General features: G+C 74.7%; 54 protein-coding genes and 1 pseudogene (1 of these 55 running past the window's edge). 28 read left to right on the forward strand and 27 right to left on the reverse strand.

The annotated features are described in order from the left end of the window. Positions 1–246: 246 nt before the first annotated feature. The gene (locus GQ466_RS29930) at positions 247–693 is read left to right on the forward strand and encodes a GNAT family N-acetyltransferase (RefSeq protein ID WP_161106442.1); all 447 of its coding nucleotides are present in this window, start codon (positions 247–249) and stop codon (positions 691–693) included. Between the two features lie 11 nt (positions 694–704). Here the strand turns inward: GQ466_RS29930 and GQ466_RS29935 are convergent, their stop codons facing one another. Beyond that, positions 705–1,196, reverse strand: coding sequence for a metallophosphoesterase family protein (locus tag GQ466_RS29935; protein ID WP_161106443.1), 492 nt, complete (start codon positions 1,194–1,196; stop codon positions 705–707). A gap of 111 nt (positions 1,197–1,307) precedes the next feature. On the opposite strand from GQ466_RS29935, the gene GQ466_RS29940 reads away from it, so the two are divergent. Together GQ466_RS29940 and GQ466_RS29945 are read left to right on the forward strand one after the other, a co-directional pair. Continuing rightward, a complete protein-coding gene (locus tag GQ466_RS29940; RefSeq protein WP_161106444.1) occupies positions 1,308–2,165 on the forward strand; it encodes an alpha/beta hydrolase in 858 nt (285 codons plus the stop codon). Between the two features lie 125 nt (positions 2,166–2,290). Continuing rightward, a complete protein-coding gene (locus tag GQ466_RS29945; RefSeq protein WP_161106445.1) occupies positions 2,291–2,698 on the forward strand; it encodes a helix-turn-helix transcriptional regulator in 408 nt (135 codons plus the stop codon). A gap of 42 nt (positions 2,699–2,740) precedes the next feature. Here the strand turns inward: GQ466_RS29945 and GQ466_RS29950 are convergent, their stop codons facing one another. The 3 genes from GQ466_RS29950 to GQ466_RS29960 all read right to left on the reverse strand — a co-directional run bounded on the left by GQ466_RS29950 (position 2,741) and on the right by GQ466_RS29960 (position 6,006). Continuing rightward, on the reverse strand, positions 2,741–4,312 hold the full coding sequence (locus GQ466_RS29950) for a purple acid phosphatase family protein (protein ID WP_337193680.1): 1,572 nt from the start codon (positions 4,310–4,312) through the stop codon (positions 2,741–2,743). 78 nt (positions 4,313–4,390) lie between these two features. After that, a complete protein-coding gene (locus GQ466_RS29955; protein ID WP_202421329.1) occupies positions 4,391–4,975 on the reverse strand; it encodes a DAK2 domain-containing protein in 585 nt (194 codons plus the stop codon). Further along, positions 4,975–6,006: a dihydroxyacetone kinase subunit DhaK gene (locus tag GQ466_RS29960; RefSeq protein ID WP_161106446.1), complete on the reverse strand. Its 1,032-nt coding sequence runs from the start codon at positions 6,004–6,006 to the stop codon at positions 4,975–4,977. The genes GQ466_RS29955 and GQ466_RS29960 overlap by 1 nt, the downstream gene beginning before the upstream one ends. 152 nt (positions 6,007–6,158) lie before the next feature. On the opposite strand from GQ466_RS29960, the gene GQ466_RS29965 reads away from it, so the two are divergent. Continuing rightward, positions 6,159–6,545 (forward strand): SCO5389 family protein, encoded by a 387-nt coding sequence (locus GQ466_RS29965; RefSeq protein WP_161106447.1) that lies wholly within the window; start codon positions 6,159–6,161, stop codon positions 6,543–6,545. A gap of 38 nt (positions 6,546–6,583) precedes the next feature. Here the strand turns inward: GQ466_RS29965 and GQ466_RS29970 are convergent, their stop codons facing one another. The 7 genes from GQ466_RS29970 to rpmG all read right to left on the reverse strand — a co-directional run bounded on the left by GQ466_RS29970 (position 6,584) and on the right by rpmG (position 10,132). Next, entirely contained in the window at positions 6,584–7,447 is an 864-nt protein-coding gene (locus GQ466_RS29970) for a metal ABC transporter permease (RefSeq protein WP_161106448.1), read from the reverse strand. Then, the gene (locus GQ466_RS29975) at positions 7,444–8,226 is read right to left on the reverse strand and encodes a metal ABC transporter ATP-binding protein (protein ID WP_161106449.1); all 783 of its coding nucleotides are present in this window, start codon (positions 8,224–8,226) and stop codon (positions 7,444–7,446) included. Before GQ466_RS29975 ends, GQ466_RS29970 begins: the two co-directional genes overlap by 4 nt. Beyond that, a complete protein-coding gene (locus GQ466_RS29980) occupies positions 8,223–9,125 on the reverse strand; it encodes a metal ABC transporter solute-binding protein, Zn/Mn family (RefSeq protein ID WP_161106450.1) in 903 nt (300 codons plus the stop codon). Before GQ466_RS29980 ends, GQ466_RS29975 begins: the two co-directional genes overlap by 4 nt. Before the next feature lie 135 nt (positions 9,126–9,260). After that, positions 9,261–9,422 carry a 50S ribosomal protein L32 gene (rpmF, locus tag GQ466_RS29985; RefSeq protein WP_161106451.1) on the reverse strand — a complete coding sequence of 54 codons (162 nt, stop codon included), beginning with the start codon at positions 9,420–9,422 and terminating at the stop codon, positions 9,261–9,263. 4 nt (positions 9,423–9,426) lie between these two features. Next, complete coding sequence (gene rpsN, locus GQ466_RS29990; RefSeq protein ID WP_161106452.1) at positions 9,427–9,732, reverse strand: 30S ribosomal protein S14; 306 nt, start codon at positions 9,730–9,732, stop codon at positions 9,427–9,429. Beyond that, on the reverse strand, positions 9,732–9,968 hold the full coding sequence (rpmB, locus tag GQ466_RS29995) for a 50S ribosomal protein L28 (protein ID WP_161106453.1): 237 nt from the start codon (positions 9,966–9,968) through the stop codon (positions 9,732–9,734). Before rpmB ends, rpsN begins: the two co-directional genes overlap by 1 nt. Beyond that, on the reverse strand, positions 9,968–10,132 hold the full coding sequence (rpmG, locus tag GQ466_RS30000) for a 50S ribosomal protein L33 (protein WP_161106454.1): 165 nt from the start codon (positions 10,130–10,132) through the stop codon (positions 9,968–9,970). Before rpmG ends, rpmB begins: the two co-directional genes overlap by 1 nt. 211 nt (positions 10,133–10,343) lie before the next feature. Between rpmG and GQ466_RS30005 the strand changes: the two genes are divergently transcribed. Genes GQ466_RS30005 through GQ466_RS30020 form a run of 4 tightly spaced genes read left to right on the forward strand, consistent with a single transcriptional unit; the run spans position 10,344 to position 15,269 of the window. Beyond that, complete coding sequence (locus GQ466_RS30005; RefSeq protein ID WP_161106455.1) at positions 10,344–13,109, forward strand: bifunctional YncE family protein/alkaline phosphatase family protein; 2,766 nt, start codon at positions 10,344–10,346, stop codon at positions 13,107–13,109. Next, positions 13,102–14,016: an ABC transporter ATP-binding protein gene (locus tag GQ466_RS30010; protein ID WP_161106456.1), complete on the forward strand. Its 915-nt coding sequence runs from the start codon at positions 13,102–13,104 to the stop codon at positions 14,014–14,016. Before GQ466_RS30005 ends, GQ466_RS30010 begins: the two co-directional genes overlap by 8 nt. Next, on the forward strand, positions 14,013–14,828 hold the full coding sequence (locus tag GQ466_RS30015; RefSeq protein ID WP_161106457.1) for an ABC transporter permease: 816 nt from the start codon (positions 14,013–14,015) through the stop codon (positions 14,826–14,828). The genes GQ466_RS30010 and GQ466_RS30015 overlap by 4 nt, the downstream gene beginning before the upstream one ends. A gap of 3 nt (positions 14,829–14,831) precedes the next feature. Next, entirely contained in the window at positions 14,832–15,269 is a 438-nt protein-coding gene (locus GQ466_RS30020; RefSeq protein ID WP_161106458.1) for a hypothetical protein, read from the forward strand. Between the two features lie 3 nt (positions 15,270–15,272). On the opposite strand, the gene GQ466_RS30025 is transcribed toward GQ466_RS30020, so the two are convergent. Next, entirely contained in the window at positions 15,273–15,863 is a 591-nt protein-coding gene (locus GQ466_RS30025; RefSeq protein WP_161106459.1) for a TetR/AcrR family transcriptional regulator, read from the reverse strand. 89 nt (positions 15,864–15,952) lie between these two features. Here GQ466_RS30025 and GQ466_RS30030 point away from each other — a divergent pair, with 89 nt between their 5' ends. Then, positions 15,953–16,429: a pyridoxamine 5'-phosphate oxidase family protein gene (locus GQ466_RS30030; RefSeq protein WP_161106460.1), complete on the forward strand. Its 477-nt coding sequence runs from the start codon at positions 15,953–15,955 to the stop codon at positions 16,427–16,429. Positions 16,430–16,434: 5 nt separating this feature from the next. Here the strand turns inward: GQ466_RS30030 and GQ466_RS30035 are convergent, their stop codons facing one another. Further along, positions 16,435–16,800: a phosphomannose isomerase type II C-terminal cupin domain gene (locus tag GQ466_RS30035; protein WP_161106461.1), complete on the reverse strand. Its 366-nt coding sequence runs from the start codon at positions 16,798–16,800 to the stop codon at positions 16,435–16,437. Further along, entirely contained in the window at positions 16,797–19,373 is a 2,577-nt protein-coding gene (locus GQ466_RS30040) for a glycoside hydrolase family 2 protein (RefSeq protein WP_161106462.1), read from the reverse strand. The genes GQ466_RS30035 and GQ466_RS30040 overlap by 4 nt, the downstream gene beginning before the upstream one ends. Positions 19,374–19,463: 90 nt before the next feature. Between GQ466_RS30040 and GQ466_RS30045 the strand changes: the two genes are divergently transcribed. After that, a complete protein-coding gene (locus GQ466_RS30045; protein ID WP_161106463.1) occupies positions 19,464–20,015 on the forward strand; it encodes a TetR/AcrR family transcriptional regulator in 552 nt (183 codons plus the stop codon). 91 nt (positions 20,016–20,106) lie between these two features. Then, entirely contained in the window at positions 20,107–20,964 is an 858-nt protein-coding gene (locus tag GQ466_RS30050; protein WP_202421330.1) for an ROK family protein, read from the forward strand. On the opposite strand, the gene GQ466_RS30055 is transcribed toward GQ466_RS30050, so the two are convergent. The 8 genes from GQ466_RS30055 to GQ466_RS30090 are packed head-to-tail and all read right to left on the reverse strand — an operon-like array spanning position 20,961 to position 30,690. Then, a complete protein-coding gene (locus tag GQ466_RS30055) occupies positions 20,961–22,079 on the reverse strand; it encodes an LLM class flavin-dependent oxidoreductase (protein WP_161106464.1) in 1,119 nt (372 codons plus the stop codon). The two genes, GQ466_RS30050 and GQ466_RS30055, sit on opposite strands and share 4 nt — an antisense overlap. After that, on the reverse strand, positions 22,076–23,137 hold the full coding sequence (locus GQ466_RS30060) for an LLM class flavin-dependent oxidoreductase (RefSeq protein ID WP_161106465.1): 1,062 nt from the start codon (positions 23,135–23,137) through the stop codon (positions 22,076–22,078). Before GQ466_RS30060 ends, GQ466_RS30055 begins: the two co-directional genes overlap by 4 nt. A gap of 13 nt (positions 23,138–23,150) precedes the next feature. Next, the gene (locus GQ466_RS30065) at positions 23,151–24,341 is read right to left on the reverse strand and encodes an LLM class flavin-dependent oxidoreductase (protein ID WP_161106466.1); all 1,191 of its coding nucleotides are present in this window, start codon (positions 24,339–24,341) and stop codon (positions 23,151–23,153) included. Continuing rightward, entirely contained in the window at positions 24,338–25,681 is a 1,344-nt protein-coding gene (locus GQ466_RS30070; protein WP_161106467.1) for an NtaA/DmoA family FMN-dependent monooxygenase, read from the reverse strand. Before GQ466_RS30070 ends, GQ466_RS30065 begins: the two co-directional genes overlap by 4 nt. A gap of 11 nt (positions 25,682–25,692) precedes the next feature. Further along, the gene (locus tag GQ466_RS30075) at positions 25,693–27,261 is read right to left on the reverse strand and encodes a dipeptide ABC transporter ATP-binding protein (protein WP_161106468.1); all 1,569 of its coding nucleotides are present in this window, start codon (positions 27,259–27,261) and stop codon (positions 25,693–25,695) included. Then, on the reverse strand, positions 27,258–28,103 hold the full coding sequence (locus GQ466_RS30080; protein WP_161106469.1) for an ABC transporter permease: 846 nt from the start codon (positions 28,101–28,103) through the stop codon (positions 27,258–27,260). Before GQ466_RS30080 ends, GQ466_RS30075 begins: the two co-directional genes overlap by 4 nt. Continuing rightward, positions 28,100–29,038 (reverse strand): ABC transporter permease, encoded by a 939-nt coding sequence (locus tag GQ466_RS30085; RefSeq protein ID WP_337193681.1) that lies wholly within the window; start codon positions 29,036–29,038, stop codon positions 28,100–28,102. Before GQ466_RS30085 ends, GQ466_RS30080 begins: the two co-directional genes overlap by 4 nt. Next, a complete protein-coding gene (locus GQ466_RS30090; protein ID WP_161106470.1) occupies positions 29,035–30,690 on the reverse strand; it encodes an ABC transporter substrate-binding protein in 1,656 nt (551 codons plus the stop codon). The genes GQ466_RS30085 and GQ466_RS30090 overlap by 4 nt, the downstream gene beginning before the upstream one ends. 191 nt (positions 30,691–30,881) lie before the next feature. On the opposite strand from GQ466_RS30090, the gene GQ466_RS30095 reads away from it, so the two are divergent. Next, positions 30,882–33,629 carry a helix-turn-helix transcriptional regulator gene (locus GQ466_RS30095; protein ID WP_161106471.1) on the forward strand — a complete coding sequence of 916 codons (2,748 nt, stop codon included), beginning with the start codon at positions 30,882–30,884 and terminating at the stop codon, positions 33,627–33,629. On the opposite strand, the gene GQ466_RS30100 is transcribed toward GQ466_RS30095, so the two are convergent. The 3 genes and pseudogenes from GQ466_RS30100 to GQ466_RS30110 all read right to left on the reverse strand — a co-directional run bounded on the left by GQ466_RS30100 (position 33,626) and on the right by GQ466_RS30110 (position 36,195). After that, the gene (locus GQ466_RS30100; RefSeq protein ID WP_161106472.1) at positions 33,626–34,597 is read right to left on the reverse strand and encodes a hypothetical protein; all 972 of its coding nucleotides are present in this window, start codon (positions 34,595–34,597) and stop codon (positions 33,626–33,628) included. The genes GQ466_RS30095 and GQ466_RS30100 overlap by 4 nt on opposite strands. A 179-nt stretch (positions 34,598–34,776) precedes the next feature. Then, a pseudogene (locus tag GQ466_RS30105) lies at positions 34,777–35,349 on the reverse strand (TIGR04222 domain-containing membrane protein); the annotation flags it as partial. A gap of 24 nt (positions 35,350–35,373) precedes the next feature. Further along, positions 35,374–36,195, reverse strand: a complete 822-nt coding sequence (locus GQ466_RS30110) for an SGNH/GDSL hydrolase family protein (RefSeq protein ID WP_161106474.1) — start codon at positions 36,193–36,195, stop codon at positions 35,374–35,376. Positions 36,196–36,387: 192 nt separating this feature from the next. On the opposite strand from GQ466_RS30110, the gene GQ466_RS33025 reads away from it, so the two are divergent. The 16 genes from GQ466_RS33025 to GQ466_RS33030 all read left to right on the forward strand — a co-directional run bounded on the left by GQ466_RS33025 (position 36,388) and on the right by GQ466_RS33030 (position 54,141). Further along, a complete protein-coding gene (locus GQ466_RS33025; protein ID WP_161106475.1) occupies positions 36,388–37,848 on the forward strand; it encodes a family 43 glycosylhydrolase in 1,461 nt (486 codons plus the stop codon). After that, a complete protein-coding gene (locus GQ466_RS30120) occupies positions 37,845–39,179 on the forward strand; it encodes an ABC transporter substrate-binding protein (protein ID WP_161106476.1) in 1,335 nt (444 codons plus the stop codon). Before GQ466_RS33025 ends, GQ466_RS30120 begins: the two co-directional genes overlap by 4 nt. An 8-nt stretch (positions 39,180–39,187) precedes the next feature. Next, positions 39,188–40,069 (forward strand): carbohydrate ABC transporter permease, encoded by an 882-nt coding sequence (locus GQ466_RS30125; protein WP_161106477.1) that lies wholly within the window; start codon positions 39,188–39,190, stop codon positions 40,067–40,069. Beyond that, the gene (locus GQ466_RS30130) at positions 40,066–40,971 is read left to right on the forward strand and encodes a carbohydrate ABC transporter permease (protein ID WP_161106478.1); all 906 of its coding nucleotides are present in this window, start codon (positions 40,066–40,068) and stop codon (positions 40,969–40,971) included. Before GQ466_RS30125 ends, GQ466_RS30130 begins: the two co-directional genes overlap by 4 nt. Further along, positions 40,968–42,026, forward strand: a complete 1,059-nt coding sequence (locus GQ466_RS30135) for a LacI family DNA-binding transcriptional regulator (protein ID WP_161106479.1) — start codon at positions 40,968–40,970, stop codon at positions 42,024–42,026. The genes GQ466_RS30130 and GQ466_RS30135 overlap by 4 nt, the downstream gene beginning before the upstream one ends. Continuing rightward, complete coding sequence (locus GQ466_RS32115; RefSeq protein WP_161106480.1) at positions 42,023–43,474, forward strand: GH32 C-terminal domain-containing protein; 1,452 nt, start codon at positions 42,023–42,025, stop codon at positions 43,472–43,474. The genes GQ466_RS30135 and GQ466_RS32115 overlap by 4 nt, the downstream gene beginning before the upstream one ends. After that, a complete protein-coding gene (locus GQ466_RS30145) occupies positions 43,459–44,364 on the forward strand; it encodes a carbohydrate kinase family protein (protein WP_161106481.1) in 906 nt (301 codons plus the stop codon). The genes GQ466_RS32115 and GQ466_RS30145 overlap by 16 nt, the downstream gene beginning before the upstream one ends. A gap of 96 nt (positions 44,365–44,460) precedes the next feature. Next, positions 44,461–45,750 (forward strand): glycosyltransferase, encoded by a 1,290-nt coding sequence (locus GQ466_RS30150; RefSeq protein ID WP_161106482.1) that lies wholly within the window; start codon positions 44,461–44,463, stop codon positions 45,748–45,750. 73 nt (positions 45,751–45,823) lie between these two features. Further along, on the forward strand, positions 45,824–46,849 hold the full coding sequence (locus tag GQ466_RS30155) for an ROK family protein (protein ID WP_161106483.1): 1,026 nt from the start codon (positions 45,824–45,826) through the stop codon (positions 46,847–46,849). After that, positions 46,846–47,937 carry a zinc-dependent alcohol dehydrogenase gene (locus tag GQ466_RS30160; RefSeq protein ID WP_161106484.1) on the forward strand — a complete coding sequence of 364 codons (1,092 nt, stop codon included), beginning with the start codon at positions 46,846–46,848 and terminating at the stop codon, positions 47,935–47,937. Before GQ466_RS30155 ends, GQ466_RS30160 begins: the two co-directional genes overlap by 4 nt. After that, on the forward strand, positions 47,934–48,668 hold the full coding sequence (locus GQ466_RS30165) for an SDR family NAD(P)-dependent oxidoreductase (protein WP_161106485.1): 735 nt from the start codon (positions 47,934–47,936) through the stop codon (positions 48,666–48,668). Before GQ466_RS30160 ends, GQ466_RS30165 begins: the two co-directional genes overlap by 4 nt. Further along, entirely contained in the window at positions 48,665–49,453 is a 789-nt protein-coding gene (locus GQ466_RS30170) for a TIM barrel protein (protein ID WP_161106486.1), read from the forward strand. The genes GQ466_RS30165 and GQ466_RS30170 overlap by 4 nt, the downstream gene beginning before the upstream one ends. Continuing rightward, positions 49,450–50,118 carry an HAD-IA family hydrolase gene (locus tag GQ466_RS30175; protein ID WP_161106487.1) on the forward strand — a complete coding sequence of 223 codons (669 nt, stop codon included), beginning with the start codon at positions 49,450–49,452 and terminating at the stop codon, positions 50,116–50,118. The genes GQ466_RS30170 and GQ466_RS30175 overlap by 4 nt, the downstream gene beginning before the upstream one ends. A 27-nt stretch (positions 50,119–50,145) precedes the next feature. Then, a complete protein-coding gene (locus tag GQ466_RS30180; RefSeq protein WP_161106488.1) occupies positions 50,146–51,309 on the forward strand; it encodes an iron-containing alcohol dehydrogenase in 1,164 nt (387 codons plus the stop codon). Between the two features lie 82 nt (positions 51,310–51,391). Further along, positions 51,392–52,492 (forward strand): amidohydrolase family protein, encoded by a 1,101-nt coding sequence (locus GQ466_RS30185; protein ID WP_161106489.1) that lies wholly within the window; start codon positions 51,392–51,394, stop codon positions 52,490–52,492. Next, on the forward strand, positions 52,489–54,141 hold the full coding sequence (locus GQ466_RS33030) for an SUKH-3 domain-containing protein (protein ID WP_161106490.1): 1,653 nt from the start codon (positions 52,489–52,491) through the stop codon (positions 54,139–54,141). Before GQ466_RS30185 ends, GQ466_RS33030 begins: the two co-directional genes overlap by 4 nt. 59 nt (positions 54,142–54,200) lie before the next feature. On the opposite strand, the gene GQ466_RS30195 is transcribed toward GQ466_RS33030, so the two are convergent. Both GQ466_RS30195 and GQ466_RS30200 read right to left on the reverse strand, forming a co-directional pair. After that, positions 54,201–54,788, reverse strand: coding sequence for a dihydrofolate reductase family protein (locus GQ466_RS30195; RefSeq protein WP_202421331.1), 588 nt, complete (start codon positions 54,786–54,788; stop codon positions 54,201–54,203). Then, positions 54,785–55,100, reverse strand: the 3' portion of a protein-coding gene (locus tag GQ466_RS30200; RefSeq protein WP_237418517.1) for a dihydrofolate reductase family protein. Its footprint extends 275 nt past the window's final position; only the last 316 of its 591 coding nucleotides appear in the window; its start codon lies beyond the right edge, outside the window; its stop codon occupies positions 54,785–54,787. Before GQ466_RS30200 ends, GQ466_RS30195 begins: the two co-directional genes overlap by 4 nt.

Raw genomic sequence — 55,100 nt, forward strand, 5'->3', positions numbered from 1 at the left:
AAACCCGCAATTCCCGGCGCACCACAACACACCAGACACGGCGCAAGCCGACACTGGAGAAGGTTGTCGTGGAGGTCTCCCGGGGCCGGCCGCTGCGCGACGCGAAACGTCCTGCATCCCTCCGGGGACAAGTGAACAACTTACGCCCTCTCGGCCGTGTCGTCAAATCCGGCCCCCCGACCGGACGCGAGCGTGGCGCGTTCGTAGGTTGGGGCCGACCGCACGGCGGTTCCAGCTGGGAGGGCCATGACCACGATCCGCGCAGCCACGCCGGACGACCACGCCCGCATCGTCGCCGTCATGGACGACTGGTGGGGCCGGACGATCCACACCCTGCTCCCCCGGCTCTTCCTCGACCACTTCCACCGCAGCAGCCTCGTCGCCGAGCGGGACGGTCGGCTCGCCGGCTTCCTGGTGGGGCTGCTCTCCCCGTCCGTCCCCGGGCTCGCCTACATCCACTTCGTCGGCGTCTCTCCGGCCGCGCGCGGGGAAGGGCTCGGCCGGGAGCTCTACGAGCGGTTCTTCGCGCTCGCCCGGCGGGACGGACGGGAACGCGTCCGCTGCATCACGTCGCCGCAGAACACGGCGTCCATTGCCTTCCACACAGCGATGGGCTTCACCGTGACCGCGCCGATCGACGACTACGACGGTCCGGGAGTCGCGCGGGTGGTGTTCGATCGTCCGCTCGGCTGAGGGGCGGGCGATCAGGTCACTGGGACGATGCGGGCGTCCAACAGCGCTCCGTCTGCGATCGTCAGCAGGCCGATCGTGCCGTGGGGTTGGCAGCGACGGTCGGTGGGCGAGCCCGGGTTGAAGATGCGGACGCCGTCGCCCGTGGCGTCCAGCGGAATGTGCGAGTGGCCGAAGACGACCAGGCGCGCGGACGGGAACCATCGACGCATCCGGGCCGTCCGCCCGACCTTGGCGCCCGAGTCGTGGACCATCGCGACGGGAAGCCCGTCCAGGGAGAGTTCGAGGCGTTCGGGCGCGCCCCAGGCGGCGACGTCGGGGCCGTCGTTGTTGCCGAGGACGGCGTGGACGGGCGCGAACGACGACAGCTCGTCCAGGACCCCGGCGGTGCAGACGTCGCCCGCGTGCAGGATCGCGTCGGCGCCGCGCAAATGGGCGGCGACGGCGGCCGGGACGCCTTTCCAGCGGCGCGGCGCGTGCGTGTCCGACAGCACGACGACTTTCATGCGTCCCATTGTCCCCCGTCGTCCGGAAGGGGCTTATGCGCGGGCGGCGGCGCGTCTACGCTCGCGATCACGTCGCGGACCGTCCGCGCCCCCGATCGCCGAGGAGCCCCGATGTTCACCTTTCCCAGTACCGACGGCGTCGAAATCCACGTCAGCGTGTGGGAGCCGGACGGCGAGGCGCGGGGCATCGTGCAGATCGCGCACGGGGTGGGCGAGCACGCCGAGCGGTACGCGCATTTCGCGGAGACGCTGACGGCGCACGGTTATGTCGTCTACGCCAACGACCATCGCGGGCACGGCCGCACGCTCAAGGGCGCGCCGGGCGACCTCGGCGACGACGGATGGAACCTGCTCGTCGCCGACATGGCCGCCTTGTCGGAGAAGGCAAAGGAGCGGCATCCGGGTCGTCCGCTGGTGCTGCTCGGGCACAGCCTGGGGTCGTTCGCCGCGCAGCAGTACGTCCTGGACCAAGCGGATCTGCTCGCGGGCCTGATCCTGTCGGGGACGACGGCCGTGGACGGGCTTCTGGAGCGCATGTTGGCCGTGCTCGCCGAGGACCCGGAGGCCGATCCGATGGCGGCGTTCAACCGTCCGTTCGAGCCGGGCCGCACCGGGTTCGAGTGGCTGAGCCGGGACGAGGCGCAGGTCGACGCGTACGTCGCGGACCCGCTGTGCGGTTTCGGCCTGGACGACCGCGCGACCGGCGACCTGTTCACGGCCGCCGTCCGGCTCGCCGAACCGGCGGGGATTCCGGCGGACCTGCCGGTGTACATCGTCGTGGGCACCGAGGATCCGCTGAACGTCGGGCTGGAGCTGAGCGACCGCCTCGTGGAGCGGTACCGCAACGCGGGCCTCACCGATGTGACGTACCGGAAATACCAGGACGCACGCCACGAAGTGCTCAACGAGCTGAACCGCGACGAGGTCGAGCGCGACCTCGTGACCTGGATCGACCGTGTGACCGGGTGATCACCGGAGGCGGACGATTCCGCACTTCCCATGACGTCGTCCAGAACCTATAGTTACTCTCAGTCATCAGATCGTCACGTGCACGCGGCCGTGCCGCGGGCGGCTCAGACCGATCGGAGCGACAGATGCAGGACGAGCGAGCGGCCCCCGACCTCCCCTCGCCGACGATGGCGGAACTGGCGCGCGAGGCGATCGCGCACCTGGAGGGGCTGGCCCGCGTCGTCGCGCGGATGCAGGGCCTGGCCGAGCCCGCGGGCGCGCCCGCGGGGAACGCGGCGCGCGCGGAGCCGGGCGGGCTGCCGTCGGGCTCGCCGCACCTGGACCGGCTGACCCGCCGGGAGCGCGAGGTGCTCGCGCTGCTGGTGCGGGGCATGCCGAACCGCAGGATCGCGCGGTCGCTGAACATCACGGACGCGACCGTCAAGAACCATCTGCACGCGGTGTTCGTCAAGCTCGGCGTGGCGGACCGCACCGAGGCCGTGGCGAAGGTGCTCGCGCAGCCAGGGCCGCATCCCGGGCCGCACTCCCCCTGACCCTGGCCGGAAGCCGCGCGGGCTCCCGGCCGGGACGAAAGGTCAGCGACGGCGCGTGAGCGTGAACCGGTCGATCTCGGTGCCGTTCTCGGCGAGCGCGCGGACGGCGAGGCTCGGCGCGCGGCCGTGGGAGCCCGGGTCCACGTCGACGCGGATGAACGAGTAGCCGGTGAACCGGACGCGCGACCACTCGACGGTCTCGGGGATTTTGTTGCCCGACTTGTCCCAGGCGTAGGTCTGCACCGCGTCGAGGGGCTTCTCGTTGCCCTCGTAGCTGTCGGTGACGGGGAAGCTGTAAAGGCTCTTGCCCGCGCCGCCGGCGGTGACGTAGACGACGCCGTCGGTGTCCGTCCGGACGGTTCCGCCGATCGGGAGCGCCTTGCCCACGGCGTTCTTGGCGATGGCGTCGGTCCGCTCGTAGACGTGGTTGTGGCCGTTGACGACGAGGTCGACCTGGTACTTCTCGAACAGCGGCACCCAGGCGTCGCGGACGCCGCCCTCGGACGCGTGCTGGTTCGTCGTGGAGAACGCGCAGTGGTGGAAGAACACGACGATGAAGTCGATGTCGCGGCGCGCGCGGAACGCTTTGAGCTGCTTCTCCAGCCACGCCGTCTGCGCGCCCTTGGACAGGCCGAGGTTGGCGGGGATCTCCCACGAGACGTCGTTGGCGTCGAGCGAGATGACGGCGGTGCCGCCGTACACGAACGAGTACACGCCGGGCAGGTTCGCGGGGTCGGGGCCGTTGCCCGGGAGCTGGAACCGGGCCTCCTCGCCGCCGTAGCCGTTGGGCGAGTACCACGCCTCCATGTCGTGGTTGCCGTAGGAGACCATCCACGGGACCTGCTTGGCGACGGTCTCGGTCTGGGCGAGGAACTGGTCCCACAGGCGGGTGTCGAACGTGTCGGTGGGCTTGCCCTGCCCGGACGAGTCCGCGTAGCAGATGTCGCCCGCGTGCAGGTGGAACGCGGGGTTCTGCGCGAGGATCAGGCTGTCGTTGCCGAGCGCGTGGTAGCTGACGCCCTGGTCGCCGAAGGCGGTGAAGGTGAAGGGGCGGCGGCTGGACGGCGCGGTGGTGAAGGTGCCGAGCGTCCCGGCGAGGTGCGGCGCGGCGGGGTCGAAGCCGTCGTGGCCGACGCCGTAGTAGTACGTCGTGCCGGGCTGGAGGCGGCTGAGGCGCGCGTGCAGGAAGTACTGGGTGACGTCCGGGCTCGCGCCGACGCCCGCGGGCGTGTGCAGGCTGCGGACCTCGGCGGGGATGCGGTGCGACAGGTTCCACGGGTGCGTGCCGACGCGCAGGAACGGCCTGGCGACGGCGACCGGGACCTGCCAGGAGACGGTCATCTCGGTGCGCGGGTCGGCGCCGAAGGCCAGGTGGCGTCCGGTGGGCGCGACGAGGGCGCCGTCGACCTTCGGCGCGGTGCGCGGGACGGCCGGGGTCGCGGCGCGGGCGGTGTCGGTGAGGACGCCGGTGGCGGCGAGGGCGCCCGCGGCGACGGCGCCGCCGCGCAGGACGCCGCGCCGCGAGAGGCGGGAGCGCAGGTACTCGTGCTGCTCGGCCATGCTCATGCGCTCAGCGAGCCGGTCCGGGATCCCCATGCGTGGTGTGTTGTTCACGGTGGCCAGCGTGGCGCGCGGGACCGTTCCACGAGTGCCGTTGCGGTGAATTTCCTCGATACAGCGGGTGACGCGGGTTCAGAGCGGCGGCGGCACGGCGGCGTCCGGTTCGGCGACGGACGCGACGGCCCAGAACAGCAGCGCGATCCCGGCGGCGCCCGGATCGGCGGCGCCGAGCGCCCGGTCGCCGAGGTAGCTGGCGCGGCCCCGGCGGGCGCGCAGGCCGGCGGTGCGGGCGGCCCCGTCGGCGGCGGCGCGCGCGGCGGCGGCGAACGGGTGCGGGCCGTGCAGGGCGTCGACGGCGGGGGCGAGGGCGTCCACGAGCGTGCGGTCGCCGATCTCGGCCTCGCCGACGCGGCGGATCGCGGCGAGCCCGGCGGCGGCGCCGGCCGCGAACCCGTCAGCGCGGGCGATCTCGGTGAACAGCAGGCCGAACAGGGGGCCGCTGGTGCCGCCGACCTCGTCCAGGAACACCTCGCCGAGGACGGCGAACGCGGGGCCTCCCGCCCGGTCGTGGCGGGCGACGGCGGCGCGGAGCCCGGCGCGCAGGTTGTCGCCGAAGTCGCCGTCGCCGCTGTGCCGGTCCAGGCGGGTCAGCTCGCCGTGGGCGGCGTCGACGGCGGTGGCGTAGCGGCGCAGGACGGCGTCCTGGTCGAGTTCCATCAGGCGGCTCCGTTCGCGCGGGGGAAGGCGGGCGTGACGGCCGGGGCGTCCCACCAGGGCCGCCATTCGGGCCGCAGGCGGGTCAGGGTGAGCGAGAACCCGGCCATGTCGAGGGCGGGGACGAACGTCCCGACGAGCGCGTCCGCGACCGCGAGCCCGCGCCGGTCCAGGTCGTCCGCGACGAGGTCGTAGATCCCGTACAGCTCCAGCGGCGTGGTGCCGCCGAGGCCGTTGACGACGACCAGGACGTCGTCGGGGCCGTCCGGCAGCGCGGCGGCGACCGCGTCGAGCATCCGGGCGACGAGGTCGGCGGTGGGCGGGCGGGGCACCGACGTCGCGGCGCGCTCGCCGTGGATGCCGACGCCGTACTCGAGCGCGCCCGGCTCCAGCTCGAACGCGGGCCGTCCGGTGTGCGGGGACGTCTGGGCGCGGGACGCGACGGCGAGGCTGCGCGAGGCGGCGGCGACGCGGGCGCCGAGGTCGGCCAGCTCGTCCAGTCCGAGACCCGCGTCGGCCGCGCCACCGAGCAGCTTCTCCACGACGACCGTGGCGGCGGTGCCGCGCCGTCCGGTGGCGGTGTCGGCGGAGTCGGTGGCGAGGTCGTCGTCCACGAGGACGCGGCGGGACGCGACGCCTTCGAGCCTGAGCCGTTCGGCGGCGATGCCGAAGTTGATGCGGTCGCCGGTGTAGTTCTTCACGATGTGCAGGACGCCGTCCGGCCCGGCGGCGGCGCGGCTCGCCGCGAGGATCTGCCGGTTGTGCGGGGACGCGAACACCTTGCCGGGCGCGACGGCGTCGAGCATCCCGCGGCCGAGGAACCCGGCGTGCAGCGGCTCGTGGCCGGATCCGCCGCCGGAGACCAGGCCGACGCGGCGCGCCGGGGCGCGGTCGCGGGCGACGAGGTGGGGCGGGTCGTCGCGCAGTTCCACCAGGGCCGCGTGGGCGCGGGCGAAGCCGCGCAGCGCGGGCGGGACGGGGTCGCCGTCCGCGGGGAGGAAGGGGCCGCCGGGGGTCGTTCGGTCCGTCGCCATGCCTCCGGTGTACCCGCTCGCGTCCCATCCGTCCCGGCCGTCCCGCGCGCAGCGTAATGAAAATCATTGCTATTGATCTCCGGTGCCCGCCGGGTTAGCGTCGGGGAGCGGTCCTTCCGCGGCACGTCTCGCCGATCCGAGGAGTTTCCGTCTTGTCCCTTGACGTTTCCCCCGACCTGCTCGCCAAGGCGCAGCGGGGTCCCGTCGACGACGCCGAGTTCATCGCCTGCATCCGGGAGTCGCTCCCCTACGCCTGGAACCTGGTCACGGAGCTGATCGCCCGGCTCCAGACCGAGGGCGGCGAGTTCGCGGACAACCTCACCCCGCCACCGGACGAGCAGGCCCGCGGCCAGCTCCTGCGCATGCTCGCCAGCGACGCGATGCGCACCTCGATCGAGCGTCATTTCGGGGTGGCGCTGGCGTTCCAGAACTGTCACCGGCTGGCCGTGTTCCCGCAGCAGGGCACCCCGGCGCACGAGGCGTTCGTCACCGCGCGCGAGCAGATCCTCAACCAGTCGCCCGAGCTGCGCGACTGCTGAGCGGAGGGCGGGGGCCGCCGGAGAACGGCCCCCGCCCGTCACGCGGGCGCCCGGCGCGCGGTCCAGCCCCGGCGCGTCCGGACGGCCCCGACGATCCGGCACGCCACGTAGATGAGGAACGACAGCGTCGTGACGTAGGGGCTGATGGGAATGCTCGCGCCGAGCGCCAGCAGGATCCCGCCGAGCATCGCGGACGTCGCGAACACGACGCTGAGCACCGGCGCGAGGACGGGCGACGCGGTCACCCGCAGCGCCGCCGCCGCGGGCGTGCAGAGCAGCGCCAGCACGAGCAGCGCGCCGACGATCTGCACCGACGCGGCGACCGCCAGGCCGAGGACGAGCATGAACGCCAGCGACAGCGCGCCCGCCGGGACGCCCCGCGCGGCGGCGACGTCCGGGTCCACGCTCGCGAACGTCAGCGGGCGCGACATCACCGCCAGGCACACCACGACGAGCACCGAGATCGCGACGAGCCAGGACAGCCGGGGCGTGTCGATCGCGACGATCTGACCGGTGAGGACGCCGAACTTGTTGACCGACCGTCCCTTGTAGAGCGCGAGGAACAGCACGCCGAGGCCGAGCCCGGTCGGCATCAGCACGCCGATGAAGGAGTTGCGGTCGCGCGCGCCCGCGCCGAGGACGCCGATGAGCGCGGCGGCGGCCAGCGCCCCGGCCAGCGAGCCCACGACGACGTCGAACCCGAACAGCAGCGCGGCGGCGGCCCCGGCGAACGACAGCTCGCTGACGCCGTGGACGGCGAACGTCACGTCCCGCAGCAGGACGAACGTCCCGACGAGCCCGCCGACGAGCCCGAGCACCGCGCCCGCGACGAGCGAGTTGCGCACGAGCGACAGCAGCTCCCCGTAGTGCTCGAAGGAGAAGATCTCATGCCAGACACTCATGCGGCCCCCTCCGCGCGGAGCGGGGGTGCGCCGACGACCGCTATGTGGTCGCCGGCGCGGACGACTTCCACCGGCGTTCCGTAGAGGTCAGACAGCACGGGCGAGGTCAGGACGTCGTCGGGCGCGCCGATCCGGAACCGTCCGCCCGCCAGGTACAGGACGCGGTCGGCGAGGCCGAGGATCGGCTCGATCTCGTGGGTGACGAACACGACGGCGGTGTCGCGGGCGCGGCGGCGCTCGTCGATGAGCCCGGCGACGGTGGCCTGGCTGCCGGGGTCGAGGGACAGCAGCGGCTCGTCGCACAGCAGGATCCGGGGGTCGGACGCCAGCGCCTGCGCGACCCGGACGCGTTGCCGCTCGCCGCCCGACAGCAGCCGCAGCGGGACGTCGGCGTAGGGCTCGGCGCCGACGGCGCGCAGCGCGTCCTCGACGCGGGCGCGGACGGCGCCGCGCGCGCGGCCGAACCCCCAGCGGTGGCCGTCCACGCCGAGCCGGACGACGTCGCGCGCCCGCAGCGGGGTGAGCGGCGACACCTCCAGGCGCTGCGGGACGTACCCGACGAGATCGCCGCGGCGGGGCGCGCGGCCTTCGATCTCGACCGTCCCCTCCGTCAGCCGCTGGAGGCCTAGCAGGACGCGCAGGAGGCTGCTCTTGCCGGTGCCGTTGGCGCCGAGGACGGCCAGGAACTCCCCGGCCCGCACCTCCAGGTCCAGCCCGCGCCAGAGCACGCGGCTGCCGTAGGCGAGGCCCGCGCCGCGCAGCGCGATGGCGGGCGTCATGAGAGCGCGGCCCGGAGCGCGGCGATCGTGCCGGCCATCCAGGTCTGGTAGGTCTTCCCGGCGGGCATCGTCTCGGTGACCGGCACGGAAGGGATCCCGGCGGTCTTCGCCGCCGCCTCCAGCTTCCCGGTCTCGGGCCCGGCGGTCTGCGCGTTGTAGACGAGCGCCTTGACCTTCTTCCCGGTGAACAGCGCGAGCGTCTGCCGCAGGACGCGCGCGGGGACGTCGTCGCCCTCCTCGACGGCCTCGCTGAACTCGTCGGGCGTCTCGTTCTTCAGCCCGGCGGCGTCGAGCAGGTAGAGCGGGACGGGCTCGGTGATCGCGACGCCGGCGCCCGCGTGCGCGGCCTTCAGCGCGGCCGTCTCCCGCTCCAGCGGCGCGAGCGCGCCCTTGAACGCCGCCGCGTTCGCGGTGAACGTCGCGGCGTGCGCGGGGTCGGCCGTGCCGAGCGCCCCGGCGAGGCCGTCGGCGAGCCTCGCCATCGACGGGACGTCGTACCAGACGTGCTCGTTCAGCTCGCCGCCCGCGGGCGCGGTCCGCCCGGAGATCCGGACGGCGTTGAGGACGGTCGCCGAGGAGTTGCGCGCCGTCTTCAGCATCCGGTCCACGAAGTCGTCGTAGCCGCCGCCGTTCTCGATGACGACCCTCGCGCGGGACAGGTCGAGCTGCGTGCGGGTGCTGGCCTCGTAGGAGTGGGGGTCCTGACTCGGGTCGCTGATGATCGACGTGACCCGCACCCGGTCGCCGCCGATCTGGCGGGCGATGTCGCCGTAGACGTTCGTGGACGCCACGACCGCGACCGTCCCGTCGCCCGCCGGGGAGTCGCCGGACCCGCCGCACGCGGTGAGCAGTCCGGCGCCGAGGACCAGCGCTCCGCCGAGGAGGGACGTTCTGGGCATGGGGGTCTCCCAAAGATTTTGATAACCGTTTTCATTTCGTACTATGCCACAGCCCGGCCAATCGGTCATCTCGGACGACGGCACGGCACGAAAAAGCGGGCCCCGGCACCCCGGGACCCGCTCGACGCGCCCCGATCAGGGCAGCAGGCCGCGCTCGTACGCGCGGACGAGACGGCGCGGCACGCGGACCGTCCGCCCGTCCACGGTCACGGTCACGAGGCCCGGCCGCTCGGCCTTCCACCGCGCGCGCCGGGCCCGCGTGTTCGCCCGCGACGTCCTCCGCTTCGGAACGGCCATGCGATCACCAGCTCGCCTTCGTCACGCCGGGCAGCTCGCCCCGGTGGGCCATCTCCCGGAACCGCACCCGCGACAGGCCGAACTTGCGCAGGTGGCCGCGCGGGCGCCCGTCCACCGCGTCGCGGTTGCGGACGCGGGTGGCGCTGGCGTCGCGCGGCTGGCGGCGCAGCTCGCGGACCGCCGCGTCCCGGTCGTCGGGCGCGGTGTCCGCGGACGCGATGATCCGCTTCAGCTCGGCGCGGCGGGCGGCGTACCGCGCGACCGTCGCCCGGCGGCGCGCGTCCGCCGCGATCTTGCTCCGCTTGGCCATCAGACCTTCTCCCCCCGCGCCCGGATCCGGGCGACCGCCGCCTCGACGCCGATCGCGTCGACCGTCCTGATCGCCCGCGCCGACAGCCGGAGCCGGACGAACCGCCGCTCGCTCGGCAGCCAGTAGCGCTTGCGCTGGAGGTTCGGGTCGAACCGGCGCGACGTGCGGTGATGCGAGTGGGACACGCTCTTGCCGAACGCCGACGCGGCGCCGGTGAGCTGGCAGCGGCGCGCCATCAGCGCTCCTCGCGGTACGGCACGTGGCGGCGCACGACGGGGTCGTACTTGCGCAGCGTCAGGCGGTCGGGGTCGTTGCGCCGGTTCTTGCGGGTCACGTACGTGTGCCCCGTCCCGGCGGTCGATCGCAGCTTGACGACCGGCCGCAGCTCGTTGCGGGCCATGCGGCTCTCCTCTCGTCGGTGGACGCTCCATGGTAGCGATAACGGTTTTCATTCCGCGCCGCATTCCGGTGTGGGCGACGTCACCCGCGCGCCGGATCCCGATGCCGTTCACGGGCCCGTCATCTGCGGTTGGCCCCCGTGATCGGGTGCGCGCCTAGGGTCCGCCAGCGGGCCGGTCGTCCATACCGGCCCGGAATCCAGAGGGGATTCGATGCGCCGAAGAACGCTCTCCACGTCCGCGCTCGGGGCCGTCGCCGTGCTCGCGACCGCCACGGCCGCGTTCGCCGCCGCCCCCGGCGACGCGAACACGCCGCTGGCCGACCACCTCGTCGGCCGTCAGCAGGACGGTTCCGTCCTCACGTCCAACAACCAGTACGTCACGCCCGCCGGGACGAGCATCGAGCAGTCCGGCCGGCCGATGGACCTCGCCGTGCGCCCGGACGGACGCACCGCCGTCGACCTCACCAAGTCCGGCGCGGGCCTGTTCACCGTCGTCGACCTCGCCGGCGGCAAGGTCCTCCAGCAGTACACGCCGCCGAAGGGCACCGGCAGCGGCACCATCGGCGTGGCCGGCCTGCTCTACAGCCGCGACGGGAACACGCTGTACGCGACGCAGAGCAAGAACCTGCTGAAGTTCCCGGTGGCCGCCGACGGCACGCTCGGCAAGCCGTCCGTGCTCGCGCTCCCCGCCGACGCCGACGTCCCGAAGGACGCGAACGGCACGGCCGCCGCGCCGCTGCCGACCGGCCTCGCCTGGTCGCCGGACGGGTCGCGGATCCTCGTCGTCCTGGACGGCTGGAACCGGCTCGGCGTCCTCGACCCCGGGACGGGCGCGCTCACCGCGCAGACGCCGGTCGGCGTGGCGCCGCGCGACGTCGTCGTGGTCGGCGGGCACGCGTTCGTCGGCAACGAGGGCGGCCGGACGCCGCGCGCAGGCGAGCGCACGAACCTCAGCTACGACTCCCCCGTCGTCGCCGAGCGGCGCGACGGCCGCGCGTCCACCGGGACGGTCTCGGAGATCGACCTCGCGGCGAACAAGGTCGTCCGCACCTACAGGGTCGGCCTGGACCCGAGCAGTCTGCTCGCCCACGGCACCGAAGTGCTCGTCACCAACTCCAGCGACGACACCGTCTCGGTCATCGACACCGTGCGCAAGCAGGTCGCGCGGACGTTCAACGTCAACCCGCTGCCCGGCCAGCCGTACGGCAGTTCGCCGAACGCGCTGGAGTTCCTGGACGCCGGCCATCTCGTCGTCAGCCTCGGCCGCAACAACGCGCTGGCCGTCTACGAGTACACCGGCGCGCACCGGCCCATCGCGTTCGACGGGCTGATCCCGACCGGCTGGTATCCGGGAACGGTCCGCTGGAACGCGCCGCTCGGCAGGCTCGTCGTGGCGAGCCAGGCGGGCGTGGGAGCGCTCGGCCCGGCGCGGACGATCAGCCAGGGCCCCGGCACGACGCCCGCCACCGGCCACCAGGTGTACGCCGACGTCGGCACGGTCGGGCTCATCGCCAAGCCGACGCCGAAGGAGATGGCCGCCTACACCTCGCAGGTCTTCGCCAACAACCGGTGGAACGGCCTGAAGGAGCGCAACAAGACGGGCTCGCGGGGCGCGGCGCCGGTCGCCGTGCCGCTGCGCACCGGGTCGCCGTCGAAGATCAAGCACGTGTTCGTGATCGTCCGGGAGAACCGGACGTACGACCAGGAGCTGGGCGACGACCCGCGCGGCAACGGCAACCCCGCGTACGCGCAGTTCGGCGCGAACGTGACGCCGAACGCGCACGAACTCGTCCGGCGGTTCCCGCTGATCGACAACCTGTACTCCGACGGCACCAACTCCGCGTCCGGGCACACCTGGCTCGACGCGGGGTTCGTCAACGACTACCTGGAGCGGTCGTACGCCAACTACATCCGCAACTACGGGCAGCCGGACGCGATGGTGTACCCGAAGTCCGGGTTCCTGTGGGACAACGCGCGGGCGCACGGCCTGTCCGCGCGGGTGTGGGGCGAGTACGCCGAGTGGTTCACGGCGCCGGACGGCAAGGACTGCCCCGGCACGTGGACGCAGTGGTACCAGGACTCCAAGATCCTTGAAGGCAAGGCGACGGGCCAGCTCCACTCCCCGATCGGCCACTGCCAGACCAGGACCGACATCCCGTCGCTGGACGGGATCCTGGCGCACGATTTCCCGAACTTCCAGACGCAGATCCCCGACCAGTACCGCGCGGACCTCTTCGAGCGGGACTTCGGGCAGTACGTGAAGAACGGGAAACTGCCCGCGCTGAACATGCTGTGGGTGATGGACGACCACACCAACGGCCTCAACGCCGGGTACCCGACGCCGTCGGCGATGGTGGCCGACAACGACCTCGCCACCGGGCGCATCATCGACACGATCTCGCACTCCAGGTATTGGAAGGACAGCGCGATCTTCGTGGTCGAGGACGACTCGCAGAACGGCGTCGACCACGTGGACGGGCACCGCAACGTGACCCTGATCGCGAGCCCGTACGCCAGGCGGGGCGCGGTCGACCACACGTACTACAGCCAGCTCAACGTCGTCCGGACGGTCGAGCAGATCCTCGGCCTGCCGCCGATGAACCAGCTCGACCTGGCCGCCGAGCCGATGTTCGGCGCGTTCACCGACACGCCGGACCTCACGCCGTACGAGGTCCAGCCGAACAAGATCCCGCTGGACACGCTGAACCCGTCGGCGGCGCAGGTGACGAACGCGATGCAGAAGTCGTGGCTCGCCTGGTCGGAGAAGCAGGACTTCCGCTCCGAGGACAATCTCGCGTTCGCGCCGTTCAACCGGCTCACCTGGTACGCCTCGACCGGCTGGACGAAGCCGTACCCGGGCGACGCGAAGGTCATGACGCCGCAGGAGGTGCTGCGGCGGTTCCCGCAGACGACCGTCGTCAACGGGACCGAGAACGACCTGCCGCGCAGCCGCGTGCCGCACAGGACGCATGCCTGACGCCCCGGTCGAGGCGTCCGGGCTCGTCCGGCGGTTCGGCGCCGCGACGGCCGTGGCCGGGGTCGACCTGCGGGTCGGCCCCGGCCGGGTCCACGGCCTGGTCGGTCCGAACGGGGCGGGGAAGACGACGCTGCTGGCGATGATCCTCGGGCTCGTCCGGCCGGACGCGGGCGCGGTGCGGCTGTTCGGCCGCACCCACGCGGCGGACGGCGCGCGGGCGCTGGACGGCGTCGGCGGCTTCGTGGAGGCCCCCGCGTTCTACCCCTACCTCACCGGCCGCGCGAACCTGGCGCTGCTCGCCGACCTGGACGGCGGCGGCGCCCGGGGCCGGGTCGGCGCGGCGCTGGAGCTGGCCGGGCTCGGCGCCGCCGCCGGGACGCGGGTCGGCGGGTACTCGGTCGGGATGCGGCAGCGGCTCGGGCTCGCGGCGGCGCTGCTGCGCGACCCCCGGCTGCTGGTCCTGGACGAGCCGACGAGCGGGCTGGACCCGTCCGGCCGCCGGGACGTGCGGGCGCTCGTGGCCCGGCTCGCGGGCGAGGGCGTCGCGGTGCTGCTGAGCAGCCACGACATGGACGAGGTGGAGGACCTGTGCGACGACGTCACGATCGTCGCGGGCGGCCGGGCGGTGTTCGACGGGACGCTCGCGGACCTGCGCGGCCGGGCGCCCGCCCCGGCGTTCCGGCTCGCGACCGGCGACGACCGGGCGGCGCTGGCGCTGGCGGCGGACGTCCCGGGCGTCGCGGCGGAGGCGCGCGATGACGGGCTGCTCGTCCGCGCCCCGCGCGAGCGGCTGGACGCCTACGTGATCGCGCTCGGCCGCGCGGGCGTCGCCGTCCGCGCGCTCGCGCTGGAGTCGTCGGCGCTGCGCGGCGCGTTCTTCGCCCTCACCGAGGGGGCGGACGCGTGACCGGGACGTGGACGGTGTTCCGCTGGGAGCTTTACAAGATCACGCGGCAGGCGAAGGCGCAGATCGTCCTCGCGGCGTGCCTGCTCGGGCCGTTCCTGTTCGTCGCGGCGCTGAACGCGCAGAGCAACGTGCCGCAGGACACGCTGTTCGGCCGCTGGGTCCACGACAGCGGGTTCGCGGTCCCGCTGGTCGTGCTCGGGTTCGCCGGGCAGTGGGCGCTGCCGGCGATCACGGCCGTCGTCGCCGGGGACATGTTCGCCGCCGAGGACCGGTACGGGACGTGGAAGACGATCCTCACCCGCTCGCGCGGCCGGACGCAGGTCTTCGCCGGCAAGGCCCTCGCCGCGACCGCGTTCTCCGTGGCCGCGACCGTCGTGCTGGCGCTGGCGAGCCTCGCGGCGGGCGTGCTGCTCGTCGGGCGGCAGCCGATGGTCGGCCTGTCGGGGACGCTGCTGCCCGCCGGGCGCTGCGCGGCGCTGGTGCTGGCGAGCTGGGCGTCGGTGCTGCCGCCCGTCCTCGCGTTCACCGCGCTCGGGCTGCTGCTGTCGGTCGCGGGCCGCAGCGGCGCGCTCGGCGTCGGCGGGCCGGTCGTGGTCGGGCTGGTGCTCCAGCTCGTGTCGTTGGTGAACGCGCCGGTGCTCGTCCGGACGCTGCTGCCGACGACGGCGTTCGGGGCGTGGCACGGGCTGTTCGCCGATCGTCCGTTCTACGGGCCGTTGCAGCAGGGAACGCTGGTCAGCGCCCTCTATTTGGCCGTGTGCGCGGGCGCAGCGTACGCGCTGCTGCGCCGCCGCGACATCACGGGAGGCTGAGCGATGCGGAGATTCGGCGCGGTGGTCGCGGCGGCGGCGGTCCTCGCCACGGGCTGCGGGACGTCCGGCGTCACCCGCGCGCGGCTGAACGACGCCATCGCCCCGACGTTCGCACACCTGTACGTGCTCCAGCAGTCGTTGCGCGGCCGGACGGTCCGCGCGGCCGACCTGCGGGCGCGGGCCGACTGCGGGCGCGGCGGCCCGGACGTCGCCGACAGCGGCGCGGGCAACGACTGGGCCTGCACGATCACCTGGTTCAACACCGGGCCGGGCGTGGCGGTGAACGCGTCGTACCAGGTGCACGTCCAGACCAACGGCTGCTACACCGCCGACGGCGACGGGCCCGCCGACCTCAACGGGCAGCAGACGATCACCGCCGCCGACGGCGCGACCGTCGCGAACCCGCTGTGGGAGTTCGACGGCTGCTTCGACACGACCTGAGGCTCAGCCGGGGGCGTCGGGGACGAGCGTCGGCAGCGCCGCGCGCAGCGCCGCGAGGGCGGTGGTCGTCCCGGCCGTGCGGTCCAGGACGAGCGCGCCCTCGATCGCGGCGAGCAGCAGGTGGGCGAGCCCGGCGGCGCGGTCCTCGGCGTGGCCCTCGCGGACGAGCGCCGCCTGGATCGTCGTGCCCCACGACCCGAACTGCCGGATCGCCTCGTCCCGGATCGTCCGGCCCGCGATCGGCGACTCGACCGCCAGCATCGCGATCGGGCAGCCCTCCAGGCCGTCGCTGGCCGCCATCGACTCCATGAGGATCTCGATCGTCCGGTCGATCCCGCCGCGGGTGCCGAGCGCCGCGACGTCCGCCGCGATGCGGTCGCCGATCCGCTCGCCCTCGCGGCGGACGACCTCGGCGGCGACCTCGCGCTTGCCGCCGGGGAAGTGGTGGTAGAGCGACCCGACGACCGTGCCGCTCTCGTCCAGGAGCTGCTTCACGCCGGTCGCGGCGTAGCCCTGCCGCATGAACAGCTCGCCCGCGGTGCGGAGCAGGCTCTCCCGGGCGTCGTGATCGGCGCGCCGGTCCGTGTCGGCCATCGTGGCACCCCTTCCCGGACGCCGATTGTAGGGCGGCCGGCGGGCCGCGCCGGGCGCCGGTCTACGATCGCCCGAACAGAGGGGGAGCCATGTCGCGACGCGACCAGATCCGCATGACCGACGACGAACTGGACGCGTTCCTGCACGCGTCGCGGACCGTCACGTGCGCCACGCTCGGGCCGAACGGCCGGCCGCACCTGGTTCCGCTGTGGTTCGTCCCGCTCGACGGCGCCGTCGCGTGCTGGACCTACCGCCGGTCGCAGAAGGTCGCCAACCTGCGCCGCGCGCCGCAGGCGACCCTCCAGTTCGAGGACGGGACGGACTACGCCGAGCTGCGCGGCGCGACGATGGAGTGCGACGCCGAGGTGCTGGACGACGCGGCCCGGACCGTCGAGATCGGCCTCGCGCTGACGGCCCGGTACGCGCTGGACGGTGGCTCGGCCGCGCAGGTGCCGGCGGAGCTGGCCGAGTTCGTCCGGGGGCAGGCGGAGAAGCGGGTCGCGCTTCTCTTCCGGCCCACGCGGACGGTCACGTGGGACCACCGCAAGCTCGGTGGAGCCTACTGATCCGGTTATTGCGCGACGGCTCCGGCGTCAGTGCGGCCGTAGTCGTCGTCCAGGCGCTCGATGTCGTCTTCACCGAAGTACGTCCCGGTCTGCACCTCCACGAACACGGCCGGGACGTCGCCGTGGTTGGCGGCGCGGTGCGCGCTGCCCGCCGGGACGTCCACCGACTGGCCCGGCAGCAGGACGGCCTCGGCGCCCTCGATCGTCACGTGGAGCGTTCCGGCCAGGACGTACCAGTGCTCGGAGCGGTGCCGGTGGCGCTGGTAGGACAGGCGGCTGCCGGGGGCGACCTCGATGCGCTTGGTCTTGTGCGCGGGCGACTCGTCCACGACGGTGTAGCTGCCCCACGGGCGCGTCTCGGTGGTGGTCATGCGGTTCCCCTCCCAGTGGTGCCAAAGGTCGCGACGCGCAGCGCCGCGGGGTCGAAGCCGTCCGGCAGGCCCTCGGCGCGGACGCCGACGCGCTCGCCGTCGCGCAGATCAAGATAGTTGCGGCCGAAGACCGCTCCGGGCGCGGGCGGCACGATCCGCGCGAGGTAGCTGTACCCGGTGGAGGTCAAGGTGAGGTCGGCGCGGCCGTCAACGTTCGGTCCGGACGTCAGCTCGACGCGCCCGGCGGCGAGCGGCAGGTCCTTGACCGGGGCGAAGAACAGCCGGTTGGGCTCGGTCGCGCCGTCCGCGTCCGACACCCAGGCGTAGCGGTCGGGTCCGGGCGCGTAGGTCTGCGGCGCGGCGGACCAGACGGGCCGGGACGCGCCCGCCCGCGCGACGGCGGCCACGCGCTCGTCGATCACGTGCTCTCCCGCGAACGTCGCGACCTCCACGCGCAGGTCGAGGGGGACGTCGCGGCGCCCGCTGTTGGTGACCCAGAGTTCGAGGCGTCCGTCGTCGGCGCGGACGAAGCTCGTCAGGACGGTCCGGTACGCGCGCTGCGCGAAGTGGAACCCGGCCTTGGGGATCAGGTCGTGGTCCACGACCGACCAGGACAGGCCCGGCCACGGGTCGTTGAACTGCCACAGCAGCGTGCCCGAACAGTGCGGCTGGCGGCGGCGGTAGTGCTCGATCCCGAACTTCAGGCCCTCCGCCTGGCACGCCATCGAGAAGTCGGCGTACTGCTCCAGGTCGGCGGGCAGGCCGGTCTCGGCGAACATCAGGTCGTCGCCCTTGTTCTTGGGGACGTCCTTGTTGCGGTGGTCGAACTCGGGGCTGTGCGGCGCGAGCGAGCCGGGCGGCGTCCAGCGGCGCAGCGTGCCGAGGTCGGGCGCGGCGTGCAGGCCGAACTCGCTGATGAACTTGCCGCGGTCGTGGCGGTAGCGGGCGAAGTGGACGGCCGCGCCGCGGCCGGGGAACGCGGCGGGGCCGCCCGCGCCGACGTCGACGCCGTGCCAGACCTCCCAGGCGTGCCGGTCGCCGTCCGCGACGCCGTTCGTCCCGGCCGGGTCGGAGTCGGCCCACGGGCTGCCCGGCCAGTACGGCACCTCCGGGGAGCGGCGTTCGACGGCGGCGGGCAGCAGGTCGTGGAAGAACGACCAGCCCCAGTCGCCCGGCTCCAGGTTCCCGTGGACGAACCCGTGGATCGCGTGGACCTCGTTGTTGCCCGCCCACAGCGCCAGGCACGCGCGGTTGCGCAGCCGCCGGACCTGGTGGTCGGCCTCGCGAGCGACCTCGGCGCGCAGTTCGGGGTCGTCGCTCGGGTAGTCGACGCAGGCGAACATGAAGTCCTGCCAGACGAGCACGCCGGGGTCGTCGCAGGCGCGGTAGAACGCGTCCTGCTCGTAGATCCCGCCGCCCCAGACGCGCAGCATCGTCATCTCGCCGCGCCGGGCCGTCGCGACCAGGGACCGGACGGTCGCGGGCTCGACCGAGCCGGTCAGCATGCTCGCCGGGACCCAGTTGGCGCCGCGCGCGAAGATCGGGACGCCGTTGAGGACGAACCGGAACAGCCGGCCGCCCGCGTCGTCGGGCGAGCGGTCCAGGGCGATGGTGCGCAGGCCGACGCGGTCCTCGGAACGGTCCAGGACCGTCCCGTCCGGCGCGGTCAGCGCGATGGACACCGCGTAGAGCGGCTGGTCGCCGAGGTCGTGCGTCCACCACAGGTGCGCGTCGGCGAGGGAGATGACGGTTCCGCCGCGTCCGGACGGGCCGAGCGGAATGCCGGCGGCGTGCTCGCGCCCGTCCGGCGCGGTGAGGACGACGTCGGCGCGCAGCTCGCCCGCGACGGCGAACGCGTCGGCCTCCACGTCGATCGCGACCTCGGCGGTGCGCGCGGCGGCGTCCGCCGCGACCGCCCGGACGTGGTGCCCGGCGAGGACGGCGGCGCGCTCGCGGCGCAGCTCGACCGGGCCGGTGATCCCGACGGACGGGACGCGCGGCGCGAAGTCCCAGCCCCAGGAGAACGCGGCCTTGCGGCGCAGCGTGAACGCCGGGTCCGTCGACAGGACGCCCGGCGGCGGCGCGTCGCCCGGGGCGAGGAGCTTGCGCGTCCGGGCGATCGCGTCGGCCACCCCGGCGGGCGCGGTCAGGCCCGCCAGCGGCGGAGCGAACCGGACGAGCAGGACGTTGCGCTCGCGGACATGGCTGGTGACGTCGAAGACGCCCGGGCGGAACTGCGACGCGTGCGTCCCGACAAGGACGCCGTTGAGCCAGACCGACGCGACGGTGTCGAGCCCGGAGCAGACGAGGCGCAGCCGCTCGTCCCACTCCAGCTCGCCGGGGCCGTCGAAGACCGTCCGGTACCACCACGTCGCGTCCTCGACCCAGCGCACCGACCGCTCGTTGTCCCCGAAGTAGGGATGGCCGATCAGCCCGGCGTCGAGCAGGCTCTCGTGGACGCCGCCGGGCACGCGGGCGGGCCGCCAGGTCGTCCCGGCGGCGAGCGCGGCGGGCGTCGCGGCGGCGTCGGCGGCCAGCTCGAACGGGCCGAGCGGGCGGGCGGTGCTGGTCATGTCGGTCCTTTCGGGGCGCCGGGCGGTCCCCACCCTAGAGACCAAAACCGAGTGTCGCTAGGTTTTAGCGCCCCGCGATAGGTTGCGGCCATGGCCACCAAGTCGCAGCGCGGCCCGTACTCCAAGGGCGTCGCGCGCCGCGCGGAGATCCTCCGGGTCGCGCTGGAGGCGTACCAGACCTCGGGCCGGCAGGGTCCGTCGCTGCGGTCGATCGCGGCGGCGGCCGGGCTGACCGAGGCGGGCGTCCTGCACTACTTCGGCAGCAAGGACGAGCTGCTGGTCGAGGTCCTCGTCGCGCGCGACCGCGAGTACGCCGCCGCCCACGACCTCACGACGCTGGACGGCATCTGGTCGGCCCTCGCCCACACCACCCGGACGCCCGGCCTCATCAAGCTGTTCGTGGACATGACGGCCGCGGCGGCCGACCCGGCCCACCCCGCGCACGCGTTCATGCGCCGCCGCACCCGCGCCCTCCTCGGCCTGATCGAGAACATCACCGGTCCGGGGCACGCGTGGCAGGGGCGGATCCTGCTCGCCGCCGCCGAGGGGCTGCAGATCCAGTGGCTGCGCGACCCGTCCACCGACATCGTCGGCGACCTGCGGCGCCTCGCCGCCGGGCTCGGGCTCCCGGTGGACGACTGACGGGCCCAAAACCGAGGGCCGCCCGGTTTTGCCGGGAACGTCCGAGGTCGGCTAGGTTCCGTGGCCGGACCCCGAGCGGCAGAGGTGAGCGGTGACCGGAATCCCGGTGCTGGAGATCGGCGGCACGCACGTGTGCGCCGCCGTGGTCGACGGGCGGCAGATCGTTGGAACGATCCAGAAGCGTCCGCTCCGCGCCGACGGCACCGCCGAGGAGTTCCTGGCGGCCGTCGCCGGCGCCGCCGCGCCGCTCGCCGCCGACCCCGCCGCGACCTGGGGCGTCGCGATCCCCGACCCGTTCGACTACGCGCGCGGCATCGCGCTGTTCGAGGGCGTCGGCAAGTTCGAGGCGCTGCGCGGGCTGGACGTCGGCGCCGCGCTCGGCGCGCGGATCGGCGCCGCCGGGTTCGCCTTCCTCAACGACGCCGACGCGTTCGCGCTCGGCGAGTGGGCCTACGGCGCCGCCCACGGGACGCGCCGGTGCGTCGGCGTGACGCTCGGCACCGGCGTCGGCTCCGGCTGGATCGTGGACGGACGGGCCGTGACCGAGGGGCCGGGCGTCCCGCCGGACGGCAAGGTCCACCGCCTCACCGTCGATGGGACGCCGCTGGAGGACCGCATGTCGCGCCGCGCGATCCGGGCGGCCCACCGGGCGGCGGGCGGCGACCCCGGCGCGGACGTCGCGGACATCGCCGCCGCCGCCCGCGCCGGGGACGCCGCCGCGACGGCCGTCCTGCGCGCGGCCCTCGGCGCGCTCGGCGCCGCCCTCGGCCCGTGCCTGCGGGCGTTCGGCGCCGAACTGCTCGTCGTCGGCGGCTCGATGACGGGCTCCTGGGACCTGTTCGAGCCGTGGTTCCGCGCCGCCGCGCCGGACCTGCCGCCGGTCGCGGTCGCCGCCGACGCGACCGCGTCCGCGCTGGCGGGCGCGGCGCGGCACGCGCGAGCGGGCTAGCCCCAGGCCGCCGCGAGCAGTTCGTAGGAGCGGACGCGGGCGGCGTGGTCGTGGGTGATCGTCGTGATGAGCAGCTCGTCGGCGCCCGTCGCGCGCCGCAGCGTCTCCAGTCCGGCCGCGACCGTCTCGGGCGACCCGACGAACTGGGTGTCCACCCGGTCGGCGACGAGCGCGCGGTCCTCGTCGGTCCATTCGTGGGCGGCGGCGTCGGCCTCGGTCGGGTACGGGATCGCGGCGAGGCTCGTGCGGATGCTGCGCACCCACAGCCCGTACGGCGAGGCGAGGACGCGGGCCTCCTCGTCGGTCGGGGCGGCGACGACGTCGGCCGAGACGACGACGTAGGGCTCGTCCAGGACGTCCGACGGCTTGAACGCGGCCCGGTACGCCTCGACGGCCTCCACCACGTTCGCCGGGCTGACGTGGTAGTTCGCCGCGAACGGCAGGCCGCGCTCCCCCGCGACCCGCGCGCTCTCCCCGCCGCTGCTGCCGAGGATCCAGAGCGCGAGGTCCGCGTCCTTCCCCGGGACGGCCTGCGCGCGGTGCCCGTCCACCGACTCGTAGGCGCCGGTCAGGAGCCGGACGATGTCGTCCACCACGTCGGCGAAGTCCGGGGACTCCGCGCCCGGCTGCTGGAGCAGCGTCGTCAGCAGCGCGAACCCGGCCGACTTGGCGAGCAGCGGGCCGAAGTCGTACGGCTTGGGCAGGAGCAGGCCGTCCACGACGCGCGCCTCGCGCGGCGGCGGCGGGTTGTCGGCGCGCCGCAGCGCCTCGGCCCGGCGCTGCCCGGAGCGGCCGAGGCCGAGGTCGATGCGGCCGGGGTACAGGGCGTCGAGGGTGGCGAACTGCTCGGCGACGGCGAGCGGCGTCCAGTGCCCGGTCTGCACCGCGCCGGACCCGACGCGCAGCCGGGACGTCGCGGCGGCGACCGCGCCGATGAGCACCTGCGGCGCGGAGCTGGCGACGCCGGGCGCGAGGTGGTGCTCGGCGAGCCAGTACCGGCGGTACCCGGCGGCCTCGGTGCGCCGGGCGAGGTCGAGCGTGTTGCGGACGGCCTGCGGCGCGGTGCCGCCCGCCGGGATCGGGACGAGGTCGAGGACGGACAGCGGAACGGTCATGACGGCGACTCCACGGAGGGGGCGGGGAACGGACGGCTCGGGATCTCCTTGCGGAGCACGGGCGCGACGTCGCGCTGGAACAGCTCCAGCGACGCGCGGTGCAGGTGCGGGGGAAGCCCGTCGGCGTCGGCCTGGACGTGCATGACCTCGTGCCCGAACCGGTCGTGGTAGCGGTGGACCTTGTCGATGATCTGCTGGGGGCTGCCGACGAGGATCGAGCTGCGTTCGACGGCGTCCTCCAGCGTGGGGAAGACGGGCTCGATCCCGACGCGGCGGAACAGCGCGAGCCGCGCGTCGTACACCGGACGGTACGCGGCGAGGGCGTCCTGGGAGCGCTCGGCGACGTACAGCCCGGCGCTGCCCGCGCCGATGAGCGCCTGGTCGGGATCGTGGCCGTGGTGGGCGAGCCGTTCGCGGTAGTGGTCGATCAGCGCGGCGTACGGCTCGATGGGATTGGTGACGTTGGCGGAGAACAGCGGGTCGCCGTGGAGCGCGGCCAGCTCCACCGACTCCTCGCTGGTGGCGCTGCCGTGCCAGACGCGCGGGACCCGCAGCGGGCGCGGCAGGATCTCGGCGTCGGTCAGGGACGGCCGGTAACGGCCCGACCAGGTGACGCGGTCCTCGCGCCAGAGCCGCCGGAACAGCTCGTAGCCCTCGCGGTTGCGCTCCCACTGGTCGTCGGCGGTGACGTGGAACACCTGCGCCTGCGCGGCGCCGTTGCCCTTGCCGATCATGAGTTCGAGGCGTCCGCCCGCCAGGTGGTCCAGCGTGGCGTAGTCCTCGTAGGCGCGGACGGGGTCGAGCAGGCTCAGCGTCGTCACGGCCGTGAACAGGCGGATCGTGGACGTCCGCGCCGCGATGTGGCTGAGCACGACGGGCGGCGCGGCCGACAGGAACGGCCGCTCGTGCCGCTCGCCGACGCCGAACCCGTCGAAGCCGAGCCGTTCGGCGAGGACGGCGTTGTCGACGACCTCGCGGAACCGTTCGGTGACGGGCTTGTAGCGTCCGGTCAGCGGATCGGGCGCGTGGACGATCAGGCTGATGGCGAGGAACTTCATGCGCGCGCCCCCGTCATGGCGCCGCCGCGTACCGGTTGGCGGGCCGGGGCAGGCCGAAGCGGGCGCGCAGCGTGTCCTCGGCGTAGGCGTCGCGGAACGCGCCGCGCCGCCGCAGCTCGGGCACGAGCCCGTCGGCGATCGCGGTGAGGTCGTGCGGGAGGACGCCCGGCCGCAGCCGGAACCCGGCGAGCCCGGCGGCGCTCCAGTCCAGGAGCAGGTCGGCGAGTTCGGCGGGCGTCCCGGCGAAGATCTCGGCGTCGGAGGCGAGCGGGTCGACGCGGTCCAGGCGGGCGAGCCGGGCCGCGGCGGCGCCGGGCTCGTCGTCCAGGAACACGACGAGGTCGCCGAGGACGGTGAGCGGGGCGCCGGTCCGTCCGGTCTCCGCCTCGGCCGCGCGGACCTCGGCGGTGATGGACGCGGCCTCGTCGCGCCCGTGCGGCGTCACGAACACGACGTCCGCGCCGCGCGCCGCGAACCGGTAGATCGGCGCGCTGTGGGCGAGGGCCGTGACGAGCGGCTGGCCCTGCGGCGGACGCGGCGTGATCGACGGCCCCCGGACGCTGAAGAACTCGCCCTCGAAGTCGATGTAGTGCAGTTTGTCGCGGTCCAGGAAGCGGCCGGTGGCGGCGTCGCGGATCTCGGCGTCGTCCTCCCAGCTGTCCCAGAGCCGCCGGACGACCTCGACGTGGTCGCCGGCCTCGGTGAGCAGCCCGGCCACGAACGCCTCGGCCTCGGGCGTGCCGAAGTCGGCGGGCGCCAGCTCGGGCAGGACGCGGCGGCCGAAGTGGGCGGCCTCGGCGGCGCGCGGGGAGATCTGCGGGCGCCAGCCCGCGCGGCCCCGGCTGACGAAGTCCAGCGACGCGATCCCGATGCCGACGTGGAACGGCTCGGTGTGGGTGGTGCTGGTCGTCGGGACGATCCCGATGCGCGTCGTCGTGGGCGCGACGCGGGCGGCGATGAGCACCGCGTCGAGCCGTCCGCGGACCTGGTCGGTGCGGTGGTCGAAGGCGAGCGGGACCGACGACTGGGGGCCGAGGCCGTCCTCCAGCGTGACGAGGTCGAGGGCGGCGCGCTCGGCCTCCCGCACGAGGTCGGTCCAGTAGCCGGCGGTGAAGACGTCGCCGGGACGGGCGCCGGGCTCGCGCCAGGACGCGGGGTGCCAGCCGGTGCCGTCCAGCGCGACGGCGAGGTGGAGGTGGGTCACGAGGTCTCCTCAGCGGTGCGGGCCGGGCCGAGCCCGAGGTGGTCGCGCAGCGTCGGCCCGGTGTAGTCGGCGCGGAACACGCCCTTCTCCTGGAGCAGCGGGACGACGTGCTCGGCGAGGTCGTCCAGCCCGCCCGGGGTCAGGTGCGGGACGAAGATGAACCCGTCGGCGGCGTCGGTCTGGACGAACTCGTCGATGCGGTCGGCGACCGTGCGGGCCGTGCCGACGAACGTCTGCCGCGCGGTCGTCTCGATGGCGAGTTCGCGGATGCTGAGCCCGCGCTCCTCGGCGAGCGCGCGCCACTGCCGGACGGTCGCGGCGCGGTCGCCGCGGAACTGGGCGCGGCCCTTGGACACGCCCTCGCCGAGGTCGGGCTCGACGTCGGGGAGCGGGCCGTCGGGGTCGTAGCCGGACAGGTCGCGTCCCCACACCGCCTCCAGGAACGCGATGGCGGTCTGCGGGGAGACCTGGGCGCGGCGGATCTCGGCGGCGCGCTCGGCGGCGTCCTCGTCGGTGTCGCCGAGGACGTAGGTGACGGCCGGGAGGATCTTCAGCTCGTCGGGCCCGCGGCCGTACTTGGCGAGGCGGCTCTTGACGTCCTTGTAGAACGCGCGGCCGTCCTCCAGCGTGCTGTGGCGGCTGAAGATGACGTCGGCGTCGCGGGCGGCGAACTCGCGTCCCTCGTCGGAGTCGCCCGCCTGGATGATCACTGGATGGCCCTGCGGCCCGCGCGGCGTGGCGAAGCGGCCGTGGATGTCGAAATGGCGGCCGTGGTGGGCGAACTCGCCCGCGCCCTCGCGGACGAACTGCCCGGCGGCGGGGTCGGCGAGCAGGTCGCGGTCGGTCCAGGAGTCCCAGAGTTCGCGGGCCGTTCGCAGGAACTCGGCGGCGCGGGTGTAGCGGTCGGCCTCGTCCAGGAAGCCGCCGCGCCGGAAGTTCTCGCCGGTGAACGCGTCGTAGCTCGTCACGACGTTCCACGCGGCGCGCCCGCCGCTGAGGTGGTCCAGCGACGCGAGCCGCCGCGCGACCTCGTAGGGCTCGTTGAACGTCGAGTTGACGGTCGCCGCCAGGCCGAGATGCGTCGTCACGGCGGCGAGCGCGGACAGGACGGTCAGCGACTCGGGCCGTCCGGCGACGTCGAGGTCGTGGATGCGGCCCTTCAGCTCGCGCAGCCGCAGGCCCTCGGCGAGGAAGAAGAAGTCGAACTTGGCGCGCTCGGCCGTCCGCGCCAGGTGGACGAACGAGGCGAAGTCGATCTGGCTCCCCGAGCGCGGGTCGGACCAGACCGTCGTGTTGTTGACGCCCGGGAAGTGCGCCGCGAGATGGATCTGTCTGGGCATTCGGACTCTCCTTAGTGCGCCGGTTCGGCGCTGGGCAGCGTCGGGACGGCGGCCAGCAGTTCCCGCGTGTAGTCCGCGCGGGGCTCGGTGAGGACCCGGCGGGCGTCGCCGGCCTCGACGACCCGGCCGTCCTTGAGGACGAGCACCCGGTCGCTGACCCGGCGGATCACGCCGAGGTGGTGGGAGATGAACAGGTAGGCGACGCCGAGGTCGTCCTGCAGCCCGGCGAGCAGGTCCAGCACCTGCGCCTGCACCGACACGTCGAGCGCGGAGACCGGCTCGTCGCACACGAGCACGCGCGGTCCCGGGGCGAGCGCGCGGGCGATGGCGACGCGCTGGCGCTGCCCGCCCGACAGCCGCAGCGGCCGGCGGTCCAGGACGGACGCGTCGAGCCCGACGCGTTCGAGCAGTTCGACGGCCCGGTCGCGGCGGGCGCGGCGGGGCGCGCCGCCGACCTCCAGCGCCTCGTCCAGGACGCGGCGGACGGTGAAGCGGGGGTCGAACGAGCCGAGCGGGTCCTGGTAGACGACCTGGACGTGCCGCCGCAGCTCCCGGCGCTCCTTGGCGGTGAGCCCGTGCCAGGGACGGCCGTCCACGGCGGCCTCGCCCGCGTCGGGGTCGAGCAGGCCGAGGACGAGCCGGGCCGTCGTGGTCTTGCCCGACCCGGACTCGCCGACGATGCCGAGCGTCTCCCCCGCGCGCAGCTCGAACGACACGTCGTCCACGGCGCGGCGGTCCTTGAAGTCCTTGACCAGGCCGCGCGCCGCGAGGACGACCTCGCCCGGCGGCCGGGCGGGGGCCGGTTTCGGGGTGCTCGGGACGGCGTCCAGCAGCGTCCGCGTGTAGGCGTGGGCGGGGGCGGTGAGGACGTCGCGCACCGGCCCCTCCTCGACGACGCGTCCGTCCTTCATCACGAGGACGCGGTCGGCCAGCTCGGCGACGACGGCGAGGTCGTGGCTGATGAGCAGCAGCGCCGTCCCGGCCGCGCGGCGCTCGGCGAGCAGCCGCAGGATCTGCGCCTGCACGGTGACGTCGAGCGCGGTGGTCGGCTCGTCGGCGATGAGCAGCGCGGGGTCGCAGGCCAGCGCGGACGCGATGAGCGCCCGCTGCCGCAGCCCGCCCGACAGCTCGTGCGGGCGCTGCCGGGCGCGGCGCTCGGGCTCGGGGACGCCCGCCGCGCGCAGCAGCTCCACGACGCGGGCCGTCCGCTCGGCGCGCGTCAGGCTCCGGTGCAGGGTCAGGGCCTCGGCGATCTCGTGGCCGACCGGGCGCAGCGGGTCCAGCGAGACCAGCGCGTCCTGGAGGACGTAGCCGATCTTCGTGCCGCGCACCGCGCGCCAGCGCCGCTCGGTGAACCCGGTCGCGTCGGCGCCGTCGATGCGCAGCGTGGCCGCGCGGACGTCGGCGCCGTCGCCGGTGAGGCCGAGCAGCGTGCGGGCCGTGACGCTCTTGCCCGACCCCGACTCGCCGACGAGCGCGACGCACTCGCCGGGCCCGATGGTGAACGACACGTCCCGGACGGCCCGGACGTCGCCGAACGCGACCTCCAGCCCGGCGACCTCGACCAGTGGCCCGCTCACGCGGATCTCCCCTCGCTCCGGAGCTGGAGCCGCCGTCCGGCGACCGTGACGGACAGGACGGTCAGCGTGATCGCGAGGCCCGGGAAGACGGCCGTCCACCACGCGACCGAGAAGTAGTCGCGGCCCGCCGAGAGCATCGCGCCCCACTCCGGCGCGGGCGGGCGCGGCCCGAGGCCGAGGAAGCTCAGCGACGACGCGGCGACGATCGCGAGCCCGACCTCCATCGTGGCCAGCACGAACAGCGGCGCGAACGCGTTCGGCAGCAGGTGCCGGGAAATGACGCGCGCCCGGGTCAGGCCGAGGGACGTCGCCGCCTCCACGAACCCCGACCGCCGGATGACCATCGCCTGGACGCGCACGAGCCGCGCGTAGCTCGGCGCGGTGTAGAGCGCGATGGCGTAGATCGAGTTGAGCGTGCCGGGACCGGTGATCGTCAGGACGAGCAGCGCGAGCAGCAGCGTCGGCAGCGACAGGACGACGTCCATGAACCGCATGACGACCTCGTCGGCGACCCGGCCGCCGAGCGCGGCGAGCAGCCCGAGCAGCGACCCGGCCGCGACGCCGAGCCCGGTCGCGCCGAGCCCGGCCAGCAGCGACGGCCGCGCGCCGTAGACGACGCGGGTGAGGACGTCGCGGCCGTTGGCGTCGGTCCCGAACGGGTGCGCGGCGCTCGGGCCGGTGAGCGCGTCGAGCGCGTTGGCGTCGCCCGGGCCGCCGTGGACGAGCAGGCCCGGCGCGACGGCGGCGAGCGCGATGAGCGCGAGGAACAGCGCGGCGCCCCACACGCCCGGCCGGAACCTGCGGCCGGTCCGCGCGGGCGCCGCGACGGCGAGGACCGTCATCGCGCGGCCCCCCGCAGGCGCGGGTCGATGACGAGGTACAGCACGTCGAGCGCGCTGCTGACCACGACGTAGACCAGGGCGGTGAACAGCACGACGCCCATCACGATCGGCAGGTCCTTGCCGCCGACGGCCGTGAGCAGGAGCTGCCCGAGGCCGGGCCGGGAGAAGATCTGCTCGACCGGGACGAGCGCGCCGAGCATCAGCCCGAACAGCCAGCCCGCGAACGTCACGGCCGGGAGGGCGGCGTGCCGGAGGGCGTGCCGCGTGCGGACGCCCGCGTCCGACATGCCCCGGGCGCGGGCGGTCAGCACGAACGGTTCCTCCAGGACGCGTTCCAGCCCCTCCCGCGTGACCTGGGTGAGCAGCGCCGTCACCGGGATCGCGACCGCGACGGCGGGCAGGACGAGCCCGCCGAACCCGGTGGCGCCCGCCGCCGGGAACCAGCCGAGCCGGAACGAGAACACCGTCAGCAGCAGGATCGCCGCCCAGAACGTCGGGATCGAGACGCCGACCAGCTCGATCCCCGACGACAGCGCGCGGACCCAGCGGCGGCGCCGCGCGGTGAACAGCGCGAGCGGCGTCGAGACCAGCAGCGCGAGGCCGATCGCGACCAGCGTGAGCTGGAGCGACGGCGCGAGCTGCGAGCCGAGCGCCGACGCCACCGACTCGTGGAGCTGGTACGAACGCCCGAGGTCGCCGTGCAGGATCCGGCCGAGATAGGCGAGGTACTGCCGCCACAGCGGCCGGTCCAACCCGTAGTCGGCGATGATCTGCGCCCGGACCTGCGGCGTCACGGTGTTGGAGCCGATCAGCGCGTCGACGACGCTGCCGGGCGTGAGGTGCAGGGCGACGAACGCCGCCGTCACCGCGCCCCACAGCACCAGCAGCGACGTCCCGAGCCGGACGAGCACCGTCCGGACGACCCGGCGGCTCACTTCCCGGTCACCCAGGCGTCGTAGAACGTCGGGTAGGCCTGCGGCTCCCAGGCGATGCCGTGGGCGCGCTTGTTGGCGCCGAGCAGGTAGTCGAAGACGTAGACGGGGAAGACCGCGCCGTCCGCCAGCACCTTCTGCTGCACCTTCGCGTACAGCGCGGACCGCTGCGCGAGGTCGGTGGTGGCGAGGGCGGCGTTCAGCCAGCCGTCCACCTCCGGGTTCTTGTAGCGGGCCGAGTTCTGGCCGAAGCTGCGCGGGGTCGAGATGCTGGCGGACGCGAACAGGTTGCGCAGCGCGTCGCCGTCCGCGCGCTGCCAGCTGAAGTCGGCGAGGTCGTAGTCGCCCTTGACCTGGCGGGCGATCAGCTCGGTGATCGTCCCGTCCGCGAACCGGATCTCGATGCCGAGCTTCTTCGCCTCGGCCTGCACCTGGACGGCGAGGACGTCGCGCTGCTCGCGCGCGAACGCCTTGGCGAAGGACCAGCGGACGACGAGGCGCTTGCCGTCCTTGGTGCGGTAGCCCTGCGCGTCGCGGCCCGTCCAGCCAGCCGCGTCCAGGAGCCGCGCGGCCTGCGCCGGGTCGTACTTGCCGAGGTTCTCGGTCGAGGCGTCGTAGCCGACGGTGTTCGGGGCGATCGGGCTGGACGCCGGCGAGAACGTTCCGAAGTAGAGCTTCCGCACGATCGTGCGGAAGTCGATGCCCGCGCGGAACGCCTGCCGGACGCGGACGTCGGTGAAGACCCCGGACGCGGTGTTCGGGTAGTAGTTGTAGTTCCCGCCCGGCGCCTCGCGCGTCAGGATCGTCAGCTTCGGGTTGGCCTTGACCTGCTTGACGTTGGCGGGCGGGACGCTGGCGATGCCGTCCACCTGGCCGCTGGTGAGCGCGCCGAGCCGCACCGAGTCCTCGGTGAGGATCTTGATCTGGAGCTTGTCCAGGTACGCCGGGCCGGTGTGGGCCGCGCCCTCGGGACCCCAGTTGTAGTCCGGGTTGCGGTGGTAGGTGATGCTCTGGTGCGGGGTGAACGCGTCGATGACGAACGGCCCGGTGCCGACGACGTGCCGCGCCAGGTAGTCGGGCCCCTTCTTCAGCGACGCGGGCGACTCGATGCCGAAGTAGGCGGTGGCGAGCGCGGCGAGGAACGGCGAGTGCGGACGCGAGAAGTTCACGCGCACGGTGTGGTCGTCCACGACGGTCGTGCCGGTGTAGGGCGTGATGAACCCGGCCGCGAGCTGCGACTTCGTCTTCGGGTCGACGATGTGGTCGAGGTTGGCCTTCACGGCGGCGGCGTCGAACGGGGTGCCGTCGGTGAACTTCACGCCGGTGCGCAGGGTGAACGTGTAAGTCTTCTGGTCGGCGGAGATCTTCCACGCGGTCGCGAGCCAGGGGTGGACGCCGCCCTTGGCGTCCAGCGCGACGAGCGAGTCCAGCGCGGGCCGGGTGAACAGGCCGGTGATGTCCTGCGGGCTGGCGTGCGGGTCGAGGTTGATCGGCTCGGTGTTGACGGCGTAGACGAGCGTCCCGCCGCGCACCGGGGCGCCCGAACCGGTGCCGCCCGAAGCGTCGGTGCCGCCACATCCGGCCAGCCCGAGGACGGCGGCGAGGGCGGCGGTGGCGGCGAGGGCCGGGCCTGCCGGACGGCGTGCGCGAAGCATGGGCGTGACCTCTCCATCGAGTATTACCTACCTAAATAGTAGGAAAAATCGGGAAGATCGTCAACGCTCTGCGGAGCGCATCGCAACCCGCCGGCCGCTGTGGCGCACCTCTCAGAACCACCACGAACCGGTCGATCCCCACCGTCGGTAGCCTGTCCGCGTCCCGTCCGCCGCCGGCACCGGAGGCCCGCATGAGCCTCCCCCGCCCGCCGGACGGCGACCCCGCGCTCGTCGGCCGGACGGCGGACCTGGATCTCCTGCGCGCGTTCCTCTCCGGCGCCGCCGCCGACGGCCGCGCGCTGGTCCTGTCGGGCGAGGCCGGGGTCGGCAAGACGGCGCTGCTGGACCGGGCCGCCGCGCTGGCGGACGCGGCGGGCGCCACCGTGCTGCGCGCTTCCGGCGTCGAGTTCGAGACCGACCTCGGGTTCGCGGGCCTGAACCAGCTCCTCCTGCCGCTCGCCGGGCTGCGCGGCGGGCTGCCCGCCGCGCACCGGGACGCGCTGAACGTCGCCCTCGGCCTGGACGCCGGGGACCCGCCCGAGCGGCTGCTCGTCCTCACCGCCGCGCTGCGGCTGCTGCGGGACGCCGCCGCGACCGGACCCCTCCTCGTCGTCGTGGACGACGTGCAGTGGCTGGACCGGCCGAGCGCCGCCGCGCTGGGCTTCGTCGCGCGACGGCTCGTCGGCGCCCGCGTCGGGGTGTTGGCCGCCGCGCGGACGGAGGCCGGCGGCTTTTTCGACGCGAGCGGGCTGCCCCGGCACGAGGTGGCGCCGCTGGACGAGCCGTCCGCGGCCGGGCTGCTGCGGGCGCGGTTCCCCCGGCTCTCCTCCGGCGCGCGGCGCCGCGTCCTCGGCGCCGCGCGCGGCAACCCGCTGGCGCTGCTGGAGCTGCCCGCCGCGCTGGACGACCGGCCGGGCGCGCCGCCGGGCGTCCTCCCGCTGACCGGACGGCTCCAAGCGGTCTTCGCGGCGCGGCTCGCCGACCTCGGCCCCGCGACCCGCGCGCTGCTGCTGCTCGCCGCGCTCGACGGCGGCGGGGACCCCGGCGTGCTCCAGCGGGCCGCGGGCGCCGCCGACCTCGCCGACCTCGGGCCGGCCGAGCGCGCCCGGCTCGTCCGGGTGGACGGCGACGGTCGCCTGCGGTTCCGCCACCCGCTGATCGGGTCGGCGGTGGTGGCGGCGGCGACGCTGGCGGAGCGGCGCGCGGCGCACGGCCGGCTGGCCGCCGCGCTGGCCGGCGATCCCGAGCGCGGCGCCCGGCACGCGGCCGAGGCCGCGGCGGGACCGGACGAGGGCATCGCCGGGCGGCTGGAGCGGGCCGCGCTCCCCGCGCTGCGCCGGGGCGACGCGGGCGGCGCGGTCGCCGCGCTGGTCCGCGCGGCCGAGCTGAGCCCGGGCGTCGGCGACCGCGCCCGGCGCCTCACCAGCGCCGCCTACGTCGGCGCGAACCTCGGCGGACGGCTGCGCGAGGCCGCCGGGCTGCTGTCGGACGCGCGCCGGGCCGATCCCGCGGTGGCGGCGTCCCTGCGCGCGACGGTCGCGGCGGCGTTCCTGCTCCTGAACGGGGACGGCGAGATCCAGCTCGCCCACCGCCTGCTCGCCGGCGCGATCGAGACGTCCGCGCACGACCGCGCGGACCTGTTCGAGGCGCTGCACATGCTGCTGCTCGTCTGCGTCTACGGCGGCCGGCCCGAGCTGTGGCCCGCGTTCGAGGACGCGCTGAAGACCGCCCCGCGCCCGCTTCCGCCCGCGCTGGAGCTGTGCGGCGCGCTGTTCGCCGATCCCGTCGCCGCGACGCCCGCGTCCCTGCGGCGGCTCGACGCGGCCATCGCCGGCCTGCGGGAGCAGACCGACCCCGAGCACATCATCCGGGTCGGCTTGGCCGGAGTCTTCATCGACCGGGTCTCCGCGTGCCGCGACGCGCTCGCCCGCGTCGTGGACCTCGGCCGGGCGGGGAGCGCGCCCACTCCGTCCATCAACGCGCTCGTCGCGCTCGCGCTGGAGGCGTTCCACGACGGCCGGTGGGAGCGGTCGCGGGCGCTCGCCGACGAGGCGCTCGGCGTGTGCGAGGAGCACGGCTACCACCTGCTCGCCTGGTCCGCCCGCTACCAGCTCGCCCTGCTGGCGGCCGTCCGGGGCGACGACGCGGCGGCGACCGCCCTGACCGAGCGGATCCGGGCGTGGACCGCGCCGCGCCGGATCCTGTCCGCCGACCACTACTGCGCGCACGTCCACGCGCTGGCCGCCCTCGGCCGGGGCGACGTCGAGGACGCCTACCGGCACGCCGCCTCCGTCGCCCCGCCCGGCCGGCTGCCCGCGCGCACGCCGCAGGCGCTGTGGGTGTGCTTCGACCTGGTCGAGGCCGCCGTCCGGACGGGCCGGGACGCCGCGGCGCGGGCGCACGCCGCCGCCCTGGACGCCGCCGGGGTCGCGGCGCTGTCGCCGCGGCTGGCCCTGCTCGCGGGCGGCGCGTCCGCGATGACCGCGCCCGAGGACGCGTTCGGCGCGCTGTTCGAGCGGGTGCTCGCCGGGCCGGGCGCCGAGCGGTGGCCGTTCGACCACGCCCGCGTTCGCCTGGCCTACGGCGAGCGGCTGCGCCGGGCCGCCGCCGCGCGCCCCCGCCCGGCCCGCGACCAGCTCGCCGAGGCGCTCGACGTCTTCGAACGCCTCGGCGCGCGGCCCTGGGCCGACCGCGCGCGCCGCGAGCTGGGCGCGTCGGGCCGGGCCCGCGCGGTCGGCGGGCTCACCGCGCGGGAGGAGGAGGTCGCGGCGCTGGCCGCCGCCGGGCTGACCAACCGGCAGATCGGGGAGAAGCTGTTCCTGAGCCCCCGCACCGTCGGCGCCCACCTCTACCGGATCTTCCCCAAGCTCGGCGTCGCGACCCGCGCCGCGCTGCGCGACGCCCTGGCCGCCCGGTCCGAGCCGGGCCCGGGGTCCTAGTTGCTGACCCGCCACTGGCTGTTGGGGTAGACGAGCTGACGCGTCAGCGCCGGGCTGTCGCAGCCGCCGTCGTCGCCGGGCACCGCGGGCTGGACGGAGTTGGACGTGGTCGCCGAGACGGTCGGCGCCGCGCCGACGCTCGTCGCGTAGGAGAGGGCCGAGGTCTCCCAGACCGCGCCGCGCGTGTCGTCGCAGAAGGCGCCCTGATGCGTCCCCGAGTCGTAGTCGGTGTAGACCTCCCACATGTCCCAGCCGCCGACCTCCGCGGGGAACGGCGTGGTGCCCGAACTGCTGAAGAAGGTGTCCCACGACGAGGTCGTGAAGTTCCAGAGATAGGACGTCCAGGTCTTGGACGCGGCGTTGGTCAGCAGCGTCTGGACCGCGTAGACGGGGTGGCCCGCTGACAGGGCGGTGTAGGTGGAGGTGAACGCGCTGTCCACGGTGACGCCGACGCTCCAGCCGGGGCTGGACCTGCACCAGTCCCACGCCGACACCGAGTCGCGACCGCCGAGATAGGTGGTCACCATCTCGATGCAGCTCCGGTTGGAGGGCAGCAGCGTCGGTGCGTAGATGCTGTCCGGGTGCCCGGTGGGCAGGACGATCGAGGGGTTGACGCTATGGAGCGCCGCCGCGCCGTACACCTCGACGGTCGGGAAGACGCCCCAGTCCATGTGCCAGGAGCCGGTCCACGGCGTCTCCGCCGCGCTCACCGTCTTCCCGCCGCGCTGCGCGGATTTGAAGCGCGGCTTCTTCAGCTCGAGGAATTGCCGGGCCGAGGAGGCGGGCATCTTCCCGGTGGTCAGGCCCGCCACCTTCTTGTGGCTGAAGGTGGTGCCGAACTTGAAGGCGCCGAGCGTGCGCGGCCGGGGCTTCGGGGCGGCGTGCGCGGTGGTGCCGAGGCCGGCGGCCAGCAGGACCGCCGTCGCCGCCGCCGCGAGCGTCCGTCCGGTCTTCGTCAGGTGATGCACCGTGATCCCTCTCGATCGCGTGCCGGGCGGACCGCGCCGAGGTGGCGGCGCGGCCCGCGGGGCCGGCCGCGGCCGGTCCCGCCCTCATCGAAGCGTCCGGCCGCGGCGGCGGCATCGGTCGAACGACTGCCCCGTCCGGCCGCGCGTCGTGTCAGTCATCCGACCGATGACGCGGCCGGTCAGTACGTGTCGCCGCCCGCCGTGCCGCCGTAGTCGAGGGATCGGTCGGGCGCGCTGTACTCGCCGCAGTGCTCGCCGCCGCGCTCGCGCTTGGGCAGCAGGGAACTCGCCGGGGGCGGGTCGGGGGTGGTGAACGTGCGGCGGAGCTTGTCGTCGGCGATGGCGTCCGGGCCGAGGACGGCCACGCGGAGCCCGGCGGGCGGCTCCTCGGTGAGTGCTCGGCGCAGGCGGCGGCCCTTCGCGGTCAGGGTCGGCAGGCCGGGGACGCGGTGGCGGGCGATGAGGCCGTCCGCGCGCAGCGCGTCCCGCACGGCCGCGACGGCGGGCGATCCGGCGACGTCGCGTACCGCCGCGCCGAGCACCCGGCCCGCGTCCGGGACGGCGTCCAGGACGGCGGCCTCCACCGGGCCGTCGGGCTCGCGGACCAGCACGGACACGCGGTGGCGGCCGGGCGTGATCCGGATTCGTCCGGCGGCGGCGAGCGCGACCAGCGCGGCGACCGCGACGCGCTCGGGGCCGCCGCAGAGATAGGCCGCCTCATGGAGGCCGATGTCGTCCATGAAAGTTGGACGTTCGCCTCGGCCGCGCGGTTTCCCTCAGGAAAGGACGTGTTCGAACGTGTCCGCGATCCGCTGATATCCGGGCGGCGTCGCGTGACCGTCGCCGTCGGTGCATTGATAGGTCCAGGTGCAGATGCGCGCGACGTTCAGCGGAATCGTTCCGTACGGGGCGACGGTCGCCTTCGTCGTGAAGTCGTGGGTGGAGAAAGCGGCGTTGACGTCGGCGACCTTGTAGCCGTTCAGGAGATAGACGGCCTGTTCCCACGTGTTGAAGATGTCCACGACCGGGACCGACGCGACGGCGACGGCCTGGCCCGCGCCACCCGTCACCCACGCGGCCAGGCCCGGGTCGTAGTAGGTCATCGCCGCGTAGGCCGGGCCGTCGCCGCCCGCCGCGCGCAGCCGGGACGCGATCTGCGGCAGTTCGGCGACGAGCGCCGCCATGCCCGTGAGACCGCACGCGATGTCGCCGTCCAGCATGCAGCCGGTGTTGTTCGCGCCGATGTTCAGGGTGACGTACCGGACGGCGCCCGCGTGCTTTTTCAGGAACGCTTCGGCGGCGCCGACTTGGGAGCCTTCGGGATAGGTGCAGATTCCGCCCTTGAGCATCGTCGTGGTCGTCTCGCCGCCGCAGCCGAGTTTCACGAGCTTCAGGTCCGGATGCTTTTTCCGGAGCGCGGCGTAGAGGTCGTCGGTATATCCCTCGTCGGTCGGCCCTTTGCCCGGCTGGGCGCCCACCGACAAGGAATCGCCGACCGCGAGGTAGTACTCCGGGGCCGCCGCCAGGGCGGGGACGCCGCCGGCCGCGACGGCGAGCAGCGCGGCGAGGACGGACGCGGCGAGTCGGACCGGACGCATGCGCGCTCCACGGGGGTTCGGAGGTCTCGGGGGCCAGCAATCTAACAGACAAAAGCGTCTGTTAAACAGGCCCACTCGACACGCTCACGAACGGGAACCGAGTCCGGACAAAGCGTGTGATCAAACGCTTGACCTAACGTGACCCAGTTCATATGATCCCGTTCAAACGTTTTACCAGAGAGGCCCCAGGCAGTGACGCGTTCGGTGTTCTTCCAGCCCGCCGACGGCTGGGTGGGAGATGTCATCCCCTACGAGCAGGACGGGGAGTTCCGGCTCTACTACCTCCACGAGCGGCGCACGACGCCGCGTCCGGGGACGTCCTGGCACCTCGTGACGACGCGCGACCTCGTCGCCTACACCGACCTCGGCCCGGCGCTGGAGCACGGCACGGCCGACGACGCCGACTTCAACGCCTACACCGGCAGCATCGTCCGCGACGACGACGGCGTGCACCACGTCTTCTACACCGGGCAGAACCCGGCGCGGCTCGGCGCCGACGGCCGGCCCGTCCAGGTCGTCATGCACGCGACCAGCACCGACGGCATGCGCACCTGGACCAAGCACCCCGAGCACACCTTCGGCGCCCCCGACGGCTACGAGACCGGCGACTGGCGCGACCCGTTCGTGTTCCGGGACGAGCGCTCCGGCCAGTGGCAGATGCTCGTCGCGGCCCGCCATCGGAACGGTCCACAGCGGCGGCGCGGCGTCATCGCGCGGTGCGTGTCGGACGACCTGGCGACCTGGACCCCCGACAAGCCGTTCTGGGACCCGCGCCGCTACATCACCCACGAGTGCCCCGAGGTGTTCGCGTGGGGCGACTGGTGGTACCTGGTGTACTCGGAGTTCTCCGAGTCGTTCACCACCCGCTACCGGATGGCGCGCGGCCCGGACGGCCCGTGGATCGTTCCCGAGCACGACACGCTGGACGGCCGCGCGTTCTACGCCGCCAAGTCCGCCGCGCGCGACGGCCGCCGCCTGTTCTTCGGCTGGATCGCCAGCAAGGAGGGCCGGACGGACTCTGGCGCGTGGCAGTGGGCGGGCACGCTGTCGGTCCTGGAGGCGCTACAGAACCCCGACGGCACCCTCGCCTTCACGCTCCCCGCCGAACTGCTCGCGAGCTTCGGCGCCGACGTCGCCTTCGACATCGCGGCGCCCGCCGCGCTGGAGGCCCCGGACGGGTACGACGTCCTGGTCTCGCGCGACGACCTGCCGTCCCGATGCCACGTGTCCGTCCGGCTGCTGATCGAGGACGGCACCACCGAGTGCGGCCTGCTGCTGCGGTCGAGCGCGGACGGAGACACGTCGTACGTCCTCCGGCTGGAGCCGAAGCGCGGGCGCATGGTGTTCGACCGGTGGCCGCGCACGGCGCCCGGACGCGAGCAGTGGCAGATCGCCGGGGACGTCCCGTTCGCGATCGAGCTGGAGCGCCCGGCCGACCTCGCGCCCGGCGAGCACACCCTCGACGTCGTCCTGGACGGCAACCTCTGCGTGGCGGTCCTCGACCGCCGCACCGTCCTCAGCACACGCATCTACGACCGTCCGCACGGCCGCCTCGGCGTCTTCGCCGGGGAGGGCGCGGCGACGGTCCGCGCCGTCCGCGTGCGGCGGCGCGCCGAGCACGGCCAGACCCCCGGTTCAAGGGAGAACCCATGAAGAAGATGCTCACCGCGGCGGTGGCCGCGATCACCGCCGCCGCGCTCGCCGGATGCGGCGGCGGGGGCGGCGGCGACGCCGCGAACGTGAACCCGGCCGGGAAGGTCGAGCCGCGGCGGATCTCCTGGCTGCTGTCGCGCCCCGCGAACGGCACGGTGATCACGGTGATGCGGCAACTCGCGGACGAGTACGCGAAATCCCACCCCGGGTTCTCGCTCAACCTCATCACCACGCCCGACCGTCCGTCCTTCATCCAGAAGTACGAGACGCTCGCGGCGGCGAACAAACTGCCGGACCTGTTCGACACCGACGCCACGCCGTTCGCGCAGAAGCTCGCGCGGCAGGGCCGGATGCTGGACGCCGGGAAACTGCTCACGAGCCTCGGCCTCTACACCAGCTACCGCAAGAGCGCGCTGGACTATCAGCGGTTCGACGACGGCTCGCTCTACACCATTCCGTTCGAGTACCAGATGGAGTTCTTCTGGTACAACAAGGCGCTGTTCAAGCGCGCGGGCGTGAAGGTCCCGGCGTCGCTGGACGACATGCCGGCGACCTGCGCGGCGCTGCGCAGGGCGGGCGTCACGCCGATCGCGCTGGACGGCCAGGACCAATGGCCGCTGGAGCGGTACGTCGCCTACCAGCCGTTCCGCGTGGCGGGCCCCGGCTACCTCGGGAAGCTGAAGCGCAACGACGCCAAGTTCGGCGACCCCGCCGGGCAGAAGGCGGCGAACTGGCTGGGCGCGCTCGGCGCGGCGAAGTGCTTCCCCGACGGTTTCTCCGCGAAGGGCTACACCGACGCGCAGAACCTGTTCACCTCGGGCGGCGCGGCCATGTACAACATCGGCACCTGGGAGCTGTCGAGCCTCGCGACGACGAAGCTGAACCCGGCCGTCCGCGCGGACGTGGACTACTTCACGCTGCCGACCGTCCCGAATTCGGTCACGGCGCCGAACGAGTTCGTCACCAGTTCCGGAATCGGCATGGCCGTGAACGCTAAGACGTTCGACCCGCTGGTCCGCGACTTCCTCAAGTTCGCGCTGGCGAAATACCCGGCGGCGTACGCGGCGACGGGCGCGCTGTCCCCCACGGCGAACGTGAAGACGACGATTCCGTCCGACGCCACCCCGCTCTACCGGCGCGCCGTCGACCAGGCGAACAGCGTCGGCACCAAGCTCGCCATGCCGTGGGACACCCAGCTCGACCCGACGACGAACACGCGGCTCCAGCAGGAGCTGGTGCTGCTCGTCCAGGGCGACATCAAGCCCGGCGACTTCACCCGCACGATGGACGCCGCCCTCGCGCAGAACGCGCCCAAGTTCTTCACGAAGTGAGGCAGGGGATGCTCCCGCACCGGTCGCGGCTGGCGGTGCTCGTCTTCCTGACGCCGCCGCTGCTGCTCTACGGCGTCGCCGTGCTGCTGCCGATCGTCCAGTCCCTCGTCCTCAGCTTCTTCTCCTGGGACGGGCTGAGCGACATGGAGTTCGTCGGCCTCGCGAACTACACGCGGATGCTCACCGGCGACGCGGTCTTCTGGCGGGCGTTCGGCAACGCGCTCGGCTATCTGGCGATCTGCCTCGTCCTCCAGGTGGGCGGCGCGCTGGTCGTGGCGAGCCTGCTCGCCTCGCTGCGGCGCGGACGCGAGGTGATCAAGACGCTGTACCTGCTGCCCGCGGTGATCTCGACGGTCGCGATCGCGTTCCTGTTCCAGCGGATCTACTCGATCGACCCGGCCGGGCTCCTCAACCAGGCGCTCGCGGCCGTCGGGCTCGGCGGGTGGCAGCGGCCGTGGCTGTCGGACGTCCACACCGTCCTCGCGGCGGTGTCGGCGCCGGAGGGCTGGCGGTTCGTCGGCCTCTACACGATCATCATCTACGCGGCGCTGCTCGCGGTGCCGCGCGAGCTGGAGGAGGCGGCGCGGCTGGACGGCGCGTCGTCCTGGCAGGTGTTCGCCCACATCCGCTTCCCGTACATCCGGCCGGTCTTCGCGACGACGACGATCATGGCCGCGACCTACGCGCTGCGCGGGTTCGACATCCCGTACCTGCTGACCAACGGCGGTCCGGGCCAGTCCTCGGAGCTGATCACGACGTACATGTACAAGACCGCGTTCACCAGCACCGACTACGGCTACGCGAGCACGATCTCGGTGTTCATCGTGGTCGAGTGCCTGGTGGCGGTCGGGCTGATCCTGCTGGTCCTGCGGCGGAAGGCGCACCGATGACGACCTACGCGCCCGCGAAGGCGCCCGCGCGGGCCGGCGGACGGCCGCACAAGCCCCGCCGCCCGTCCCGGCGGCCCCCGAGCCCGGCGCGGCTGGCGTCGCGCGTGCTCGTCGGCGCGCTGGTGGTGGTGCAGGTGTACCCGCTGGTGTGGCTGTTCCTGACGAGCCTGCGCACCGAGCGGGACTTCGCGGGCGGCAACCCGTTCGCGCTGCCGACGTCCCTCACGTTCGACAATTACGCGCGGGCGTTCGGCCACGGGCACCTGGGCCGCAACATCCTCAACAGTCTGATCGTCACGATGGGCGCGAACGTGCTCATCGTGCTGTGCGGGATGATGGGCGCCTATGCGCTGCAGGTGCTCGGCTTCCGGTTCAGCCGGGTCGTGCGCGCGCTGTTCCTCGTCGGGATCGTGGTGCCGGTGCAGATCGCGCTCGTCCCGCTGTTCGTGGACTACACGCGCGTCGGCCTGCTGGACACCTACCCGTCCATGATCCTGCCGCTGGCCGGGTTCGCGCTGCCGATGTCGGTCTACCTGTTCTCGTCGTTCTTCGAGTACATCCCGCGCGAGGTGTACGAGGCGGCGTCGCTGGACGGCGCGGGCCCGTACCGGATCTTCGCGCGGATCACGCTGCCGATGTCGGTGAACACGGTCGTGACGGTCGTCATGGTGAACAGCATCTTCATCTGGAACGACTTCATCTTCGCCAACACGTTCGTGCTGTCGGAGGACCTGAAGACGATCCCGCTGGGCCTGCAGAACTACATCGGCGCGATGGGGAAGACCGACTGGACGGCCACGTTCGCGGCCGTCTGCGTCACCGTCACGCCGCTGCTGCTGATCTTCCTCGTCCTCAACAGGGCCATGATCTACGGACTGGAGAGAGGAGCGTCCAAGGGATGACGGAACCGAACCCCCCGGCCCCGCGCGCCCGGCGGCGGCCGGTGACGATGCGGGAGGTCGCGTCCGCCGCCGGAGTCTCGGTCGCCACCGTTTCGCTGGTCATCAACGACAAGAAGACCGCCCGCATCGGGGAGGCGACGCGGCAGCGCGTGTGGGCGGCGATCCGCGACCTCGGCTACCGGCCGAACGCGATGGCGAAGAACCTCGTGCAGGGCGACTCCCGGTTCATCGGGCTGGTCGCCGACGCGATCGCGACGACGCCGTTCGCGGGGCAGATCATCCACGGCGCGCAGGACGAGGCGTGGAAGCACGGGTACGTCCTGCTCGTGGCCAACACCGAGGGCAACGACGACGCGGAGGCCGAGGCCATCGCGATGATGCTGGAGCACAAGGTGCGCGGCATCGTCTACTCGACGTGGTACCACCGGCCGATCGAGGTGCCGGGGTCGCTGGCCGAGACCGACTTCGTGCTCGTCAACTGCTTCGCCGACGCGCCGGGCGTCCGCGCGGTCGTGCCCGACGAGGTGTCCGGCGGACGGGCGGCGGCCGAACTGCTGCTGGCGCGCGGCCACCGGCGGATCGCGTTCGTCAACACGACGACGCCGTCGCCCGCCCGGGAGGGGCGGCTGCGCGGGCACCGGGAGGCGCTCGCCGCCGCCGGGATCGCGTTCGATCCGGCGCTCGTGCTGGACGCGCGGCCGGACCAGGCGGGCGGGTACGCGGTCACCGGGGACGTCCTCGCGCGCGACGTGACGGCCGTCTGCTGCCACAACGACCGGGTCGCGATGGGCCTGTACGACGGGCTGCGCGACCGGGGGCTGCGGGTCCCCGGCGACGTCGCGGTCGTCGGGTTCGACAACCAGGAGGTCATCGCGGCGCACCTGCGGCCCGCGCTGTCGACCGTCGCGCTCCCCCACTATGACCTCGGCGCGGTGGGGCTGCGCGTGCTGCTCGGCCTGGACGACCCGGGCGACGGGCGGGTCGCGCTGGCCTGCCCGCCGGTGGAGCGGGACTCGGTCGCCGCGCCGTCCGCCGCCCGTCCGGCCGCGGGGTGAGCGTGCATTTCCCGGCCGTCCATCCGCGTCCGCCCGCGCACTGGATCAACGACCCGAACGGGCTGGTGTTCCACGACGGGCACTACCACGTCTTCTTCCAGTACAACCCGGCCAGTACGCGGCACGAGAACGTCCACTGGGGGCATTACCGCAGCCGGGACCTGGTGCGGTGGGAGCGGCTGCCGGTCGCGCTGGCGCCGTCGGACGAGGACTCCGGCGGCGTCTGGTCCGGGAACGCGGTGTCCGACGGCGGACGACTCGTCGCGTTCTACTCCGCGCGGCGCGAGGACCGCTGGTGGCAGCCCGTCGCGTCCGCCGTGTCGCGCGACGGCGGGCTGACGTTCGCCAAGGACCCGGGCCTGCGGGTCGCCGAGCCACCGCCGAACGCGGTGATGTTCCGCGACCCGTACGTGTGGCGGGACGGCGACCGGTGGCGGATGCTGGTCGGCGCCGCCCTGCGCGACGGGCGCGGCGCCGCGCTGCACTACCTGTCGGACGATCTGGAGACCTGGAAGTACACCGGCCCGTTCCTGGCGCGCGCCCCCGAGCCCCTGCCCGGCGGCACGACCGAGCGCGGGTGGGAGTGCGTGCAGTACGCCGACTTCGGCGACGGGCGCGGCGCGCTGCTGCTCAGCGCGTGGGACCCGGACGAGGGCGCCCGCCGCACCGCCGTCTACACCGGCGCCGACCACGGGGAGAGCTTCGCGGCGGGCGCGCCGGCCCGGCTCGACCACGGCCCCGACTTCTACGCGCCCGCCCTGCTGCGCGCCCCGGACGGCCGGTGGCTGCTGTGGGCGTGGTCGTGGGAGGCCCGGGACGCCGTCCGTCCCGGCGCGCCGAGCACGTGGACGGACGAGGCCGGATGGGCCGGGCTCCTCACGCTCCCCCGCGAAGTGACGCCGGACGGGCACGGCTGCGTCGTCCAAAGACCCGCGCGGGAGATCGCCGCGCTGCGCGGCGCGGCCGTCGTGACCGCGCGCGGCCGGGCGGCGGCGTGCGTCCCGCGCGACCTCGGCGCCGTCGGCCGGTGCCTGGACGTGACGGCGCGCCTGCACCGCTCGCCGGACGGGCGGGCCGCGGCGGGCCTGCGGCTGCTGACGTCGTCCGACGGCGACGAATACCTGGACGTCGGGCTGGACCCGGCGACGGGCGAGCTGGTGGCCGACCGCTCACGGGCGTCCCGCGAGCCGCGGGCGCAGGGCGGGTCCTGGCGCATCCCGCGCCCGGTCGCGCCCGGCGCGGCGGCCGACGTGCGGATCATCGTCGACCACTCGATCGCCGAGATCTTCCTCGGCACCGGCGAGGCGCTGACGCTGCGCTTCTACCCGGTCGGGGACGGGCCGTGGCGGTTGCGGGCGCGCGCGGCGGGCGCGGGGTCCGCCGCGTTCGACGTCCGGGCGTGGCCGCTGCGCCCGGCGGAAACGGAGGACGCATGCGGACCGTCGTGATCGGCGAGTCCCTCGTGGACCTGGTGTGGCGCGCGGGCGCGGCGACGATCCGCCCGCTGCCCGGCGGGAGCCCGGCGAACGTGGCGATCGGGCTGCGCCGGCTCGGCCGTCCGGTCACGCTCGTCACCTGCTGGAGCGACGACCCGCCGGGCGCGCTGGTCGGCGAGCGGCTGGCCGCCGCCGGCATCGACGTGGCGCGCGTGCCGGGCGCGTCCGGGCGGACCACGGTCGCGCTGGCGTACGTGGACGACGCGACCGGCGCCGCGACCTACGAGTTCCTGGCCGTCTGGGACCCGGTGCGGATCCCGGTCGCCGACGACGCCGTCCTGCTGCACACCGGCTCCCTCGCCGCCGTCGTGCAGCCGGGCGCGGCGCGGGTGCTGGCGGCGTGCCGCGAGGTCCACGGGCGGCCGGGACGCGCGGTGGCGGTGGACCTCAACGTCAGGCCCGCCGTCCTGCCCGACCGCGCCGCCTACCGGGCGGCGGTGGAGCGCATCGCGCGCGTCGCCGACGTCGTCAAGGCCAGCGACGAGGACCTGGCCTGGCTGTGGCCGGGCCTCGGCCCGTCGGACGCGGCCCGCGCGCTGCTCGCCCGCGGCCCGCGCCTGGTGGTGCTGACGCGCGGCGCGGACGGCGCGACCGGGTTCCTGCCGGACGCCGAGGTGTCGGTCCCGGCGCCGCGCGTGCGGGTGGCCGACACGATCGGCGCGGGCGACGCGTTCCAGTCCGCGCTGCTGGACGGCCTGTGGACCGGCGACGAAGTCCGCGTCCCGGCGGCGCCCGACGAGCTGGAAACGGTCCTGCGGCAGGCCGTCCGGGCGGGCGCGCTCGCCACGACCCGTCCCGGCGCGGACCCGCCCACCCGCGCCGAACTCGACGCCGCCGGCTGACCACATGCGGACCCGACAGCCCGGTTGACTCCGGTCGGAACGCTGTCAGCATGGACGGCGTTGCCCGGTGGCCGTTCGCTGCGGAAGGCGCGCCCGATGACAGATCCGTTCTGGGTGATCGAGCCGGCGGACCGCCGGCCCCGGCTGGTGCACGTCAACGCCACGGCCACGGGCGGCGGCGTCGCCGAACTGCTGTCGGGGCTCGTCCCCGCCCAGCGCGCGCGGGGCGCGAACGCCGCGTGGGCCGTGACCGGCGGGAACGCCGAGTTCTTCGCCGTCACGAAGTACCTGTACCGGCTGCTGCACGGGCAGGTCCCCGCCGCGCCGCTGGACGACCCGGAGTACCTCACCGTCTACCGCGCGGTGCTCGCCGAGCAGGCGCCCTGGTTCCTCGCCGAGATCGGCCCCGGGGACGTCGCCGTCCTGCACGACACCCAGACGATCGGGCTCGCCCCGGCGCTGCGGGCGGCCGGGGCGCGGGTGGTGTGGCACTGCCACGTCGGCGCCGAGATCCCGCCCGAGCGCGGGCCGGGCGCGGTGTGGCGGGCGCTGGCCGGCGAGCTGGCCGCCGTCGACGCGGTCGTGACCACGCTGCCGCAGTTCGCGCCGCCGGGCATTCCGGACGAGCGCCGGTTCGTCGCGGCGCCCGCCATCGACCCGGACGCGCCGAAGAACCGGGAGCTGGCGCCGGGCGAGGGCGCCGCGCTGCTGGCCGAGGCCGGGCTCACCGCCGACCGCACGTCCCCGCGCGCGACGGTCGTGCAGGACGCGCCGCTCCCCCCGGACGCGCGCGTGGTCGTCCAGGTGTCGCGGTGGGATCCGCTGAAGGACATGGTCGGGGTCGTGCGGTGCTTCACGGGGCTGCCGCCGGACGTCCATCTCGTCCTGGCGGGCACCGATCCGTCCGAGGTGTCCGACGATCCCGAGGGGCGCGCCGTCCTCGCCGAGGTGACCCGCGTCCGCGCGGAGCTGCCGCCCGCCGAGCGCGCCCGCGTCCATCTGGTGAGCCTGTCGATGCGCCCGCCGGAGTGGAGCGCGCTGGTCGTCAACGCGCTGCAGCGCCGGGCCGACGTGGTCGTCCAGAAAAGCCTGGAAGAAGGGTTCGGCCTCACCGTCACCGAGGCGATGGTCAAGGGCCGCGCGGTCGTCGCGTCGGCGGTCGGCGGCATCCGGCTCCAGATCGCCGACGGGGAGAACGGCGTCCTCGTCGATCCGGCCGACACCGCCGGGGTGCGCCGCGCGCTGGCCCGGCTGCTGGACGATCCCGCGTTGCGGCGGCGGCTCGGCGAGCGCGCGCGGCGAAGCGCGACCGCCCGGTACACGATGCGGCGGCTGGCCGACGACTACGCCCGCGTCGCCGCTCCCGACGCGGCCCCGGCGTCTTGACGGGTCCGGTCAATCCGTGTGACTCTGCTGATCGGGCCGGTCCCCGCCGGACGGCCGGCCGCCGAGGACCCCCATGCCTGAGCGCACGATCACGGTCATCGACGTCGGCGGCACCCATGTGCGCTGGGCGGGCTGGTCCCCCGGGCGCGGGCTCGGCGCCGTGCGCCGGGTGCCGTCCCCGAGCCGCGCGAACCGTCCGGACGCCGACGTCGGCGCGCTGCGCGACGAGCTGGTCCGGCTGCTCGGCGACGCGGTCCCGGCGGGCGGCGCGGCGGGCGTCTCGTTCGGCGCGGCCCTCGACCACCGGACCGGGACGGTCTACGCCTCCGCCCCGCTGTGGGGCGCCCACGCCGAGCCGTTCGACCTGCGCGCGGCGCTGGCGGCGGCCCGACCGGACGTCGCCTGGACGGTCGTCAACGACGTCACGGCCGCGCTGCTGCACCTGGCGGGCGCCACCCGGGGCCGCCGCAAGATCATGCTGGTGACCGTCAGCACCGGGATCGCGTGCCGGACGATCGACCGCCGCACCGGGACGATCCCGGTGGACGGCTGCGGGCTGCAGGGCGAGATCGGGCACCTGCCCGCGGCCACGGCGCTCGGCGGCGCGCCGGTGGACCTCGACTGCGCCTGCGGGCGACCCGGCCACGTCGCGGCGTTCGCGTCCGGGCCGGGGATCCGGCGGCTCGCCGGCGTCCTGCGCGACCGGCGCGGCGCGGCCTGGGACGCGGCGCCGCTCGGCGTCCGGACCGCGCGCGGCGAGCCGTTCGAGACGGCGCTCGCGGCGGCGCTGGACGACGGCGATTTGCTGGCCGCCGAGCTGCTGGCCGCCGCGACCGGGCCGCTCGCCGACGTCGTCCGCACCGCGCTCTGCCTGGACCCCGACCTCGACCTCGTCGCGTTCACCGGCGGCGTCGCGGCGGGCCTCGGCGACCACTACCGCCGCGCCCTGCTCGGCCATCTGCGCCGCGAGGGCCTGTACCTGACCGGCGAGCGCGACCCCGCCTGGACGCTCGACCGGATCCGGGTCTGCGCGCCGGGCGAGGCGGACGGGCTCGTCGGCGCCGGGCTCGCGGCGCTCGGCGGGACGGAGGCGCGATGAGCGTCCACCGGGCGATCGTGCGGAGCGGCGGCGGGGTGTCGGTCGTCCTGCGGCCGACGCCGTCCCCCGGACCGGGCGAGCTGACCGTCGCGCCCCTGTACGCGGGGCTGTGCGGGACGGACCTGCAGATGCTGCGCGGCCTGCGCGACGACCCGGCGCCGGTGATCGGGCACGAGGGCGTCGGCCGGGTGGCGGCCGTCGGCCCGGACGTCCCGGACGCGTTCGCGCCCGGCACGCTCGTCACCGTCAACCCGACGCATCCGCGCGATCCGGGCTTCCTGCTGGGCCACAACGTGGACGGCCTGCTCCAGGAGCGCACGCTGCTGCCCGCGTCGGCGGTGGCGGGCGGCATGGTCGTGCCGCTGCCGGAGTCCACGGACGTCACGCTCGGCGCGCTGCTCGAACCGCTCGCGGTCGCCCGGTACGCGCTGGCGGAGCTGCGGGCGTTCGCGCCGCGCACGCTGCTCGTCGTCGGGGACGGCGTCGTCGGGCACCTGGCCGTCCGCGCGGCGCGGCCGGTGCTCGGCGCGGACGTGCGCGTGGTGCTCGTCCACCGCACCGAGACGGGCCGGGTGTTCAGCCGCCGGAGCCCGCACCCGGCGGACGTGCTGCTCCTCGCCGGTGAGCGGGCGCCGCTGCCCGGGCCGGTCGCGGCGCTGATCGTCACGCCCCGGGACGCGACCGTCGCGGCGCTGGAGGCCGTGCTCGCGGCGGCCGGGCCGGACGTCGTCGTGGACCTCGTCGGCGGCCTGCCGCCCGGCGCGGCCACCCCGCTCCTGCCGGGCGTGGACCTCGCGGCGGCGCGGGCGGCGAACTGCGGCGGGCTGCCGTCCCCGGCCCGCGTCACGGCGACCGCACGGGGCCGGCTGTTCGGCCATCGCGGCGTGTCCGGCGGGCAGCTGCGCGCCGCCGCCGCCGAGCTGGCCCGCGACCCCGCCCGCTACCGCGACCTGATCACGCACCGGACCGGCCTGGACGGCGCCGCGCGGGTGATGCGGCGGCTCGCGCGCACGCGCGACCGCACCGTCGACGGCCGCCGCCTCGTCAAGCTGTCGGTCCGGATCGCCGCGACGGAGGGAGACCCATGACCGACCTGACCGGCCGCCGGATGCTCGTCGTCGGCGGCTCCACGGGCATCGGCCGGGGCGTCGCCGACGCCTGGGCCGCCGCGGGCGCCGACGTCGTCGTGTGCAGCCGGGGCGAACCGGCCCGCGCCGCGCCGCTGCGGTGGGAGCCGCTGGATCTCATCGGCGCCGACGCGGTCGACCGGCTGACCGCGCTCGGCGCCGGGCCGCTGGACGCGGTGTGCTTCGCGGCCGTCCGGTACGGCGCCCGGCGCGCGCCGTTCGGTGCGGTGCCCGAGGACGAGTGGCTCGGCCAGCTCGACGTCAACGTGACCGGGCTCCGGCGGACGCTGGCGGCCACCCTCCCGGCGCTGCGGGCCGCGCGGCCGGGGCTGTTCGTCGGCGTGTCGTCGGAAGTGGCGTTCAACCCCGGGCCCGGACGGTCCGGGTACGCGGCGACCAAGGCGGCGGCCCGGGCGCTGCTGGACGCGGTGGCGCAGGAGGAGGATCCGGCGGACGTCCGGATCGTCCAGATCCTCCCGGCCGGGATGGTCGACACGCCGGGCATCCGCCGCCGTCGGCCGCCCGGTTTCGACTACGGCTCGTACATGCGGCCGTCCGCGTTCGCCCCGCTCGCCCTGCACCTGGCCGCGACCGCCGGGCACCACGGCGAGAGCCTGGTCGTGGACGGCGACGGAACCTGGTGGTCGGTCCACGACCGCGCGCCCGTCTCGCAGAGCGGGCCGGTCCGGTGAACTGCGCGGTCGGGCTGGCCGAGTGGCGGCTGCCCGCGTCCGGCGCGGCCTCGGTCCGCGCGGCGGCCGAGGCCGGGGCGGACGGCGTGCAGCTCGACCTCGGCGGTCCGGGACGCGGCCCGTGGCTCGACGCGCCCGGCCGGACGGACGCGGTGCGCGCGGCGGCGGACGCGACGGGCGTGCGGCTGCTGGCCGTCGCGGGCAACCATCTCAACGACGTCGGCCTCACGTCCGCCGCCGCCCGGCCCGTGCTGGTGCGGCTGCTCGACACGGCCGTCGCGCTCGGCGTGCCGCTGGCGTTCGTTCCGAGCTTCCGGCGCAGCGCGATCGACGGCCCGGACGCGTTCGCCGCCACCGCCGCGACGCTGCGCTGGGCGGCGGCTGAGGCCGAGGCGCGCGGCCTGCTGCTCGGGAGCGAGAACGTCCTGCCGTGCGGGAAGGCCAGGGAACTGGCGCGGCGCGTCGCGTCGCCGGCGTTCCGGCTCGTGCTGGACTGCTACAACCCGGTCAAGGCCGGCCTGCGTCCGGACTGCCTCGCGGCGTGCTGCGGGGACCTGCTCGCCGACCAGGTCCACCTCAAGGACGGGCCGCCCGACACCGGCGCGTCGCCCCCGCTCGGCACCGGCACGGCCGGGCTGGACGCGACGCTCGGCGCGCTGCGCCGCGTCCCGGTGCGCGCGCTCGTGCTGGAGAACGACTACCGCGACGGCGACCGCGCGCGGCTCGCGGCGGACCTCGCCTGGGCACGGCGGCACGCCCCGACGCTTTCAGGGACACCACGATGAGACGAACCCCCGCCGTCGTCGCCGCGACGGCCCTGCTGCTCGACATGGACGGCACGCTGCTGGACTCCACCGCCGTCGTGGAGCGCACCTGGCGCGACTTCGCCCGCCGCCACGGGCTGGACGCGGCGGCGATCCTCGCGGTGTCGCACGGCCGCCCCACGGCCGAGACCGTCGCCGAGTTCGCGCCGCCGGGCGCCGACGTCGCCGCCGAGACCGCGCGCATCACCGCCGCCGAGGTGCGCGAGACCGACGGGATCGTCCCCGTGCCGGGCGCGCCCGACCTGCTCGCCGCGCTGCCGCCGGACCGCTGGGCGCTCGTGACGTCCGCCGACCGCGCGCTCGCGCTCGCCCGGATGCGCGCGGCCGGGCTCCCGCTGCCGTCCGTCGTGGTCACCGCCGACGACGTCGCCGCAGGGAAGCCCAGCCCGGAGGGGTTCCGCACGGCCGCGCGGCGGCTCGGCGTCGCGCCCGCGTCCGCGCTGGCCTTCGAGGACTCCCCCGCCGGGCTGCTGGCCGCGCACGCCGCCGTGGCCGCGACCGTGCTGGTCGGCCCCGGCCCGCTGCCGGACGGCGTGCGAGCCGAGCGCGTCCGGGACCTGCGGGACGTCCGCGTCACCGCCGGCGGCCCGTCCGGAGGGCTGCGCGTGCGGCTGACCCCGTCCTGACCGCCGGCGAGCCGAAGGGGTGCCGCTGTGAACGCCAACGCAGAACGTCCGGGGTCGTGGCGCGTCCGCGCGCAGCAGCTCGTCAGCTACGAGGTGCGGATCCGCGAGCACGTCTTCCGGCCCGACCGCGCCGACGTGCTGGAGATCGGATCGGGCCGGCGCCGCTTCGTCGTCGTCGACCACGCCGTCGACCTGCTGCACGGCGCCGGGATCCGCGCGTACTTCGACCACCACGGCGTCGAGTCCACGGTCCTGACCGTCCGGGCGGACGAGTCGGCGAAGGACTTCGGCACCGCCGCGCGCATCGTGGAGGCGCTGGACGCGTTCGGCCTCGCCCGCCGCCGCGAACCGCTGATCGTCGTCGGCGGCGGCGTCCTGACCGACATCGTGGGGCTGGTCGCGAGCCTGTACCGGCGCGGGACGCCGTTCGTCCGCGTCCCGACCACGCTCGTCGGGCTCGTGGACGCGGGCGTCGGCGCGAAGACGGGGGTGAACTTCAACGGCCACAAGAACCGCCTCGGAACCTATGCGCCCGCCGCGCTGACGCTGCTCGACCGCTTCTTCCTGGCGACGCTGGCCCGGCGGCACGTCAGCAACGGCATCGCCGAGATCCTGAAACTCGCGCTGATCAAGGACGCGCGGCTGTTCGACCTCCTGGAACAGCACGGCCGCCGCCTGCTGGACGAGAAGTTCCAGGGCGTCACCCCCGCGGGCGACCGCGCCGCCGTCGCGGTGCTCCACGCCGCCACCGAAGGGATGCTGGAGGAGCTGGAACCGAATCTCTGGGAGACCGAGCTGGAGCGCAGCGTCGACTACGGCCACACGTTCAGCCCGACGATCGAGATGCGGGCGCTCCCGTCCCTGCTGCACGGCGAGGCCGTCTGCGTGGACATGGCGTTGACCACCGTCGTGGCCCACCACCGCGGCTTGTTGACCGAGCACCAGCGCGACCGGGTGTTCGCGGTGATGTCCGCGCTGGAGCTGCCGACCTGGCATCCCCTCTTAGAGCCGGACATCCTGGCGGGCGCCCTTCAGGACACCGTCCGCCACCGCGACGGGCAGCAGCGCGTCCCCCTGCCGGTCGGGATCGGGGACGTCACCTTCGTCAACGACATCACGCAGGCAGAGCTGGAAGCGGCGACGGCCGTCCAACGCACCCTGGCGCCCTCTCCCCCGCTCCCCTTCCCCTGAGCGCGGCGCGGTCCCGGGGCGGCGCGGCGCGCGGCGGTTTGGCATCCTGGCGGACGCCCGTATCGCCTGCCCGACGAGAGCCATGAACCCGAACCAGCTCGCGGAACGCCTGCCCGCTTCGATCGTCGACCCGCACGTCCACCAGTGGGATCCGCTGACGACCGTGCGCGCGGGCTCGGGGCGGGCGCGGCTGCTGCGCCGCGTTCCCCGGGTGCCGCGCGGGCTGCGCCGGGTCATTCCGCAGGCAGACCGGGAGTTCGTCGGCGACCCGCACCACGTGCTCAAGCCCTATCTGCCCGGTACGTACGCGCGGGATCTCGGGGGGCTGCCGGTCGGCGCGGTCGTCCACATCGAGGCGGCCTGGCCCGCGCGGGACCACCTGGGGACCGTGGCGGAGACGCGCTGGGTGTCCGGGCTGCCGTTCGGGCGGGACGGGGCGCCCCGGCTCGGCGGCGTCGTCGTCCACGTCGATCCGCGCCGGGACGACGTGGGCGCCGTGCTCGACGCGCACCGCGCGGTCACCGGGCTCGTGCGCGGGGTGCGGTTCAGCGCGGCGCACCACCCGGACCCGGGGGTCCGCGACTTCTCCGACGTTCCGGCCGTCTACACCGAACCGGCGTTCCTGGACGGGTTCGCGGCCCTCGCCGAGCGGGGGCTGAGCTTCGAGCTGTGGTGCTATGCGCACCAGTTGCCGGACGCTCTCGGGCTCGTCGAGCGGTATCCCGAGACCACGTTCGTGCTCGACCACTACGCCACGCCGGTCGGGTTCCTCGGCCCGCGCGGACGGCACACCGGGCGTTTCGCCCATCAGCGGCGCGAGCAGTTCGCGGTCTGGCGGGACGACCTCGCCGCGCTCGCCGCGCGTCCCAACGTCGTCGCCAAGCACTCCGGGCTCGGGATGCCGCTGCTGGGCGGCGAGCGGGCCGTGCCGCTCGCCCTGCACGACGTCCGCGGGCCGCGCGCCGCGTTCGTGGACGCGGTCGCGCCGCTCGTCCGGCACCTGCACGACTGCTTCGGGCCGGAGCGGACGATGTGGGCCTCCAACTTCCCCATCGACAAGCCGGGGCTGACCCTTCCGGCCACGCTCGGCGTCGTGCTGGAAGTCCTCGGCGCGGACGCGTCCGTCGACGCGCTCACGCGCGAGGTCGCCCGCCGCACCTACCGTTTGGACGATCTGCCGTGAGCCGTGCGGTCTTCTTCCGGCGCGCCCTTCTCGCCGGGCTCGGGTCGGTCGCGCTGACCGTTCTGGCCGCCTGGATCGTAGAGGGAACAGCGTTCCGTTTCCTCGGGTACCCGGTCGCGGTCGCGGCGGCGGCCTGGTGCGGGCCGGTGGCCGCGTACCGGCTCGCGCGGGACGCTCGCGCGTTCTGGTTCTTCGCGGCGCTGCTCCTGCCCGTCGCGGGGGTCGTGCTGACGTTCCTGGCGGTGTCGGACGAGATCGTCCGGTCCGACCTCAAGGCGGGACGGACGGTCGCCTGCACCTACCTCGACCATCAGCGCGCGGCCAAGGGGCGCCGCGCGGCGAGCCGGCTGTCGTGCGCCGGACGTCCCGCCGTCGTGCGCGGGACGCGCGAGTACCCGCCGGGACGAGAAGTTCCGGTCCGGTTCGGCGCGAGCGGCCGGGTCGCCCCGCGGTTCGCCGACGGGTTCCGCGCCGACGCCCGTCCGCTGCGCGGGCTCGGCGGGATCGGGCTGCTCCTGGTGCTCGGCGTACCGCTCGTGTCGGCGGGGCTGGCCGCGCGGCGCCTGAGCCGTCCCGACGTCGCCGCGGCCCTGCGGGACCTGCGGCGGATCGCCGCCGACGTCGACCGGAGCGCCGCGCGCCTCGGCCTCGCGCCCGGCGACCTCGGCGCGGCGGCGGCGCGCTGGCGGCACGCGCCGCTGGTCACGGCCGGACGGCTCGGCACGTCCCGCGTCCTGATCTGCCGCACCGGCGAGTTCCGGGGCCGCCCGGTGATCGTCGCGGTGCGGCACGAGCCGCTGGATTCGGCGCGGCGCCCCGTCCGCGCCCGGTGCCTGCTCGTCACGGCCGTGCGGCTGGACGTGCCCGCCGACGCCGCCGCTGCCGTCGCGGGCGGCGACCCGGCACTGGCACCGGACTTCGCGGCCGGACGGGACGTCCCCGCGCCCGGCGCCTGGACGCTGCGCGCGAACAACGTGCCGCTCGCCGCGCGCCTCGCCGAGGCCCTGCCGCCCGAGCCGTTCGCCTGGCGCACCGACGACGTGGACGTCGTCCGCCTCGACCGCGTGGACCAGGACGACCCGGTGGCCGAGGACGCCGTCGAACAACGGCTGGAATCCCTGCACCGGATCGCGGCGGAGTTCGAGCGGCTGACCGTCCTCGGTTTCGGCGACCGCCCCTACACCCCGGCCTGGCCGCCGGACAGCCCGGTCCGCGAGCGCTTCCCGTCCGACGTCGTCGCCGAACTGAAAGCGGCGGGCTGGGAGCCCGGCCGCCGCTCCGCCGCCGACCTGCCCGACGCCCCCGACGCCGTCCGCGCGTTCGTCGGCGAGTTCGGCGGGCTCACCGTCCCGACGCGCGGCACCGGCCCGCTGCGGCGCGTCGGATTCACTTTGGACCCGGAGGCCGTCCCGGACGGCGAAGCGTGCGACGCGCTCGCCGCCCGGATCGGCCGCGCCGTCTACCCGCTCGGCGTCATGGCCGACGACTCCCACCTCCTCGCCATCGACTCGTCGGCCCGCGTGTTCGGCCTCGGCCGCGCCCACGACGTCCTGCTCGGCCACCTCCCGGACGAGGCCGTCATCAAGCTCGTCCGGGGCATCCTCACCCCCGCGATCGGCGGCCGGACGGGCTCCTACCGCGCGGACTAGAGCCGGGGGTTCTGGCGGGGACGTCGCTGGAACGGCCCCGCCAGGCCGCCCGTCCGCGGCTAGGTCCCGACCGCGTACTGGAGGACGACGTTGCCCGAGCCCGGGAACGTCCGGTTCGCCAGCAGCCGGAGCCCGGTCTGCGGGTCCCGGTCGAACAAGGTCGTCCCGCCGCCGAGCGCGACCGGCCCGACCATGACGTGCAGCTCGTCCACCAGCCCGGCGCGCAGCAGATCGTTCCAGAGCACGTTGCTGCCGAACACGAGGATGTCGCGGCCGTCCTCCTTCTTCAGCGCCGCGATCCGGGCGTGGGCCTCGGCCCGGGGGACGATCAGGGCGTCGTCCCACGGCGCCGTCCGCCCGGCGGCGAGCGAGTCGGAGACGACCACCTTCTCGATCGCGTCGTCCAGCCGCGCGATCTCCCGCTGGTCGGCGGTGGCCTCGGGGTGCCCGGCCATCGACGGCCAGAACCCGCGGAACAGGTCGAAGGTGGCGCGGCCGAGCAGCAGCGTGTCCGCCGTGCGCAGGCGTTCCGCGCAGTACCCGTCGAAGCTGTGGTCGGCGGGCATCGCCATGAAGTTCCTGCCCGGCCCCTCGACCCGCCCGTCCAGGGACGTCAGGGCGACGACGATCAGCTTGCGCACGATCATCCGGCGTTCCGCGAGTAGAGCAGGCACAGGGCGCCGCTGTCGGTGCGGGCGGTGTCGGTCAGCGTCCAGGACGAGCGGTCGAGGTCGTCGGCGAAGAACGGCCGCGCCCCGCCGCCGACCAGTTCCGGGCACAGCGTGACACTGAGCCGGTCGATCTCGCCCGCCGCCAAGAGCTGCTGGATGACGCTCGTGCTGGCGAGGACGACGATGTCCCCGCCCTCCTGCGCGCGCAGTTCCTTGACGGTCGCGGCCGGGTCGGCGGCGGCGAGCCGCGCGTTGCGCCAGTCCACGCGGTCGAGCGTGGTGGAGAAG

Source organism: Actinomadura rayongensis, assembly GCF_009831215.1.
GTDB classification, from domain to species: Bacteria; Actinomycetota; Actinomycetes; order Streptosporangiales; family Streptosporangiaceae; genus Spirillospora; species Spirillospora rayongensis.

What these genes read in the sequence shown, in the direction of transcription:
- GQ466_RS29970 (WP_161106448.1), bottom strand. Translation starts at nt 7,447, where the DNA reads ATGAGTGTCTGGCATGAGATCTTCTCCTTCGAGCACTACGGGGAGCTG.
- GQ466_RS29930 (WP_161106442.1), top strand. Translation starts at nt 247, where the DNA reads ATGACCACGATCCGCGCAGCCACGCCGGACGACCACGCCCGCATCGTC.
- GQ466_RS29960 (WP_161106446.1), bottom strand. Translation starts at nt 6,006, where the DNA reads ATGGCGACGGACCGAACGACCCCCGGCGGCCCCTTCCTCCCCGCGGAC.
- GQ466_RS30125 (WP_161106477.1), top strand. Translation starts at nt 39,188, where the DNA reads ATGCTCCCGCACCGGTCGCGGCTGGCGGTGCTCGTCTTCCTGACGCCG.
- GQ466_RS30045 (WP_161106463.1), top strand. Translation starts at nt 19,464, where the DNA reads ATGGCCACCAAGTCGCAGCGCGGCCCGTACTCCAAGGGCGTCGCGCGC.
- GQ466_RS30080 (WP_161106469.1), bottom strand. Translation starts at nt 28,103, where the DNA reads ATGACGGTCCTCGCCGTCGCGGCGCCCGCGCGGACCGGCCGCAGGTTC.
- GQ466_RS30160 (WP_161106484.1), top strand. Translation starts at nt 46,846, where the DNA reads ATGAGCGTCCACCGGGCGATCGTGCGGAGCGGCGGCGGGGTGTCGGTC.
- GQ466_RS30130 (WP_161106478.1), top strand. Translation starts at nt 40,066, where the DNA reads ATGACGACCTACGCGCCCGCGAAGGCGCCCGCGCGGGCCGGCGGACGG.
- GQ466_RS30030 (WP_161106460.1), top strand. Translation starts at nt 15,953, where the DNA reads ATGTCGCGACGCGACCAGATCCGCATGACCGACGACGAACTGGACGCG.
- rpmF (WP_161106451.1), bottom strand. Translation starts at nt 9,422, where the DNA reads ATGGCCGTTCCGAAGCGGAGGACGTCGCGGGCGAACACGCGGGCCCGG.
- GQ466_RS30110 (WP_161106474.1), bottom strand. Translation starts at nt 36,195, where the DNA reads ATGCGTCCGGTCCGACTCGCCGCGTCCGTCCTCGCCGCGCTGCTCGCC.
- GQ466_RS30165 (WP_161106485.1), top strand. Translation starts at nt 47,934, where the DNA reads ATGACCGACCTGACCGGCCGCCGGATGCTCGTCGTCGGCGGCTCCACG.
- GQ466_RS30025 (WP_161106459.1), bottom strand. Translation starts at nt 15,863, where the DNA reads ATGGCCGACACGGACCGGCGCGCCGATCACGACGCCCGGGAGAGCCTG.
- GQ466_RS30195 (WP_202421331.1), bottom strand. Translation starts at nt 54,788, where the DNA reads ATGATCGTGCGCAAGCTGATCGTCGTCGCCCTGACGTCCCTGGACGGG.
- GQ466_RS30120 (WP_161106476.1), top strand. Translation starts at nt 37,845, where the DNA reads ATGAAGAAGATGCTCACCGCGGCGGTGGCCGCGATCACCGCCGCCGCG.
- GQ466_RS30095 (WP_161106471.1), top strand. Translation starts at nt 30,882, where the DNA reads ATGAGCCTCCCCCGCCCGCCGGACGGCGACCCCGCGCTCGTCGGCCGG.
- GQ466_RS30010 (WP_161106456.1), top strand. Translation starts at nt 13,102, where the DNA reads ATGCCTGACGCCCCGGTCGAGGCGTCCGGGCTCGTCCGGCGGTTCGGC.
- GQ466_RS30090 (WP_161106470.1), bottom strand. Translation starts at nt 30,690, where the DNA reads ATGCTTCGCGCACGCCGTCCGGCAGGCCCGGCCCTCGCCGCCACCGCC.
- GQ466_RS30020 (WP_161106458.1), top strand. Translation starts at nt 14,832, where the DNA reads ATGCGGAGATTCGGCGCGGTGGTCGCGGCGGCGGCGGTCCTCGCCACG.
- GQ466_RS29945 (WP_161106445.1), top strand. Translation starts at nt 2,291, where the DNA reads ATGCAGGACGAGCGAGCGGCCCCCGACCTCCCCTCGCCGACGATGGCG.
- GQ466_RS29940 (WP_161106444.1), top strand. Translation starts at nt 1,308, where the DNA reads ATGTTCACCTTTCCCAGTACCGACGGCGTCGAAATCCACGTCAGCGTG.
- GQ466_RS30005 (WP_161106455.1), top strand. Translation starts at nt 10,344, where the DNA reads ATGCGCCGAAGAACGCTCTCCACGTCCGCGCTCGGGGCCGTCGCCGTG.
- GQ466_RS30145 (WP_161106481.1), top strand. Translation starts at nt 43,459, where the DNA reads ATGCGGACCGTCGTGATCGGCGAGTCCCTCGTGGACCTGGTGTGGCGC.
- GQ466_RS30035 (WP_161106461.1), bottom strand. Translation starts at nt 16,800, where the DNA reads ATGACCACCACCGAGACGCGCCCGTGGGGCAGCTACACCGTCGTGGAC.
- GQ466_RS30155 (WP_161106483.1), top strand. Translation starts at nt 45,824, where the DNA reads ATGCCTGAGCGCACGATCACGGTCATCGACGTCGGCGGCACCCATGTG.
- GQ466_RS29975 (WP_161106449.1), bottom strand. Translation starts at nt 8,226, where the DNA reads ATGACGCCCGCCATCGCGCTGCGCGGCGCGGGCCTCGCCTACGGCAGC.
- GQ466_RS29935 (WP_161106443.1), bottom strand. Translation starts at nt 1,196, where the DNA reads ATGAAAGTCGTCGTGCTGTCGGACACGCACGCGCCGCGCCGCTGGAAA.
- GQ466_RS29980 (WP_161106450.1), bottom strand. Translation starts at nt 9,125, where the DNA reads ATGCCCAGAACGTCCCTCCTCGGCGGAGCGCTGGTCCTCGGCGCCGGA.
- GQ466_RS30040 (WP_161106462.1), bottom strand. Translation starts at nt 19,373, where the DNA reads ATGACCAGCACCGCCCGCCCGCTCGGCCCGTTCGAGCTGGCCGCCGAC.
- GQ466_RS30070 (WP_161106467.1), bottom strand. Translation starts at nt 25,681, where the DNA reads ATGCCCAGACAGATCCATCTCGCGGCGCACTTCCCGGGCGTCAACAAC.
- GQ466_RS30175 (WP_161106487.1), top strand. Translation starts at nt 49,450, where the DNA reads ATGAGACGAACCCCCGCCGTCGTCGCCGCGACGGCCCTGCTGCTCGAC.
- GQ466_RS29955 (WP_202421329.1), bottom strand. Translation starts at nt 4,975, where the DNA reads ATGGAACTCGACCAGGACGCCGTCCTGCGCCGCTACGCCACCGCCGTC.
- GQ466_RS30185 (WP_161106489.1), top strand. Translation starts at nt 51,392, where the DNA reads ATGAACCCGAACCAGCTCGCGGAACGCCTGCCCGCTTCGATCGTCGAC.
- GQ466_RS30060 (WP_161106465.1), bottom strand. Translation starts at nt 23,137, where the DNA reads ATGAAGTTCCTCGCCATCAGCCTGATCGTCCACGCGCCCGATCCGCTG.
- rpmB (WP_161106453.1), bottom strand. Translation starts at nt 9,968, where the DNA reads ATGGCGCGCCGCTGCCAGCTCACCGGCGCCGCGTCGGCGTTCGGCAAG.
- GQ466_RS30150 (WP_161106482.1), top strand. Translation starts at nt 44,461, where the DNA reads ATGACAGATCCGTTCTGGGTGATCGAGCCGGCGGACCGCCGGCCCCGG.
- GQ466_RS30055 (WP_161106464.1), bottom strand. Translation starts at nt 22,079, where the DNA reads ATGACCGTTCCGCTGTCCGTCCTCGACCTCGTCCCGATCCCGGCGGGC.
- GQ466_RS30135 (WP_161106479.1), top strand. Translation starts at nt 40,968, where the DNA reads ATGACGGAACCGAACCCCCCGGCCCCGCGCGCCCGGCGGCGGCCGGTG.
- rpmG (WP_161106454.1), bottom strand. Translation starts at nt 10,132, where the DNA reads ATGGCCCGCAACGAGCTGCGGCCGGTCGTCAAGCTGCGATCGACCGCC.
- rpsN (WP_161106452.1), bottom strand. Translation starts at nt 9,732, where the DNA reads ATGGCCAAGCGGAGCAAGATCGCGGCGGACGCGCGCCGCCGGGCGACG.